51 protein-coding genes and 1 pseudogene (1 of these 52 only partly in view) are annotated in these 57180 nt (G+C 63.7%); 25 read left to right on the top strand and 27 right to left on the bottom strand.

Translation table 11 applies throughout. The annotated features are described in order from the left end of the window. Together RIN79_RS17235 and RIN79_RS17230 are read left to right on the top strand one after the other, a co-directional pair. Positions 1–784, top strand: the 3' portion of a protein-coding gene (locus RIN79_RS17235; RefSeq protein WP_309085910.1) for an ATP-binding protein. It extends 212 nt beyond the left edge of the window; the window shows 784 of its 996 coding nt (coding positions 213–996); its start codon lies beyond the left edge, outside the window; its stop codon occupies positions 782–784. A 15-nt stretch (positions 785–799) separates the two neighbouring features. Further along, positions 800–3397 carry a S8 family peptidase gene (locus tag RIN79_RS17230; RefSeq protein ID WP_309085909.1) on the top strand — a complete coding sequence of 866 codons (2598 nt, stop codon included), beginning with the start codon at positions 800–802 and terminating at the stop codon, positions 3395–3397. Here the strand turns inward: RIN79_RS17230 and RIN79_RS17225 are convergent. After that, the gene (locus RIN79_RS17225) at positions 3394–3909 is read right to left on the bottom strand and encodes a GIY-YIG nuclease family protein (RefSeq protein WP_309085908.1); all 516 of its coding nucleotides are present in this window, start codon (positions 3907–3909) and stop codon (positions 3394–3396) included. The genes RIN79_RS17230 and RIN79_RS17225 overlap by 4 nt on opposite strands. Positions 3910–3994: 85 nt before the next feature. Here RIN79_RS17225 and RIN79_RS17220 point away from each other — a divergent pair, with 85 nt between their 5' ends. The 14 genes from RIN79_RS17220 to RIN79_RS17155 all read left to right on the top strand — a co-directional run bounded on the left by RIN79_RS17220 (position 3995) and on the right by RIN79_RS17155 (position 17668). Beyond that, positions 3995–5095: a hypothetical protein gene (locus RIN79_RS17220; protein ID WP_309085907.1), complete on the top strand. Its 1101-nt coding sequence runs from the start codon at positions 3995–3997 to the stop codon at positions 5093–5095. A 362-nt stretch (positions 5096–5457) separates the two neighbouring features. Beyond that, positions 5458–7446 (top strand): conjugal transfer protein TraG, encoded by a 1989-nt coding sequence (locus tag RIN79_RS17215; RefSeq protein ID WP_309085906.1) that lies wholly within the window; start codon positions 5458–5460, stop codon positions 7444–7446. A 2-nt stretch (positions 7447–7448) separates the two neighbouring features. Further along, positions 7449–7880, top strand: coding sequence for a CopG family transcriptional regulator (locus RIN79_RS17210; protein ID WP_309085905.1), 432 nt, complete (start codon positions 7449–7451; stop codon positions 7878–7880). 159 nt (positions 7881–8039) lie between these two features. Next, positions 8040–9047 (top strand): P-type conjugative transfer ATPase TrbB, encoded by a 1008-nt coding sequence (trbB, locus tag RIN79_RS17205; RefSeq protein ID WP_309085904.1) that lies wholly within the window; start codon positions 8040–8042, stop codon positions 9045–9047. Between the two features lie 50 nt (positions 9048–9097). Further along, positions 9098–9382 carry a TrbC/VirB2 family protein gene (locus RIN79_RS17200; protein WP_309085920.1) on the top strand — a complete coding sequence of 95 codons (285 nt, stop codon included), beginning with the start codon at positions 9098–9100 and terminating at the stop codon, positions 9380–9382. Then, a complete protein-coding gene (locus tag RIN79_RS17195; RefSeq protein ID WP_309085903.1) occupies positions 9382–9642 on the top strand; it encodes a VirB3 family type IV secretion system protein in 261 nt (86 codons plus the stop codon). The genes RIN79_RS17200 and RIN79_RS17195 overlap by 1 nt, the downstream gene beginning before the upstream one ends. Positions 9643–9653: 11 nt before the next feature. Further along, entirely contained in the window at positions 9654–12161 is a 2508-nt protein-coding gene (gene trbE, locus RIN79_RS17190; RefSeq protein ID WP_309085902.1) for a conjugal transfer protein TrbE, read from the top strand. Continuing rightward, entirely contained in the window at positions 12158–12907 is a 750-nt protein-coding gene (trbJ, locus tag RIN79_RS17185) for a P-type conjugative transfer protein TrbJ (protein WP_309085901.1), read from the top strand. Before trbE ends, trbJ begins: the two co-directional genes overlap by 4 nt. A 17-nt stretch (positions 12908–12924) precedes the next feature. Further along, complete coding sequence (gene trbK-alt, locus RIN79_RS17180; RefSeq protein ID WP_309085900.1) at positions 12925–13236, top strand: putative entry exclusion protein TrbK-alt; 312 nt, start codon at positions 12925–12927, stop codon at positions 13234–13236. Next, positions 13233–14531 carry a P-type conjugative transfer protein TrbL gene (gene trbL, locus RIN79_RS17175; protein WP_309085899.1) on the top strand — a complete coding sequence of 433 codons (1299 nt, stop codon included), beginning with the start codon at positions 13233–13235 and terminating at the stop codon, positions 14529–14531. The genes trbK-alt and trbL overlap by 4 nt, the downstream gene beginning before the upstream one ends. Next, positions 14528–15214, top strand: coding sequence for a conjugal transfer protein TrbF (gene trbF, locus RIN79_RS17170; protein ID WP_309085898.1), 687 nt, complete (start codon positions 14528–14530; stop codon positions 15212–15214). Before trbL ends, trbF begins: the two co-directional genes overlap by 4 nt. Next, entirely contained in the window at positions 15214–16254 is a 1041-nt protein-coding gene (gene trbG, locus RIN79_RS17165; RefSeq protein WP_375165960.1) for a P-type conjugative transfer protein TrbG, read from the top strand. Before trbF ends, trbG begins: the two co-directional genes overlap by 1 nt. After that, positions 16254–17441 (top strand): TrbI/VirB10 family protein, encoded by a 1188-nt coding sequence (locus tag RIN79_RS17160; RefSeq protein ID WP_309085896.1) that lies wholly within the window; start codon positions 16254–16256, stop codon positions 17439–17441. Before trbG ends, RIN79_RS17160 begins: the two co-directional genes overlap by 1 nt. Further along, entirely contained in the window at positions 17438–17668 is a 231-nt protein-coding gene (locus RIN79_RS17155; protein ID WP_309085895.1) for a DUF2274 domain-containing protein, read from the top strand. The genes RIN79_RS17160 and RIN79_RS17155 overlap by 4 nt, the downstream gene beginning before the upstream one ends. Here the strand turns inward: RIN79_RS17155 and RIN79_RS17150 are convergent. The 10 genes from RIN79_RS17150 to RIN79_RS17105 all read right to left on the bottom strand — a co-directional run bounded on the left by RIN79_RS17150 (position 17634) and on the right by RIN79_RS17105 (position 28194). Continuing rightward, a complete protein-coding gene (locus RIN79_RS17150) occupies positions 17634–18548 on the bottom strand; it encodes a LysR family transcriptional regulator (RefSeq protein WP_309085894.1) in 915 nt (304 codons plus the stop codon). The genes RIN79_RS17155 and RIN79_RS17150 overlap by 35 nt on opposite strands. Positions 18549–18594: 46 nt before the next feature. Next, positions 18595–19236 carry an acyl-homoserine-lactone synthase gene (locus RIN79_RS17145; protein ID WP_309085893.1) on the bottom strand — a complete coding sequence of 214 codons (642 nt, stop codon included), beginning with the start codon at positions 19234–19236 and terminating at the stop codon, positions 18595–18597. A gap of 73 nt (positions 19237–19309) precedes the next feature. Then, entirely contained in the window at positions 19310–20092 is a 783-nt protein-coding gene (locus RIN79_RS17140) for an autoinducer binding domain-containing protein (protein WP_309085892.1), read from the bottom strand. Between the two features lie 171 nt (positions 20093–20263). After that, positions 20264–21367 carry a sn-glycerol-3-phosphate ABC transporter ATP-binding protein UgpC gene (locus tag RIN79_RS17135; protein WP_309085891.1) on the bottom strand — a complete coding sequence of 368 codons (1104 nt, stop codon included), beginning with the start codon at positions 21365–21367 and terminating at the stop codon, positions 20264–20266. Positions 21368–21395: 28 nt separating this feature from the next. Then, positions 21396–22685 (bottom strand): FAD-dependent oxidoreductase, encoded by a 1290-nt coding sequence (locus RIN79_RS17130; RefSeq protein ID WP_309085890.1) that lies wholly within the window; start codon positions 22683–22685, stop codon positions 21396–21398. A gap of 62 nt (positions 22686–22747) precedes the next feature. Next, a complete protein-coding gene (locus RIN79_RS17125; RefSeq protein ID WP_309085889.1) occupies positions 22748–23584 on the bottom strand; it encodes a carbohydrate ABC transporter permease in 837 nt (278 codons plus the stop codon). Next, a complete protein-coding gene (locus RIN79_RS17120) occupies positions 23581–24447 on the bottom strand; it encodes a sugar ABC transporter permease (protein WP_309085888.1) in 867 nt (288 codons plus the stop codon). Before RIN79_RS17120 ends, RIN79_RS17125 begins: the two co-directional genes overlap by 4 nt. A gap of 80 nt (positions 24448–24527) precedes the next feature. Beyond that, entirely contained in the window at positions 24528–25811 is a 1284-nt protein-coding gene (locus tag RIN79_RS17115; RefSeq protein ID WP_309085887.1) for an extracellular solute-binding protein, read from the bottom strand. A 107-nt stretch (positions 25812–25918) separates the two neighbouring features. Next, the gene (gene treF, locus RIN79_RS17110) at positions 25919–27460 is read right to left on the bottom strand and encodes an alpha,alpha-trehalase TreF (RefSeq protein ID WP_309085886.1); all 1542 of its coding nucleotides are present in this window, start codon (positions 27458–27460) and stop codon (positions 25919–25921) included. A 32-nt stretch (positions 27461–27492) separates the two neighbouring features. Next, entirely contained in the window at positions 27493–28194 is a 702-nt protein-coding gene (locus tag RIN79_RS17105; RefSeq protein WP_309085885.1) for a GntR family transcriptional regulator, read from the bottom strand. 674 nt (positions 28195–28868) lie between these two features. Between RIN79_RS17105 and RIN79_RS17100 the strand changes: the two genes are divergently transcribed. Both RIN79_RS17100 and RIN79_RS17095 read left to right on the top strand, forming a co-directional pair. Then, positions 28869–29099, top strand: a complete 231-nt coding sequence (locus RIN79_RS17100) for a helix-turn-helix domain-containing protein (RefSeq protein ID WP_309085884.1) — start codon at positions 28869–28871, stop codon at positions 29097–29099. 62 nt (positions 29100–29161) lie between these two features. Then, positions 29162–29368, top strand: coding sequence for a JAB domain-containing protein (locus tag RIN79_RS17095; RefSeq protein ID WP_309085919.1), 207 nt, complete (start codon positions 29162–29164; stop codon positions 29366–29368). Between the two features lie 63 nt (positions 29369–29431). Here the strand turns inward: RIN79_RS17095 and RIN79_RS17090 are convergent, their stop codons facing one another. From RIN79_RS17090 to RIN79_RS17055, 8 genes and pseudogenes are all read right to left on the bottom strand, one after another. Continuing rightward, positions 29432–32107, bottom strand: coding sequence for a molybdopterin-dependent oxidoreductase (locus tag RIN79_RS17090; protein WP_309085918.1), 2676 nt, complete (start codon positions 32105–32107; stop codon positions 29432–29434). A gap of 2 nt (positions 32108–32109) precedes the next feature. Continuing rightward, entirely contained in the window at positions 32110–32439 is a 330-nt protein-coding gene (gene nirD / locus RIN79_RS17085) for a nitrite reductase small subunit NirD (RefSeq protein WP_309085917.1), read from the bottom strand. An 8-nt stretch (positions 32440–32447) separates the two neighbouring features. Then, positions 32448–34892, bottom strand: coding sequence for a nitrite reductase large subunit NirB (gene nirB / locus RIN79_RS17080; RefSeq protein ID WP_309085883.1), 2445 nt, complete (start codon positions 34890–34892; stop codon positions 32448–32450). A gap of 38 nt (positions 34893–34930) precedes the next feature. Then, a complete protein-coding gene (locus RIN79_RS17075; protein WP_309085882.1) occupies positions 34931–36196 on the bottom strand; it encodes a nitrate/nitrite transporter in 1266 nt (421 codons plus the stop codon). 355 nt (positions 36197–36551) lie between these two features. Continuing rightward, a pseudogene (locus RIN79_RS17070) lies at positions 36552–37795 on the bottom strand (CmpA/NrtA family ABC transporter substrate-binding protein). Continuing rightward, on the bottom strand, positions 37792–38382 hold the full coding sequence (locus tag RIN79_RS17065; RefSeq protein ID WP_309085881.1) for an ANTAR domain-containing response regulator: 591 nt from the start codon (positions 38380–38382) through the stop codon (positions 37792–37794). The pseudogene RIN79_RS17070 and the gene RIN79_RS17065 overlap by 4 nt, the downstream one beginning before the upstream one ends. Before the next feature lie 83 nt (positions 38383–38465). Beyond that, positions 38466–39044: a sigma-70 family RNA polymerase sigma factor gene (locus RIN79_RS17060; RefSeq protein ID WP_309085880.1), complete on the bottom strand. Its 579-nt coding sequence runs from the start codon at positions 39042–39044 to the stop codon at positions 38466–38468. Positions 39045–39247: 203 nt separating this feature from the next. Continuing rightward, on the bottom strand, positions 39248–39808 hold the full coding sequence (locus tag RIN79_RS17055) for a GNAT family N-acetyltransferase (RefSeq protein WP_309085879.1): 561 nt from the start codon (positions 39806–39808) through the stop codon (positions 39248–39250). Positions 39809–40035: 227 nt separating this feature from the next. On the opposite strand from RIN79_RS17055, the gene rirA reads away from it, so the two are divergent. Further along, entirely contained in the window at positions 40036–40503 is a 468-nt protein-coding gene (gene rirA, locus RIN79_RS17050) for an iron-responsive transcriptional regulator RirA (RefSeq protein WP_309085878.1), read from the top strand. A gap of 4 nt (positions 40504–40507) precedes the next feature. Here the strand turns inward: rirA and RIN79_RS17045 are convergent, their stop codons facing one another. From RIN79_RS17045 to hemP, 5 genes are read right to left on the bottom strand one after another with little or no spacing between them, the layout of a single operon-like run. Then, positions 40508–41299, bottom strand: coding sequence for a heme ABC transporter ATP-binding protein (locus RIN79_RS17045; protein WP_309085877.1), 792 nt, complete (start codon positions 41297–41299; stop codon positions 40508–40510). 11 nt (positions 41300–41310) lie between these two features. After that, positions 41311–42405: an iron ABC transporter permease gene (locus RIN79_RS17040; RefSeq protein WP_309085876.1), complete on the bottom strand. Its 1095-nt coding sequence runs from the start codon at positions 42403–42405 to the stop codon at positions 41311–41313. A gap of 3 nt (positions 42406–42408) precedes the next feature. Then, positions 42409–43320, bottom strand: coding sequence for an ABC transporter substrate-binding protein (locus RIN79_RS17035; protein WP_309085875.1), 912 nt, complete (start codon positions 43318–43320; stop codon positions 42409–42411). A 9-nt stretch (positions 43321–43329) separates the two neighbouring features. Continuing rightward, positions 43330–44388 carry a ChuX/HutX family heme-like substrate-binding protein gene (locus RIN79_RS17030; RefSeq protein ID WP_309085874.1) on the bottom strand — a complete coding sequence of 353 codons (1059 nt, stop codon included), beginning with the start codon at positions 44386–44388 and terminating at the stop codon, positions 43330–43332. 13 nt (positions 44389–44401) lie between these two features. Next, positions 44402–44539, bottom strand: coding sequence for a hemin uptake protein HemP (gene hemP, locus RIN79_RS17025; protein WP_309085916.1), 138 nt, complete (start codon positions 44537–44539; stop codon positions 44402–44404). Positions 44540–44809: 270 nt separating this feature from the next. On the opposite strand from hemP, the gene RIN79_RS17020 reads away from it, so the two are divergent. The 4 genes from RIN79_RS17020 (at position 44810) to RIN79_RS17005 (ending at position 48986) form a co-directional block, all read left to right on the top strand. After that, positions 44810–46855, top strand: coding sequence for a TonB-dependent receptor domain-containing protein (locus RIN79_RS17020; protein WP_309085873.1), 2046 nt, complete (start codon positions 44810–44812; stop codon positions 46853–46855). A 2-nt stretch (positions 46856–46857) separates the two neighbouring features. Then, positions 46858–47283, top strand: coding sequence for a hypothetical protein (locus RIN79_RS17015; protein WP_309085872.1), 426 nt, complete (start codon positions 46858–46860; stop codon positions 47281–47283). 23 nt (positions 47284–47306) lie between these two features. After that, positions 47307–48587 carry a TonB family protein gene (locus RIN79_RS17010; protein WP_309085915.1) on the top strand — a complete coding sequence of 427 codons (1281 nt, stop codon included), beginning with the start codon at positions 47307–47309 and terminating at the stop codon, positions 48585–48587. Positions 48588–48671: 84 nt separating this feature from the next. Then, positions 48672–48986, top strand: coding sequence for an antibiotic biosynthesis monooxygenase (locus RIN79_RS17005; protein WP_309085871.1), 315 nt, complete (start codon positions 48672–48674; stop codon positions 48984–48986). A gap of 19 nt (positions 48987–49005) precedes the next feature. On the opposite strand, the gene putA is transcribed toward RIN79_RS17005, so the two are convergent. Beyond that, positions 49006–52620: a bifunctional proline dehydrogenase/L-glutamate gamma-semialdehyde dehydrogenase PutA gene (gene putA / locus RIN79_RS17000; RefSeq protein ID WP_309085870.1), complete on the bottom strand. Its 3615-nt coding sequence runs from the start codon at positions 52618–52620 to the stop codon at positions 49006–49008. Between the two features lie 138 nt (positions 52621–52758). Here putA and RIN79_RS16995 point away from each other — a divergent pair, with 138 nt between their 5' ends. Both RIN79_RS16995 and RIN79_RS16990 read left to right on the top strand, forming a co-directional pair. Beyond that, a complete protein-coding gene (locus tag RIN79_RS16995; RefSeq protein ID WP_309085869.1) occupies positions 52759–53211 on the top strand; it encodes an Lrp/AsnC ligand binding domain-containing protein in 453 nt (150 codons plus the stop codon). 73 nt (positions 53212–53284) lie between these two features. Next, complete coding sequence (locus RIN79_RS16990) at positions 53285–54211, top strand: sugar kinase (RefSeq protein WP_309085868.1); 927 nt, start codon at positions 53285–53287, stop codon at positions 54209–54211. 6 nt (positions 54212–54217) lie between these two features. On the opposite strand, the gene RIN79_RS16985 is transcribed toward RIN79_RS16990, so the two are convergent. After that, the gene (locus tag RIN79_RS16985; protein ID WP_309085867.1) at positions 54218–55675 is read right to left on the bottom strand and encodes an NAD-dependent succinate-semialdehyde dehydrogenase; all 1458 of its coding nucleotides are present in this window, start codon (positions 55673–55675) and stop codon (positions 54218–54220) included. A 155-nt stretch (positions 55676–55830) separates the two neighbouring features. Next, positions 55831–56778 carry an AEC family transporter gene (locus tag RIN79_RS16980; protein WP_309085866.1) on the bottom strand — a complete coding sequence of 316 codons (948 nt, stop codon included), beginning with the start codon at positions 56776–56778 and terminating at the stop codon, positions 55831–55833. Positions 56779–57180 lie beyond the last annotated feature (402 nt).

The raw sequence follows: 57180 nt of genomic DNA, 5'->3' as shown, positions 1-57180 counted from the left end.
CGAGCTGCTGGACCTCGTCCAGAGCTCGTACCCCAAGATTGGGCTCGACAGCATGGTGCTGGCCGATGGGGTGCGTAGGCGGCTCGAACGATTAGTGCGGCAGCAATCGGAACGCGCCACATTGCGCGATCACGGACAGGTGCCCGGATCCCACATTCTCCTTGTCGGGCCACCCGGTACCGGCAAAACGATGACCGCCTCTGCTCTTGCCGGCGAGCTTCACTTGCCCCTCTTCACAGTTCGCCTGGACGCGCTGTTCAGCCGGTACTTCGGAGAAACGGCGAGCAAGCTTCGATTGCTGTTCGACCAGATCGCAAGGACCCGCGGCGTATATCTGCTCGATGAGTTCGATGCTGTCGGTTCCCATCGTGGCGACACAAATGACGTCGGTGAGATCCGTCGCGTGCTGAACTCGATCTTGACGTTCATGGAAGAGCCGAACGCGACCGACAGCATTGTCGTCGCCGCGACGAACCATCCTGAAATCCTTGATCGTGCACTAGCCCGTCGTTTCGACGAGATCGTCGAGTACGACGTTCCGAACGGGGATGCGGCAAGGGCGATACTGTCGCGCCGTTTGGGACGGTTGAAGCTAACGGCGAAGGTGTGGGCTGAGGTAGAAGAGGCCACGAAAGGCCTTAGCCAGGCCGAGCTCGTTCGCGCGGCGGACACGGTCGTTAAGGATGCCATCTTAGGAGGGTCAAAGGCACTGTCGGCTGTGGCGCTGCGTTCCGCGCTCGAGGATCGTCAGGTCTTCAAGGGCCGTTTGCACGCGCAGCGCTGATGACTTGGGGGATTGATGGCGGGCGGCGACGATTTTTCAGCGCATGAGTTAGCGCATATCCGGTTCGATCCAGTCCGCGTCGAAGCGCAATACGAATTCCCCAATCGGCCGCAAGATCGCAAGCCTCGCCGAGACGACTATCATGCGCATGCGCAGTCGCTCACCCAGCAGTTGGCAGCGGCGCTTGGCGCTGTGCCGGCCACGGCAAATGACACCCGCCTGACGATCGCGGATCAGAAACGAGGCACGATCGTCGAGATCGAAACGATGGTGCCAACCGGCGACAGGCAGGGGGCGAACAAGACTCCGGCGCTGGACTACCCAGCGCAGGAGATAGTGGTCCTTCGATCGGAGCGTCAGGAGGACCGGACGGAGAAGGCGATTCTGTTCATCCCCGATGACGCCCGAAATTATCTAGTCGCCCGTATCAACGCCTATGGCGCTGAGAACATCGGCAATCGAAAGCGGCCTGACGTTCCGAAGTTCGAACCGATCGAGGTCATTCGTGCGGCGCAGGCACGAGCCCTATTCTCGGGAAGTGTGGATTTCGATGCTCCTGAAAGCCAGTGGTGGGAACTTTGGGTCCGGGAACCAGCCGAGCAGAAGCCGGGCCCTCGAACAAACGCTGTAAGCGCGGCCGCTGCAGCTGCCGGTCTTGACGTCCACAATGAACGGCTTTCTTTTCCGGACGCCGAGCTCCTGTTCGTACATGGCGCCGCGGCACCATTAGTGGCCTTTCTTGCCCGTGTTCCCGGAGCAGTGTGGGAAGTGCGCAAGGCGGAAGGGAGCATCGAGCCATTCCTTGAACTCGATGGCGCCGGATTGGGACAGCATGACTGGGTCGCAGAACTGGCAGGCAGGATTCTTGCGCCGCCAGAGGGTGCTCCCGCTGTTTGCGTGATCGATTCAGGCGTAGCTGCGGGACATCCGCTCATCTTACCGGGCATCGCGGGGGCATGGTCGGTAGATGCTCAATGGGGAACCGACGATCACCATGACTATGGCGGTCACGGCACCCCAATGGCCGGCATGATTCTGCATGGCGATCTGTTCTGGCGTATGAACGACAATCAGCCAGTCGCCCTTACGCATCATGTCGAGTCAGTGAAGTTCCTTCCGCCCCACGGATTCCCGCCGAACCGCCCATCTGCGTACGGCGTCGTAACGCAGTCCGCGATCTCCATCGTGGAAATAGAGCGTCCCAACGTGTCGCGGAGTTTCTGCGTTGCGTCCTCCACGAGCCTTTTCGCGCCCGATGCACCATCGTCCTGGAGTGGGGCGCTCGATCAAATCACTTCAGGCTCGATGCCGGGTGAACATGACAAGGATACCCCAGCCAAAGACCACCCGAAACGCCTGCTCATGGTTGCAAGCGGCAATGTCATTGGGGGGCACCGCGACGTGATCGAACAGCACCATACGATCGAGGATCCCGCACAAAGCTGGAATGCGCTCACGATTGGCGGATTTACCTCGAAGGCCGAACTCGCCGACAATTTAACGCCCCTGGCCGCTGCCAACGACAAGAGCCCCTTCAGCACCGGCTCACAGAACATGCTGGGGGACCTCACGCCCATCAAGCCTGAGGTCCTGTTCGAAGCCGGCAACATGATGGTCGACCAAGCCGGCTATTGTGACTGGCATCCGGCGGTGTCGCTATTGGGGACAGGTTCGAACGTGGCCGGCGAGCCACTGGTTCCCTTTTGGGCAACGAGCGCGGCCACCGGCATGGCCGGAAATTTTGTCGGCCGCCTCAAAGCCGCGTTACCCGACCTTTGGCCGGAGACTTACCGCGCACTTGTGGTGCAGTCCGCTGAATGGCCTGCGCCCATACGAAAGAAGCTGATTGGAGCAGGCGCCCACTGGAAGACGGGGAATAAGGGCGAAAAGCAGCGGCTGCTCCGCGACGTAGGCTTTGGAGTCCCGAACATATCGCGCGCGATCGCCTCAGCGAGGAACGACACGTGCCTGCTCGCACAGGCGGAGATTCAGCCTTTCGCGCTCGGACAGGGCGGAGCGGCGGTATTCAACGAAATGCACTTCTATGAACTGCCTTGGCCTCACGCTGCTTTGCAGGCTCTAGAGAACTCCATTGTCGTATTGAAGATCACCCTGTCATACTTCGTGGAGCCGAACCTTTCCGGCCGCGCATCGACGCGGCCCGATACATATCGCTCGTTCGGGCTGCGTTTCGAGCTCAAGAAGCGTCTAGAAACCGACGATGAATTCCGCACGCGGTTGAGCCGGCCGGAGGCGCCGGCTCAAGCCGCAGCGCATCTCGACCATGTCGAAGCTCAAGACCAAGAAAAGCAGGCGCCGGAGACAAGCCACTGGCTCTTAGGTCCCAAGGCAATGCAAGCAGGTTCGCTGCATTGCGATCTCTGGCGGGGTTATGCGGTCGACCTAGCCAGTCACGATCACATTGCCATCTATCCGGTCACTGGCTGGTGGAAGTCTCACACCGGTCAGAAGCGGATGACAGACAAAGCCCGTTACGCCTTGACGATCTCCATCACGGCCGAAGGGCAGGACGTCGATCTCTATTCTGAGATTGCCGCCGAACTTGAGGCCTGCGTAGCCGCGCAAGGGGTAGGCGTGGGAGCTGCACCCTAGTCTTGCCGGTCGGGTTCGAGTGTATCGTAGTTGCGCTCGGAAGCGCCACACTCGAGGCACACATCGCCGCCGTGATTCTCACTGTAGGTCCAACCGCAAGCCCAGCCGCAAAAGGGGCAGAATTCATAGCAGTCGAGTTCGCCCCATAGCCATGGACTGGCGAATTCGGGGATCGCATCCCTGTCGTAGGAGATGATCTCGAAGGCGTCCTGCCCGACCGCGATGTAGGCGTTTGAGGAAAAGAGCTTGAGGGCTGAGACGACGTCATCAGGCGACAAGGAAAACCATTCTCGCGTATCGAGCTTATCCTCGAACAAGAGATGCAGTCGTTGTTCGATGCTGCGGTCCTCAGAGACGGAGGCCGTTCGAATTTGCCCCATCAGGGCGATCTTGCGGCGGTTCCCGGTCTGCAGGTTGGCCATCCGGCGCTCAAGCGCGCGCGAACGCCCGATCTTTACATGAAGTTTGCCAGCAAGGCTGTTGTCGAGTTCAGTAACAAAGTAAACCACCATCAATAGCCCCGGCCAGTGTTCGCATCCCAATATCCCCTGATCACCAAATACATTACGCAGACTTACCTCTTTCGACGAGACTAGAATGACAAATCCGAAGGTGTCCGGTGGCGCAGCTTTTCTCTCGGAGGATGAGCTGTTCGAAGCGTTGACCAGGAGCGCCTTCGAGTTCCTGGCGCGCGCGATCGACGAGTTCGCGGAGTCGGCAAAGTTTTCGACCATTCATTTCGCTATTGCCGTCGAGCTATTTCTCAAAGCGCGGCTGATGCGCGAACACTGGTCGTTGCTCCTCGATAAGCCGGATCAGGCGGACAAGGCAGCCTTCTTCAGGGGCGATGCGAAGACCGCTACACCTGAGCAGACGATGGAACGCCTTCGGCGGGTTGCGCTCGTCACCATGCCACAGCCCTCCCGCGAGATTTTCGGTTTGATCGCGGCTCATCGGAACAAGATGGTGCATTTCGCGCATGCCGGCGAAAACGATACAGACGGCCCCAACGGGGTTCAAAGGATAGCCGAAGAACAATGCGCGGGCTGGTTGGCCCTGAGAACGCTTCTGACCGAGTGGCCGGAGTTCGCAGATTTTCAGGCCGATATCTGGCGGATCAGCGTGCAGATGGAAGGGCACAGGACATATCTTGAAAAGGCCTTCGCTGCTAAAGCCGCAGAGCTGCAGAGCCATCGTGATGCCGGCGGCCGCGTCATTCAATGCCCGAGTTGCCGGTTTGAGTCAGTGAAGGTTGAGGAACGGATCGATGCGATCGCCGAAGCGAGCTGCGTGGTGTGCCGCTTCTTCCGAGGCTCCGAGATCACGGTAGATTGCCCAAATGACGACTGCCGTGCTGCCATCCGGTTCACCTCCTATGATGGGCCGCCATCTGAATGCCCAACCTGTGACGAGGCGTTATCGAAGGGCGACGTCGCGGCGGCTCTCGACACCGGCGACGCCATCACCAAAGACAATTATTTCGATCATGTGCCGATTAATTGCCCCCATTGCGGTGGCTACCACACGGCAATCGAGCATCACGATCGCTATATCTGCTCGGAGTGCTTTACGGTGGACGAGACCTATGGGATCTGCGGATATTGCTCTGAGGGCCAGCTTGGCGGTGTGCCCGAACACAGTTCACTCGTCGGCTGCGAGTTCTGCGAAGGCAGCGCCGGTCGATATGAAGATGACTAGGCGATCCGCTTTTCGGATGTTCTGATCAACGTACTGGGGTCAGCAGTTAACCGATCATCGGCTTTTGCCATTCCCAATGGCAGCTTTTAGGACCAGACGGCGTAGCTTCGAATGACCGCAATGGGGGCGCAATGCGGCCGTCCTTATGAAGGCGAGATATCATCGCGGCTAAGCACGCGATTATGAAGAACTTTGTAATTTCAGGTGCGGAATCGTTCCCCGATTTGCTTGCAGCCACAGTAGCTGGAATCCCGCAGGTCTTTGCTTGTCTTACTGCGCTCAGCTCCTGAATTGTAACCGGCGCACTTGCCCCAGCGCGCATGTCGGCCTTCCATGCTCGATCCCTTGCATGCGAGAAGAACATGCCCGCCACACGAATACTTTGGGGTCAGCTTGCCGCCGTCCTCGTGATCGTGATCGCGACGACATGGGTCGCAACACAGTGGACCGCGTGGCGATTGGGCTTTCAGCCCCGGCTTGGACTTCCATGGTTCGAAATTGCCGGTTATCCGTTCTACCCGCCGCCTGCCTTTTTCTGGTGGTGGTACTTCTATGACGCCTATGTACCGGAGATCTTTTACGAAGGTGCAATCATTGCCTCGTCGGGCGGCTTTCTCGCGATTGCCGTCGCGATCGGCATGTCCGTCTGGCGTGCGCGCGAGGCGAAGGAGGCGCAAACCTACGGCTCCGCACGCTGGGCGACCAAGGACGAGATCGAGGCAGGATGGCTGCTTGGTTGCGATGGCGTGGTGCTCGGCAGGTATGACCGTGACTATCTGCGCCACGACGGCCCCGAACATGTCCTCTGCTTCGCGCCCACGCGCAGCGGCAAGGGCGTCGGTCTGGTGGTCCCTTCGCTGCTCACCTGGCCCGGTAGCGCGATCGTTCATGACATCAAGGGCGAGAACTGGGAACTGACCGCCGGTTGGCGGGCCCGTTTCGGGCGCGTGCTTCTGTTCGATCCGACAAATGCATCGTCGGCCGCCTACAACCCATTGCTGGAGGTTCGGCGGGGCGAGTGGGAGGTGCGCGATGTTCAAAATGTCGCCGACGTGCTGGTCGACCCGGAGGGATCACTCGAACGCAGGAACCATTGGGAGAAGACAAGCCATGCCCTGCTCGTCGGCGCAATCCTGCACGTGCTCTATGCCGAGCAGGACAAGACGCTGGCGGGCGTCGCCAATTTTCTGTCCGATCCGCGGCGGCCGATCGACGCCACGCTGCGCGCCATGATGCTGACGAAGCATCTCGGGGACGCCGGCCCACATCCGGTCGTCGCATCGGCGGCGCGCGAGCTTCTTAACAAGTCTGAGAACGAGCGAAGCGGTGTTCTCTCGACCGCGATGAGCTTCCTCGGGCTCTATCGCGATCCGGTCGTGGCCAAGGTCACGTCGCGCTGCGACTGGCGCATTGCCGATCTGATCGAGGGCGACAGGCCGACAACCCTCTACCTGGTCGTGCCGCCTTCGGACATCTCCCGCACCAAGCCGTTGGTCAGGCTCATGCTGAACCAGATCGGCCGAAGATTGACCGAGGACCTCCATGCCGGAGAGAAGCGGCATCGCCTTCTCCTTATGCTCGACGAATTCCCTGCCCTCGGCCGGCTGGATTTTTTCGAGTCCGCGCTCGCCTTCATGGCCGGTTACGGCATTCGTAGCTTCCTCATCGCGCAGTCGCTGAACCAGATCGAGAAAGCCTATGGGCCGAACAACTCGATCCTCGACAACTGCCACGTGCGTGTGGCCTTCGCCACAAATGACGAGCGCACGGCAAAGCGCGTCTCGGATTCGCTCGGCACAGCAACCGAAATGCGCGCGATGAAGAATTATGCCGGCCATCGGTTGTCGCCCTGGCTCGGACACTTGATGGTGTCGCGGCAGGAGACTGCGCGTGCGTTGATGACGCCGGGCGAAATCATGCAGCTTCCGCCGACGGATGCCATCGTCATAGTCTCGGGCATGTTTCCGATCCGGGCGACGAAGGCGCGGTATTTCGCAGACCCACGCTTTGCCGAACGCGTGATGCCGCCACCTTCCCCATCGGAGCTCATCCGGACATCGAGGTCAGATGATTGGAGCCAGCTTCCCTCGCCGGGCGCAATAGAGCCGCATCGAAGCGAAGCCCTGCAGCGCTCGCCATCCGGAGATACCGAGAACGGTGGCCTCCGGCGCGAGCCAAACCTTCCGGAACACGAGGATATTGCGCCAACGCCGCGGCTCCTGGCGAGCGAGTTCGACCTCGATCAGGACGAACCCGACGATGACGCGCTTCGCCGCCGCACCGCCGATCGCGCAATGCGAGGCGTGGCCCGGCAGGCGGCACTCGATCCGAACGACGGCCTCGGGTTATAGCCATGAAGAAGAAACGTCTTTCTGCCTACCTCGATCCGAAGACCATGAAAGCCCTAACCGAGTTTTCGGCGCGGCGCGGTATCTCCCTGTCCCTGGTCGCTGAGGCCGCAATCGCCTCCTTCCTGTCGCCCGATGCGGCGGAGCGGCAGGAGGCTGCGATCACGAGGAGGCTCGATCAGGTCGACCGGCGCGTGCAGCGCATCGAGCGCGATCTCGGGATCGCCATCGAGACACTCGCCCTCTTCGTCCGGTTCTGGCTCACCTCGACCCCTGCCCTGCCGGAATCGGCGCAGGCGGAGGCACGTGCCAAGGGCACCCAACGCTACGAAGGCTTCGTGGAAGCACTCGGCCGCCGTCTCGCCAAAGGGCCGCGGCTGCGGCAGGAAATCCCTGAAGAGATCGACCCCGCGGAGCGGACATCGTCCTCCGAGTAGCTCCGGCCGCGCCTGGAAAATCCACGCCGCCGAATTCCGCAGGTCATTGCCCGCCGGGACATGATCGCGTCCTCCTGCTTGTTGCACTCCCACGTTTCCTGGTTCTTCTAATCATCCCCGTCGGCGTGCGCTTCGCCGCCGAAGCAGACGGGGACGATCATGGCGACGCATTTTCAGGACGATGGCGAGGCAACGGCGCGCAGCGCGCGCATGCTGCGAACTGCGCTCGGTCCGGCGATTGCCCTGTTCCTGGAAGACCCGGCGGTCGTCGAAGTCATGCTCAATCCGGACGGCAGGCTCTGGATCGACCGGCTGAAGGACGGCCTCAGCGATACCGGCGAACACCTTCCTCCCGCGGATGGCGAACGCATCATCCGCCTGGTCGCCCACCATGTCGGCGCCGAAGTTCATGCCGCGGCGCCGCGCATCTCGGCGGAGCTTCCCGGCACCGGCGAGCGGTTCGAGGGTCTGCTGCCACCCGTGGTCGCCGCGCCGGTCTTCGCGATCCGCAAGCCGGCGGTCGCCGTCTTCACGCTGGCGGACTACGTGACCGCCGGCATCATGACGCAGTCCCAGGTAGACGTGCTGAGGCTTGCGGTCGAGAAGCGCAAGAATGTGCTCGTCGCCGGCGGCACCTCGACCGGCAAGACGACGCTGGTCAACGCGCTTCTTGCGGAGGTGGCAAGAACCTCCGACCGCGTCGTGCTGATCGAAGACACGCGCGAGCTGCAATGCGCTGCGCCAAACCTCGTCGCGCTGCGGACGAAGGACGGCGTCGCCTCTCTCGCCGACCTAGTCAAATCCTCTCTCCGCCTTCGTCCGGACCGTATTCCCGTCGGTGAAGTGCGCGGCGCGGAAGCGCTGGATCTCCTGAAGGCTTGGGGGACTGGGCATCCCGGCGGCATCGGCACGATCCACGCCGACTCGGCCGTCGGCGCGCTGCGCCGCCTCGAGCAGCTCGTCCAGGAGGCGGTGATCACCGTTCCCCGCGCGCTCATCGCCGACACGATTGACGTGATCGCCGTTCTCGCCGGACGCGGGGCGGAGCGCCGTCTCGTCGAGATCGCCTTCGTCGCCGGCCTCGACCCCGACACCCGCGACTATCGCCTCATCGAGGCGAAGGTCCGCGTCTCAGACACCCCTCCCCTCGAAGGAACCGCACAATGATTGCCTCGATCCGAAACGCATTCTCTTTCAAAAAACTGCTCGCGCCGGCAATGGCGGCGGCCGTTTCGACGGCGTGGATGTTTCCGGCCTACGCCGCCGGCTCCAACATGCCCTGGGAAGAGCCGCTGCAGCAGATCCTGGAATCCGTCGAAGGGCCGGTCGCAAAAATCGTCGCGGTGATCATCATCATTGTTACCGGGTTGACGCTCGCCTTCGGCGACACCGCCGGCGGGTTCCGGCGCCTGATCCAGATCGTGTTCGGCCTGTCGATCGCCTTCGCGGCCTCCTCCTTCTTCCTCAGCTTCTTCAGCTTCGGCGGCGGAGCGCTGATCTGATGGAGGAGGTCCGCGGCTTCTTTGCGCCGGTCCACCGCGCGCTCACCGAGCCGATCCTGCTCGGGGGAGCACCGCGGGCGGTCGCCATCGTCAACGGCACGCTCGCCGGTGCCGTCGGGCTCGGCTTGCGGCTCTGGCTCGCCGGTCTTGTCATATGGGCAGTCGGCCATCTCGCGGCGGTCTGGGCAGCCAAGCGCGATGCGCAGTTCATGGAAGTCGTCCGACGCCACCTGCGCTATCCTGCATCCCTGGGCGTGTGAGGTCTTCGCCCATGATGAACCTCGCCGAATATCGTAGAAAAGGTTCGAGCCTTACGGATTACCTGCCCTGGGCAGCGCTCATCGCTCCCGGCGTAATGCTGAACAAGGACGGTTCCTTCCAGAGAACCGCCCGCTTCCGTGGGCCTGACCTCGACAGCGCCACGCCCGCCGAGTTGGTCGGCACGACGGCGCGCCTCAACAACGCACTCCGCCGTCTCGGCTCCGGCTGGGCGATCTTCGTCGAGGCGCAGCGCAACCCCGCGACCGAGTATCCCGACAGCCATTTTCCTGATGCAGCATCAGCCCTGGTCGACCTTGAGCGCAAGGAGCAGTTCGAGGAGGCCGGCGTCCTCTTCGAGAGCAGCTACTTCCTGACACTCGTCTGGCTGCCGCCGGCGGAGGAAGCCTCGCGCATCGAGAGTTGGCTCTACGAAGGCAGGGAGAAGAGCGGCGTCAACCCGTGGGAGCTTCTGAAAGGCTTCGTCGACCGCACGGACCGCGTGCTCAACCTGATCGAAGGTTTTATGCCGGAAGTCCGATGGCTCGATGACGCGGAAACTCTGACCTACCTGCACTCGACCGTTTCGACCCGGCGGCATCGCGTCCGCGTGCCCGAGACACCGATGCATCTCGATGCACTTCTCGCCGACCAGCCGCTCGCCGGTGGGCTCGAGCCGCGGCTCGGCGATTTCCATCTGCGCACGCTGACCGTCATCGGTTTCCCGACAGCGACCTTCCCCGGCATCCTCGACGACTTGAACCGGCTCGCGATCCTTTATCGCTGGTCGACGCGCGCCATCATGTTGGACAAGGCCGACGCCACACGGCTCGTCACAAGGATCCGGCGTCAGTGGTTCGCCAAGAGGAAGTCGGTTGCGGCCATCATCAAGGAGGTGATGACCAATGAGGCGTCGGTCCTGCTCGATAGCGACGCCGCCAACAAGACCGCCGATGCCGACGCCGCACTTCAGGATCTGGGCAGCGACCAGATCGGCGAAGCCTATGTCACCGCCACCGTCACGGTGTGGGATGCGGACGCCGCGATCGCCGACGAAAAGCTGCGGCTGGTGGAGAAGGTGATCCAGGGCCGCGACTTCACGTGCATTATCGAGACCGTGAACGCCGTCGAGGCCTGGTTGGGAAGCATTCCCGGACATGTCTATGCCAATGTCCGCCAGCCGCCGATCTCCACGCTGAACCTCTCCCATATGATCCCGCTTTCGGCGGTCTGGGCGGGCCCGGAACGCGACGAGCATTTTGGCGCGCCGCCCCTGTTTTTCGCCAAGACCGAAGGCGCGACGCCGTTCCGCTTCTCTCTTCACGTGGGGGATGTCGGCCATACTCTGGTGGTCGGGCCGACCGGATCGGGCAAATCCGTGCTGCTTGCGCTGATGGCGCTGCAGTTCCAGCGCTATGCGAACAGTCAGATCTTCGCCTTCGATTTCGGCGGCTCGATCCGCGCCGCGACACTCGGCATGGGCGGCGACTGGCAGGACCTCGGCGGCAACGCCGCCCGTCATTCGGCGCCAGCCGATCCTCTGGTCGAGCTCACGCTCTCCGATCTGATCGCGGACGCGCCGACGGTTTGCCTGCAACCGCTCGCCGGCATCCATCACACACCCGAACGGGCCTGGGCCGCCGATTGGATCGTCGACATCCTCCTGCGCGAGGGCGTTTCCATCACACCGGAGATCAAGGAACACCTCTGGTCCGCCCTCACCTCGCTCGCCACGGCACCGGCGGAGGAACGAACGCTGACCGGCCTTTCCGTCCTGCTTCAGTCCTCAGCGCTCAAGCAGGCGCTACGGCCCTATTGCATCGGCGGCCCGTACGGTCGGCTGCTCGATGCTGAGCGGGAACGCCCGGGCGACGCTTCCGTCCAAGCTGTCGAGACGGAAGGACTGATCGGAACCGGCGCGGCTCCGGCCGTGCTCGCCTATCTCTTTCACCGCATCGAACGGCGCATGGACGGGCGGCCGACCCTGCTCATCATCGACGAGGGCTGGCTGGCGCTGGACGATGGTGGCTTCTCCGACCGTGTGCGCGAATGGCTGAAGACGCTGCGGAAGAAGAACGCTTCCGTCGTCTTCGCCACGCAGTCGCTGTCCGATATCGACGGCAGCCGCATCGCGCCCGCGATTGTCGAGAGCTGCCCGACCCGGCTCTTCCTGCCGAACGAACGCGCCACCGAACCGCAGATCGCAGCCATCTACCGCCGCTTCGGCCTCAATGACCGCCAGATCGAGATCGTCGCCCGCGCTATCCCGAAGCGCGACTATTACTGTCAATCCCGGCGCGGCAACCGGCTCTTCGAGCTCGGGCTTGGCCCGATCGCACTCACGCTCTGCGGGGCATCGGCCAAAACCGATCAGGCGGCGATCGACAGGATCGTCGCCGAGGTCGGCCACGAACGGTTCCTCGACGCCTGGCTAAGGCATCGCGGGCTTTCCTGGGCCGTAGACCTCATCCCCGATCTCCCGAACCTCATCGAGCAACCTGCAAAGGAGACCTCCCCATGACCTCTATCCCGACAAAACGTCGCTTACGCGAGATGGCGCTGGCCACTGCCATTGCCGTAACCGCCGCATCGCTGCCGGCGCCGGCTGGCGCGCTGACGGTGTTCGACCCCAAGAACTACAGCCAGAACCTTTTGTCGGCCGCCCGCGCGCTCGAGCAGATCAACCATCAGATCGCCTCGCTGCAAAACGAAGCGCAGATGCTGATCAACCAGGCGAGGAACCTTGCCTCGCTGCCGACCTCGATCCTCTCGGAGATCGAGGGCAACTTCTCCGAGATGAAGGCGCTGCTCGGCGAGGCCGAGAAGCTTGCCTACAGCGTCCAGGGCATCGAGGCGCAGTTCTCCGCGACTTATGAGGACTTCGCATCCGATCTCACGAGCGAAGAACTGGTCGAGAGCGCGCGCCAGCGCTGGCAGGAATCCTCTACGGCCTTCGAGCATGCGCTGAAGGCCGGCGCGGTGGCCGTCGGAAACATCGAAGGCACCGAGAGCCAGACGAGCCGGCTGATCGGGGCGAGCAAGTCTTCCGTTGGCATTCTGCAGGCGGCTCAAGCCGGCAACGAGCTTCTCGCCGTGCAGGCGCGGCAACTCGCCGATCTGACGGCGATGCTCGCCGCCCAGGGCCGGGCAGAAGCACTGGAGCAAGCCCGTCAGGCGGCGGCGCAGGAACAGGCGCGCGAGCAGTTCCGCCGCTTCATGGCGGGCAGCAGCTACAGCCCGTCCAGCGTCCGCATGTTCCACGACTGAAGCGCAGCGGTATCCAAATGCAGATCGCCGCCCGGTTCATCGCCGTTCTCGCCCTCGGAGCAGCCATGATCGTCGCCCTCATGGCCCTGCGCGGCGATGGAACGCCGAGCGTCTCCTCCCAACGCTCGCATCGGCCGGGCGGCGACCCCTTCCGCGCAGAGCTGCAGCGCTGCCGCGACCGCGGGCTTGCCGCCGTGGGTGACGAACTCTGCAGCAAGGCCTGGCCAGAAAACCGCCGCCGTTTCTTCAAGGGAGAGAAAAATCCCTCGGCCGAGGCAAACGAGGCGGAACGAGCCGGTTCGCCGGCAGCGAAGGCGGTGTCGCCATGAACGATGTCGGCGTCATCGACCGCTTCCTCGACACCTTCACCTCCTACATCGATTCAGGCTTCGGCCTGCTCGGCGGCGAGGTCGCGTTCCTCACCTCCATCCTCATCGTCATCGACATCACGCTCGCCGGTCTGCTCTGGGCGTGGGGCGCGGACGAGGACGTGCTGCAGCGGCTCGTCAGGAAGACGCTCTATATCGGCTTCTTCGCCTTCGTCATCGGCAACTTCAACGCGCTGGCGGACATCGTCTTCGAAAGCTTCTCCGGGCTGGGTCTCAAGGCAGGCGGCTCCTCCCTTTCCGGCGCCGAGCTCCTGCAGCCGGGCCGCATCGCCCAGGTCGGCATTGATGCCGGCAATCCGATCCTGGAAGCTGCCGGCGAGCTGATGGGCTACATCTCCTTCTTCGAGAACTTCGTGCAGATCGTCGTGCTGATGATCGCCTGGGCGATCGTGCTGGTCGCCTTCTTCATTTTGGCTGTCCAGGTGTTCGTCACGCTGATCGAGTTCAAGCTGACGACGCTCGCCGGCTTCGTGCTCATCCCCTTCGCCCTCTTCAACAAGACGGCCTTCCTCGCCGAACGCGTGCTCGGCAACATCGTCGCCTCAGGCGTCAAGATCCTTGTGCTTGCCGTGATCGTCGGCATCGGTTCCGGCCTGTTCGACGAATTCCGCCAAGGCTTCGGCGGCGAGCAGCCGACCATCACCGACGCGCTGTCGCTCGTGCTCGGCGCGCTGTCGCTGATGGGGCTATCGATCTTTGGCCCTGGCATCGCCACCGGTCTCGTCTCCGGTGCGCCGCAACTCGGCGCCGGTGCGGCCGTCGGCACCGGCGTCGCCGCGGCGGGCCTGGGTGCTGCCAGCTATGTCGGCGCACGTGCCGGCGCCGGCGCCGCGGGAACGCTTGCCGCCGGAACGGCGCGCGGCGGCGCCTACCTCGCCGGCGCGGCATCGGGCGGCTATGACAGTGCCATGGCAGCGGGCAGCTCCCGCCCCGCCGCAATCGCTGCAGGTGCAGCATCAGCGGCCAGGGCTGCCGCCTCGCCGCTGCGTCGCGCCACCTCCAATGCCGCCAGCGCCCTCGCCTCCAGCTATGGCATCGGCCGTGGCGGCACAGCCGTGAGCTCCAACACCGCCGACGCCGTGTCGGAACTCGCCACACCGCCCGCCTGGGCGCAGCGCCTGAAGTCCAACCGCACGCTTGGTCAAGGCGCCAGTGCCGCGGCACACGCCGTCCGCTCCGGCGATCACGGCGGCGGTTCCATGAGTGTCCCTCTCAATCAGGATGACCGTCCATGAACCTCTTCCGCCGGCCCACCGTCCGCTACGGCAGAACGCTAGAACCTGAAACGCCCTATCAGAAGGCGGCGCAAGCCTGGGACGAGCGCATCGGCTCGGCCCGTATCCAGGCCCGAAACTGGCGGCTCATGGCCTTCGGTTCGTTGGTGCTCGCCGGTGGGTTGGCTGCGGCGCTCGTCTGGCAGTCGAGTCGCGGCACGGTCGTTCCGTGGGTTGTCCAGGTGGACAGGTTCGGCGAGGCACAGGCCGTTGCAGCCGCAGTCGCGGACTATCGGCCGACGGACCCGCAGATCGCCTGGCATCTCGCCCGCTTCGTCGAGCAGGTGCGCTCCATTCCGGCCGATCCCATCATTGTGCGACAGAACTGGCTGCGCGCTTACGAATACACGACCGACCGCGGCGCCATCGCCCTCAATGACTACGCCCGCACCAATGACCCGTTCGCCAAGGTCGGCCGTCAGCAGATAGCCGTCGAAATCTCCAGCGTCATTCGCGCCTCGCCGGACTCGTTTCGCGTCGCCTGGGCCGAGCGCCGCTACGAGAACGGCCAGCTCGCCGGCTCGGAACGCTGGACCGCCATCCTGACGATCGCAATCGAGCCGCCCCGAAACGCCGAACGGCTGCGAGCCAATCCGCTCGGCATCTACGTCCACGCAATCCACTGGTCGAAGGAATTGTCATGATGCGTCCGAGAGCCAAACCCAGACTGCCGCTGATCGCGGGGATTTTGATGTTCACGACAGCGCTGGCCGGCTGCGCCCATAAAAGGTTCATCCCGCCGGAAATCGACTATGACGATGCCGCGCCGGCTGTGCTCGCCACCGATCCGCTGGCGCCGGTGCGGATCGTGGAGACCCCGAAGCCTCTGCCGCTGCCGGGCCAGTTGAAGCCGGTCGAGAATGGCAGAAAGGCTTCCGAGCCCACCGATCCCAGGGAGCGGATCACCCAAGCGAACCAGGCGGCCCGCATCGAGCCAATCCGCGACGGCTTCATCAACGCCGTGCAGGTCTATCCCTTCTCGCCGGGTGCGCTCTACCAGGTCTATGCTGCCCCGGGCCAGGTCACCGACATCGCGCTCGAACCCGGCGAACAGCTTGTCGGCCCCGGCCCAGTTGCGGCCGGAGACACCGTGCGCTGGATCATCGGCGATACGGAGAGCGCGACAGGAGACCGCCGGCAGGTGCACATTCTGGTCAAGCCGACGCGGCCCGACCTGCAGACGAACCTCGTCATCAACACCGACCGCCGCACCTATCACCTGGAAATGCACTCCACCGAAAAGACCTATATGGCCTCTGTCTCGTGGCGCTATCCCCATGACGACCTGATCGCGCTGCGCCATCAGAACGCTCGCGCCGTGGGAGCCCAGCCGGTCGCCACCGGAGTCGACATCTCGCGGCTGAACTTCCGCTACCGCATCGAAGGCGACACGGTGCCCTGGAGTCCCCTGCGCGCCTTCGACGACGGCTCGAAGGTCTATATCGAGTTCCCGAGCGGGATCGGCCAGGGGGAGATGCCGCCGCTCTTCGTGATCGGCCCACGCGGTGGATCGGAGCTCGTCAACTACCGCGTCCGGCAGAACTACTACCTTGTCGACCGCCTCTTCGCCGCCGCCGAGCTGCGGCTCGGCGACAAGCATGGCGAGAAGCGCGTCCGCATCGTGCGCACAGACGGGCAGCCGGCGGCACGGCGCGTGCCCCTCTTTGCCATGGGGCGCGACTGATGAGCGACCACAGCGAGAACCGACCCGCCGATCTACGTGCGGAGTTCCGCTTGCGGCAGGAGGCGCCGCGTGTGACGCGCCTTTCGCGCAAGGTGCTGGTCGGGGTCGGCGGCGTCGTCGGGCTCGCGATCTGCGCCGCGCTCATTTGGGCGCTCGACAGCAGTCGACGCGAGCGGGACGAGCCTCAGGAGCTCTTTACGACCGAGAACCGGCAGACCGCGGAAGGGTTGCAGACGCTGCCGAAGGACTATGCCGGCATTCCCCAGCTCGGCCCTGCCCTGCCCGGCGATCTCGGCCGCCCGATCCGCCGTGCCCAGGAGCACGGCGTTCCTGTTGCACCGCCCGCAATCCAAACACCGCAAGCGGACCCGGACGAACAGCGGAGGCTGGCCGAGATCGAGGCGGCTCGCCTAGCAAAGCTCTTCGCCGATATCGATGCCCAAGAGCAACCGCAGCGGCCTTCTGCCTCATCTTCTGGAGAGAATGTCCGCGCCTCCGAGCTCATCCTCGATCCGGCTCCATCGACGAGCGAACAAGACCGCCAACTCGCCTTCGTTAATGCCGAGCCCGACCGCCGGATCGTCAGTCCCGACCGCCTGTCAGAACCTATCTCCCCCTACATCATCCAGGCCGGCTCGATCATTTCCGCCGCGCTGATCACCGGCATCCGCTCAGATCTCCCCGGCCAGGTCACCGCACAGGTGACCGAGCACGTCTACGACACACCCACAGGCTCGCATCTCCTCATCCCCCAAGGCTCGCGCCTTGTCGGCCAGTATGACAGCCAAATCGCCTTCGGCCAGTCGCGTGTGCTCCTTGTCTGGACGAGGCTCATCATGCCCGACGGGCGCTCGATCGTGCTGGAGCGCCTGCAAGGCACGGACCCACAGGGGCATTCCGGGCTCGAAGACAAGGTGGATTATCACTGGGGCCAGCTCTTCCGTGCAGCCGCGCTCTCGACATTGCTCGGCATCGGAACAGAATTGGGCTCCAACGACGAGAGCGAGATTGCTGCGGCGATCCGGGAAAGCACGCAAAACACCGTTTCTGATCTCGGTGACCAGGTTGTACGCCGCCAACTCGATGTGCAGCCGACCCTCACCATCCGACCGGGTTTCCCGGTTCGGGTCATCGTCAATCGCGACTTGGTACTAGCGCCCTCCGGCGCGGCGAGGGATCCATCATGACGAAGCTCAAGCTTTCCGCCATCCTGGACGAACGCCCGGTCAAGCTCACGATCGAGCTGCCCGCCCCCGTCCATCGCGATCTCCTTGTCTATGCGGAGGTTTTGGCAAAGGCGACCGGCACTGCAGCAAAGCCCGACCCGGTCAAGCTAATCGGCCCCATGCTCGCGCGCTTCATGGCCACGGATCGGGCGTTCATGAAGGCGAAGCGGAACCTGCCGCCTTCATAGCTCCTACCGTTCGAATAAAACCCACGAAATTCGCGAGAGCCGGGTTCGTATTGTCGTGGCGCCAGCGCGCCACAGTGGAAATCCGCACCGGTTTGCCTTGGACGCGCAGCTTTCGGCAAACGGTCCCTTCTGGAACATCCAGCGCATCGCCGGCCTGCAGCAGTGTGACGCCTAACCCGTCACGTACGAGGCGAAGCAAGGGAGCCATGCCAACCTGGTGCTCCACCACCGTGGGAAATATGCCGCTGCTCCCGGCGAGGTCAACATGCAAGAACTCCTCTCCCTGGCACGCAAGTACTTTCTCGCCTTCCAGTTCGCGCCACGCGACGTTTGGTTGAGCGGCGAGCACATGGCTCTGAGGAAGGATGACAGCCAATTCGTCACGCCACAGCGGCAGCTCGTACTCACCCGCCCAGAATCGTGTGGTCGGCACCACCGCGATGTCGAGCGTCTTCTCAGCCAACGCGGTTGTGAGTTCGCTTGCAGGACCTTCGTGCAGGATGAGTCTGACATCCTGCAGCCGACGGGCGTATCCAACGAAGAGATCGAGGATCCTACCGTGGAGCAAAGTTCTCTGAACACCAACAGACAAGTGTTGCTGGACTTCTTGTGCTCCTCTCGTCGGCGCAGCGAGCGCCGTATCGAGATCGCAAAGGATTCGACGCAGTCGCTCGAGAATTCGTGCGCCCGCCATTGTCGGCCGCACGCCCCGCTCGTGACGATGAAAGAGTGTTACGCCGATTGCATATTCCAGGTCACGGATGCGCCTGCTGAGGGCGGTGTTGTCAATCGCCAACCGCTGGGAAGCGCGGAGGAAACTCCCTTCCTCCGCAACGACGATCGCATAGTGAAGCGTCGCGAGCTGAACTGACCAGCGCATCCGGCGCGATCTCACATCCGGAAAAGGACCGCCTACAGCTACGAGCTCACAATGTCGGGTCGCCAGCTGGCCAGTTTGCGAAGACTGAGCCTTCCGGCACACCCGCACCTATTGGTCGCACCTCGCGCAGCCGCTCCAGCGTCCTCTCGTCGAACTCGGCCGTGACGGCGATCGTCTCCTCGCCGCCGATCACCTGCGGGATGCCGAGTGGCGTGACCTTGAAATGCAGTTGCACCAGGCGCAGCAACCAAAGGGGATTCATTTCAATAATGATGGTGGTCACGCCGGTCGCAAGCCCCCATTCCACGATACCCGAGAGCAGCACGTTTGCGACGGGGCTTAAAATGCGCCCGCGCTCGCGATGGGCGGGTTCGACGCAATAGCGCGTCCACTCCCAAATGTGCGGACCTGACGGGAGCTCGCCATCGCATAGTTGGGGAAGCACGTCGGAAAGGATGTGAGGTCGCAAGGACGGAAGCATCCGCTGGTAGCCGATGACGCGACTTTCCCAGACATAAAGCATGTGGACCGCTAGGTCGGTATCGAAGCGATCTCTCTCCCTACCGTCCTCGGTTCGCAGGTCGCTCCAGTCTTTTTCTTCAACAAATACTGAATGGCGCAATCTATAAGCCTGGTCCATCAGACCACCATAAGCGACGAAGTTTTCTTTCGTAACAATGTGCAGCATCTAATCGACCCCATTGCTGAGGCCGCAGAGTGCTGCTTGAGTAACGAAAGGAGAATACCGCGATTGCGTAATGCTAGGAGATCAATCCACGCCTTAGTGCTTCGGCCACCGCGTGTATATTGCTTTTCACGCCCAATTTGTCGCGCGCCAGCCGAAGATGCATGTCGGCGGTATGACGGCTAACATCCATGCGCTCTGCGATTTCGCCCACTGTAAGCCCATCGGAGGCCCAGGAAATAGCTTCTCGTTGGCGGTGCGAGAGAAGAACGTCATCTGACGCTAGGTGCTCGTTTACTAGTGCCAACGATCTGCCCAGCGCACAGGCACTTAAAAACTGCAGCGCAAGCACGCGCTCTGGTGGAATATCAAGCCGCCTCGACGCTATCGATACGCCAAAGGCACGGTCATTCAACGTTGGAAATGAGAACGTAAGTCCTTCCCAGAGATCGAACTCCCTTGCCTCGTTCATGATTCGATGGCCAACCGGACATACGGAACATAGCTCTCCTACTTCGCGCCAGAAGAATGGGCGATTGCTCCACTGAACGAGGCGAATGGTTGGATCTCTAAATAGATATCCTCGTGAAAAATAGTGGAGTAACCATTGCGGCGGCCATACATCCAACAGTACGTGGGCGAGCTGCTCCTGATTGGAGGAACCACTTCGAGGAATCATGCCCGCCAGAAGATTTGTGACCCCATAGCTCCGCAGGGAATGAAGAAAACTCCGTGCTACCTCTCCTTCTGTTCGGCAGCTCGTAATGGTGCTAACGAAGTCGAAGACTTCCTCCAGACGATGCCGCCATTTTCGCCCACTATGTCTAGATTTCCGGATTTGACGATTGCTCGGGCTCATCTCGAGGCTCCCCGAAAGCGTAGCGCCGACTTCAGTGGGACGATCCTCAGAGGCAGTCCTGTTCGTCACACATCTGCTTGCGTACCAGAAGCATTTCGGCCAACCTACCCGTGGCCCCGGGAGCCATTTCGCTAATCCTTCCGAGCAGCGACTTGCTAAATCGGTTGTGAGTTATACCAGCCGGCCGCTTCCGGTATGCCCGCCGCTCCGCCTGCGAAGCGAAGTCCCATCAGCGGCGAACACGTGAAGACGATCGGCCCGAGCGGCGAGACTGACTGCCTCGCCCTTTCTAATCTGGACGGTGCCGTCCACCTTGGCGATCAGCGCCTCTGACCCGACATATAGTAGCTGGTACTCGCCAAGCTGCTCGACAAGGGACACGGTGCCGTCGAACATGCCGTCGCTTGGCGGAACGATCTCGAGGTCTTCGGGACGCACGCCGACGCTGACGGCAGTACCCGCAGATAGGTTGATAGCCTGTCCGCCCAACGAGATAGTTTTGCCGCCTATCAGTCTGATCCATCCTTCACCTTCGACTGTACCGGAGAGGATGTTCATCGATGGTGATCCTATGAACCGAGCGACGAACAGGCTTTCCGGGTCGCAATAGAGTTGCATTGGCGTCCCAACCTGCTCAATGCGTCCCTGATTTAGAACCACAATCCGGTCGGCAAGGGTCATGGCCTCCACCTGGTCGTGGGTTACATAGATCATCGTGACCTGAGGCATGCGCTCGTGCAGCTTGGCGATCTCCGTGCGCGTCCCAACCCTGAGTGCGGCATCGAGGTTCGACAATGGCTCATCAAAGAGAAATACCCTTGGATCGCGCACGATTGCGCGTCCGATCGCAACGCGCTGACGCTGACCGCCAGAAAGGTGCCGGGGTAGGCGGTCGAGATACTCGCCGATCTGCAGAATCTCTGCGGTCTCCCGCACCCTGCGCTCAATCTCCGCTCGCGTTGTACCGGCCAGTCTGAGACCGAAGGCCATGTTGTCAAACACAGTCATGTGCGGGTAAAGGGCATAGGATTGGAAGACCATGGCAATGCCGCGTTCCACAGGGGGAAGCGTGTTCACCACGCTTCCGTTAAATGCCAATGTGCCCGAAGTGATATCCTCAAGTCCTGCTATCATCCGCAACAGGGTCGATTTTCCGCAACCAGAGGGTCCAACAAAAACTACGAATTCCCCCGTTCTGATCGCCAGGTCTAAGCCGTGAAGCACTTCTTGGCTGCCGTAGGACTTCTTGATGTTACCGAACGTTACTTCCGTCATCTAACCCCTCCCCAAGGTCGTCGGACCTTCACTCGACGATTGCGCCAGCGGCTCTCAATGTCTCTCGTAGCTGAACGACGTCGAGCCGGTCCGCTGCTACGCCATTAAGCGCCGACTGGGCCGCTGCGGTGCCTGCGGCCTGGCCGGTCGCCATTGCTGGGCTAAGCACCCTTAGGGCGGCTAGCGCTTCGTGGGTTGCGCTGATGCAGCGTCCACTCGCAAAGAGATTGTCCACCTCACGCGCAACCAGCGCCCTGTAGGGGATAGTGTAGTAGTCCCCATCCTGGAGGTGCTGCCAATGGGGCAAGCCGCTGTCGGGCAGGTGAATCTCGATGGAACTTGCACTACAGGCAACCGCATCGTCGAACTTGCGCCCCGAGACCAAATCGGCGGTCGTGATCTCGTATAAGCCCGACACTCGCCTGGTCTCACGCACGCCAACGTGACTACTGATCTGCGCCAGGAAGCAGTTCTCGTAGCCGGCTCTGCTCCGGAGAAATGTGCAAATGAATTCCTCGATTTGCCTTCGACCCTCGAGTTCGGCGTCGGCGAGTAGCCTGTTGTCCGTGCCCTTCTTCACATGCACCCTCGTGGCGATGAATGAACGCCATCCCGGGCGGCCGAAGACTTCGTTCACCGCCGGGTCTCGCCGCTTGTTGCGCGTTGCTCCGGATGCCTGGAGCGTGTTCCACGCCTCCGCCAGTGCGCTCTTGGACTCGGCACGAGCCTCGTCCACGCCTCCAACGGAGAAGACCAGCGACATGGTTTGTGTCTGCCCATCGCGCTGGCGGCCCATTGGTGTGGTCAGTCCGGCTAAGCGAGCCAGTTGCGCATCGCCGCTGCTATCAACGAACGCCGCTGCCCGATAGCGCAAGGCGCGACCATCCTTGTTGTAGAAGGAGAGATCGCGAATGCGAGATTGCTCCCGCCCAACCGCCAGCAAAGGGGAATAGGTGAGCAGTGTGACGCCCGCAGTATGCAGAAGTTCACCTAAAGCTAATTGAAGCTGCTCGGCATCAACCGGAATCCACTCTTTCAGCTTGAAATCCGCTCCAACGCCGCCACGTTTTAGAAGCAATTCGATAATCTCAATAACAAGCCCGCCGACAACTATCTTATCCGAATTGCGGGCGCATAGACCGCTGATGGGCAGCCCGGTCGTGCCATTGCCACCAACGAAAGGTAGCGCTTCACAAAGGAGGGTGCGGGCTCCCGTCCTGGCGGCGGCAACGGCCGCGCACACCCCGCTCAGCCCCCCGCCAACCACGATCACGTCGTAGTCTCCAGCGTCTTCTACCGCAATCGAGATTTCCGGCATACGCCGGTCTCCTTTCGGAGCCGATTCCATCGAACCGTGCGCTATCTCCGACCACTGCGACATCATTTCGTTGATCCAGCGGTCAGCCCTGCGATCACCTGACGCTGAAGCGCCAGAAACACGACGATGGGCACCAACATGACAAGTGTCGCCCCAGCCAGTGCGCCGGTGACGTTGAACCGGAACTGCGATCTGAATCCGGCGAGCGCGATTTGAGCGTTCTGGTTTTCCTGCGAGGTGGTAAGGAGGTTGGCGAAGAAGAAGTCATTCCAGATAATCACAAAGGCCACCACGGCGGCGGTCGCCAGCGCGGGGCGGCATAACGGCACGATAATCTGGAGCACGATACGGAAATACCCGGCGCCGTCGATCAGCGCTGCCTCTTCCAGATCAGTCGGGAGACTGAGTAGGAATGAGCGTAGAATGACGAAAGACAAGGGGAACAGTTGCGCGCTGTAGAAGATAATCAATCCCCATTTTGTATCGAACAGTCCGAGCGCGCGCATGATGAAAAACTCTGGTACCGCAAGGCCCACCACGGGTAGTGCGAGCGCCAGGCTGATAAGCGCAACTAGCGTATTGCGGCCGGCAAAACGGTATCGCGCAAGCGGGTAGGCAGCCAGGGTGGCGACTGTCAGCGCACCCAGCGTGCCACCGGCCGCGTAGACCAATGTGTTGAGCAGATACTCGTGCAGGCGTACCTGCGCAAAGGCATCGACGTACCCCTGCAACGTAAATGGAGACGGCAGGAGTCCCGAACCGGAGAAGATTTGACGCGCAGTCTTGAAGGAAGACAGCATCACCCATGCGGTAGGGCCGAGCGCGACAAGTGCCGCAAGCGCGAGCGTACTGTAGATGGCAAGGGTAGATAGAGACTGTCGGAAAGAAGGGAGATTCATTGAGCTCTCTCTCCGAGTCGGAATAGACGGCTAACCGAGAGGATGAGAACCAGCCCGATCAGCAGGATCGTAGATCCTATTGCGCTCGCAAAGCCCCATTCGCCGCTCAGATAAGCGCGATAGCCGTACAGCGCCAAGGTAACGGTTGAATCGTTCGGCCCGCCGAGGGTGAGGATGTAGACAATGTCGAATAACCCAATGTCCGACAGTAATCGGATGAGCACGCAGGTGCCGATGGCATTACGGAGCAACGGAAGAGTGATGTAGCGGTGCAGCCGCCACCCTTGGGCGCCATCGCATTCCGCAGCTTCGTAAAGTTCCTTAGGGATACTGGCGATCTCAGCCATGACCACAATCATGGTGAAGCCGAGGACGAAGGCGAAGGTGCCAGCAATTGCAAAGCGTGCGGTCGATGTATCAAACAGCCAGTCATGCCGGCTAGCAAAGCCGAACAGAGCCAGAATGTCGTTAAGTAGGCCAAAGCGAGGGTTGTAGAACATTGAAAACACGAGCGCGAAAGCCGCGCCCGAAATAACCCAAGGGACGAAGATGATCGCCCGGAACACCTTCCAGCCGCGAATCTTCTGGGCCAGGATTATCCCGATCAGGCAGCCGAGCGGCACCTGTACGAAAACGCCGACCGCACTGTAGAAGACTGTGTTGCCGGCGGCCCTCCAAAACACGAAGTCGGCCAGCATGCGCTGGAAATTCTCTAGTCCCGTGAATCTGAACTCTAGGCCGCTCCATTCGGAGAAAGAGGAAGTGACTAACAAGGCGAAAGGCACGACGAAAAAGGTCGCAAACAAGGCCACGCCGGGAGCGAGGGAGAGGGCAATTGGAAGCCGCATACCCGACCGGATCATTGCCGTATCTCTCCCGACTCGCGCCCGCCGCCATTTCAAACGCCAAGGGCAACGGACGGTCGCCATAGAGGAACTCATTGTTAGCCTCGGGGCTTAGCACCAGCGTCGTTGGCAAGACGCTGGAGGAAGGTCTCAGAGTTCAGTTCCCCTCGAACGTATGCCGGCCAGAGATTTCTCCAGGCCTCCAGGAAAAGGCCGGGCGCATGGACCCGCCAATGCGGATAGGTGAAGGCGAGCGAGTCTGCTTGCTCGGCGAGCGTCGAGCCGAGGGGCTCGAGGTTACTCGCCACGATAGCTTCGGGCTCGATCTTCACTGCTGGACGCGCGCCAGTTAGACGGGCTTGTTCCAACTGCTCTTCCGGCGACGACAGGAACTTGAGGAATGCCAGCACCGCCTCGGCTGTCTCATCATTTGCGGTATGGCCACTCGACCAGCCCGCTCCAGTGACAACGATGGCCCCCCGGGCGCCCGGCTCCCAGCCCGGCGACGGCGCATAGCCGGTCCTCTCATACAACCCCTCGATGGCGGCGTTGGTCCTTAGCTGCGTGTTCACCATCCAAGGACCGTTCGCTACCATCGCGGCCTCGCCACTCAGATAAGCAGCAGCCGCATTCTGGAAATCGCCCGAGAACGCGTCAGCGTTCACATACCCAGCGTTGTGCCAGCGCTTGAGCGTCTCGGTGGCCGTCACGACCGCCGGATTTAATGGGTAGTCATCGGCGTATCTTATCCCCTCCTGAAGGAAACCGTTCGCTTCGGGATGAGTGCCGATGAGGTTGGACCACATCAGGAGCGTTGACCATGCCCCATCCAGCGCGATGGCTATATGGCCGGCCGCCTTGAGTTTTTCTGCGGCAGCCTCAAAATCCTCCCATGTCTCGGGAAAGTCAGAGTAGCCAGCCGAGGCCAGCATATCACGATTATAGTAAATGCCGATCGCATCGCGCTGCTGGGGGATTGCCCAAATACGGCCATTGTCGTCCGAAAGTGCGGAAAACACGTCTTTCGCAAACGAGTCCCGCCAGGATATGTCAGTTGCTAGGTCCTGAGTCAGATCGCGCAGCTTGCCAGTCTGCCGGAGTTCCTTGATCTCGGAAGCGTTAAGCAGGAAGACGTCGGGAAGGTCGTCGGCCACGGCCAGGCGCTGATAATATTGAAGTCGTTCAGGACCGCCGGAATTAGCATATTGATTCTGCCTGACCTGAACGTGATACCGCCTCTCATGGGCGGTGTTGAACCGTTGAGTGGCCTCGTAGTTGTATTGCAAGAAGGGGTCGCTGGGGCTTTCCTGGCACGCTCCGCACGAAATGACGATTGGCTCACTAGCAACGGCGGTAGCCGCGGCCGCCAGCGTCACCGCCACGGCCGCGGGTCTCGCAAGCCGGGTCGTTCCGGAAAGCACGCGTCGGGATATTGAGCACATTTTCTTCCTCCCACTCTGATTTAGATAACTTTACCCACGCGCCGAGCTCAGGCGGGAGGTAGTATGGCAGGGGCGGGCGCAACGTCGCCCAGGCGCGAGTACTCGGGATACAAATCCATCAGCGCGGCAGTGACGCTCGCTGTCCACCCTTGTCCGCTCTGAACCGGGTAACCACCACCCCCTCCGGCCCGCGCGGCGACAAGGTCGTATTTTTCGAAGAGCCGCCCCGTTTCCAGATATACGCCGGCGACGGTATGCAGCCACCGCCGCGCAATCTCCTTAGCGAGAGCCTCAATCCCATATTCGCGCAGGCCGACTACGCCGATCCACTGCATGGCTGCAAATCCGTAAGGCGCGTCCCATTGTTCGCCGGTCGACCGGTCTGTGCTGGTTAGTCCGCCTGTGACCAAAAGGCTGGCTCGAACGCGGTGAGCCGTGCGAGTTGCTTGCTCGGGTGTGGCGAGCCTGGCAAATAGGGGCGCAAAGGCGGCAGCGGTCACTGCGTTACGCTTTTGGTTGACCATCCAGTCGTAGTCATCGAACAACCCTAGCGCCTCGTTCCAGAGCCAGGCATTCATCGCGGCGCGGCGCAAATCGGCACGCTCCTCGAACTCGGCGCCACCCTTACGATCTCCAGTGCGTTCGCATCCCTGCTGGATTGCTCTCTCAAGACCATACAGGAAGGCGTTGAGATCAGTCGGGATGATCGAGGTGGTGGCAATGCTTGCCATTGTCATACCGTCGGCAAACCAGCGCGAGCTAAAGTCCCAGCCGCTCTCAGCCCCTGCACGAATGTCGCGGAAAAGTTCCCGCTCGGGACGCGCGGAGGCGGCAGCAATCGAGAGGTCTCGAAAATAGGCCTCGTCCCTTGGGGTATCACGATCATCCCAGTAGCGGTTTAGGATGCTGCCATCTGGCATCATGACCGCATGCCGATACGCTTCTCCGGGTCTCAATGCTCCTTCCCCGCACATCCAGTAGGTATGTTCTTTCCTGAGCTGCGGCAGGTACTTGACGAAGGCCTCTGTCTCGTCCTCTGGCGCAAGCAGTCCGGCCATTTTGTAGAAAAGCGGCGGCTGGGACCGGCTGAGGTAATAGGTGCGGTTCCCGTTTGGCGCGTAGCCGAAACGATCGATGAGGTGAGCGATGTTTTCCGCCATCTCGCTTTGAAGCGCGATGCGCTGGGCCCCGAGCCCGATCATCAGGAAATAGGTGTTCCAGTAATATTGCTCGCGCCACATGCCGCCGGAGGTGATAAACCTTCCGGGAACAGGGATGAGCGAGGAGTTGGCGGCCGCATTTCGTGCGTCGGTTGTGGCCTGGTCCCAACGCGTCTCGATGTGAGCCCGCAGAGGGAGGAGTTCTTGTTCATTCACTTGAGGCAATGCATCCGAAGGTATCTCAAACCAGCGCCCCACGAAGGCCCGCAATTGATCGTCAGTGCGCGGCGGGTCATCCCTGAACTGCGTGAGAATGTTTTCAGGGCTGTCGAGTGGGATAGCGTCAGCAAACGGCTTCATTCTCTTAAACAAGCCACTCGATCCGACACAGTTATAAAGCTCTGGGAATAGAAGCGACGGCGGCACCATTGTTTCCTCCCTGACCATATTGCCCCGATTGCTCAACTAGTCTGCCGCCGTCGTGCCGAACCTCCGAAGCGCACATCGTGCGTTTCAGCGAGCCTTTCGAAAAGGTCATGCTTCGCACCGGTCAAATGAGCGTCCATAATCCGCGTCGCTTCTTCGCCGTCATTCCGGGAAAGCGCCTGGACGAGCTGATCGTGCTCGGCGGCCGCTTGCTGCAGACGGTCGCCACTGTAGCCAACGCGCAGCCGCTGGGCGTCCGGAACCTTGCTCTGCCGCTCAACGAAGCTGAGCGCGAGGTCGTTTTTGCTAAACCGATTGATCGCGCGGTGAAACCGCTTGTCGGCCTGCAGACATGGCGCAGTCTCGCCCTTATCCGCAGCCTTTCGAAACCGGTCAGCCTCCCCTCTAAGCAGCGGGATGGCCTCCGGCGTGACCGCTTCCGCCGCCTGCCGGACTAGCAACATCTCGAGAGCCTTGAGCATGTCATAGTGATCGGAGAGGAACTTCTCGTCGATGGCTTGGACCACTGCGCCTCTATTAGGCAGAACCTGTACCAAGCCTTCGCCCTGAAGGATGTGCAACGCCTCTCTGATGGGCATCTGGCTCGTTGCATACCGGTTGGCGAGTTCGAGCACCTTAAGTCTTTGCCCCGCCACGAAGGCACCCGCGAATATATCCTTCCTAATCAGGTCCGATATACGGATGTAAGTCGGGGTATTTGGAGCGACTTTAGACATTCGATCTATTCTCACCAGCGTCCTGGTTGCGAGTTTTAAGCATCACGAGTGTCGAGGAACGACAGCTTGCCACTCGAGGCCCCTCCACCCATCGTGGCAACGGGCGGGTGCACAAGGTAAGTTCCGCTGCCACTTTTTATCGATAATCGATAATCACTCTCGGCGCAAGGCCGGTGAGCGAATTTTCCCCTAATCACTTCGGCGTGCAGCGAGACGTGCTAGGCGTTGGAACGATCAAAAAATAGCGATTAGTCTAGCTGCTAAAGGAAGCCGAATTCGTCGACCTGAACGAGGAACCATTCGAACATCGGGGCGGGCCATGCGGCGCGGCGGGTCTTTCGACCGCGAACGGGGTGCGCAGCAACAAGTCACACGGTCATAGAGCGTCAGCAGCGGCGCGGCGGATCAAAGCAACTTGTCGAACTCCGGCAGGATCTGGAAGACGTCGCCACACACACCTACCCGCTTCCACAGCTCAGTACACGTGTTCTGGACAGGTCCGGGTCGGCTCAACAGGTCCTACTTATACAAGACACGCTCTATGAGACGTCCATAGCCGCCTCTGCGAATTTGCCGCCAAATTCCCGTCTTTGCGCGACTGCCGCTGCCACAATCTTCTGGCCGAGTGTGATTAAGCTTACCTACCGATACACCTAGACCACAGGGAGGTATCGGTGGAGTCACCCAAGTTCCTAACCGCTGAAGAGGTGTCGGATCGATATCGCGGCCAGATCAGCGTTGGTACATTGCGGAATTGGCGTGCAATGCGGGTTGGGCCCGACTTTGTAAAGATCGGCAAAGCGGTGCTTTACCCCGTCGAGGCGCTTGAGGCATGGGATCGGAAGAATATGATCATGTGCAGTGCGACAAGGCGACTTACCGTGATCTCCAGTGACGAAGCGTGACCGTCCGACCGCTCATTTGAAACGGCTCCCAGTAACATCCCCCAAGACCCCATCGAGATGAGATTTTCCTACATAAGATCAATATTTTGGCTAGAATGCGAAGCGGTCTGCACAATCACCCTTCAGGCGTCCCGACACCGTCACGCGCCGATATCGAGATGACGAAGACGATCATCACGACGGCCCAGCCCCTCGGCATCACCGTGCATGACCACATCATCATCGGCAAGAACGGCCATGCCAGCATGAAGGGGATGGCGCTGATTTGAGCGGGTGGTAAATGGCCGTGAAGTGCGGTACCGACCGGTACGCCATCCACTAATCACCACCAACTATTCCGCCGCCATCACCCCATTCGCCTCCACGATCGCGCGGATCTCGGCGCGGCAGGAGCCGCAATTCGTGCCTGCATAGAGCACCCTGCCGACAGCCTCGACGCTGCCGCAGCCTGACCTTGCGGCGGCGGTGATCTGGTTGATTCCCACGCCGAAGCAGGAGCAGACGATGGCGCCCGGATCAGGCCGGTCCGCGCCTGCCCTGCCTGCGACAACGCGGTAGCGCGCGCGAGCGTCCCGATGGACCTGCCCCAGCTGGGCGGAAGCGAAGCTGCGCGAGACGGCGACCGGGCCCGGCGAAAGGTAGAGGGCGCCGACGAGCCGCTCCCCCGCAAATGTGGCGAGGCGGTGGTCGCCCTTACGGTCATCATGATAGGCGATGATCTCCACGCTGCCGGGAAGACGCAGGAGGCGGCGAAAGAGCGTCTCGGCGCTTTCCGGAGGCACGGCATGCGCCATCTCGGCACGCCAGCCGTCCTCCGACCGCGCCAGCGCCCAATAGTCCAGCCCGTCCGGCGCCGGACGGGCGGTCGAGACCGCAAAACCGTAGAAGGAAGCTTGAAAGGGTTTTATGCGGACAGCGACGTTCTTCGAGGCGGGTTGCCCGGAGAACGGGTCGGTGACCGGCTCGATCAGCGCGGCGACGCGTCCCTTGGAGGCGAACTGATCCGTCCAGTGCATGGGCACGAAGACCGAGCCCCGGCGCTGCCTTGGCGAGATCAGCGCGCGCACGACGGCGGCCCCCTGCCGGCTTTCCACCCGCATCAGCTCCGCTTCGCCGATGCCGTGGCGGGCGGCGTCCTCGGGGTGGATTTCCGCAAAGGGCTCCGCCAGATGCGCGGAGAGCCGGGCGCTTTTGCCCGTCCGCGTCATCGTGTGCCAGTGATCGCGCACCCGGCCAGTGTTGAGTACCAGCGGGTACTCCGCATCGGTCACGCTACGCTGTCGTGCGGCAACGGCAACAAAGCGCGCGCGGCGGTCGGGCGTGTAGAAGCCGCCATCGGCGAAGAAGCGCAGGGCACCCTCTTCCTGCCTGCCGGTAGGCGCAGGCCACTGAAAGGGGCTCAATTCCCCATACTCCCGCGCCCCAATCCCCGCATACGCTCCAATGTCAAAATCCCGCGCGCCATCGTTCTCATAGGCCGACAGCGCCGCGTGTTCGCGGAAAATCTCGGCCGCACTCGAATAGGGAAAAGCCTCGGCAAAGCCCATGCGCCGGGCGACCTCGAGGATTTGCCACCAATCGGGTCGGGCCTCGCCGGGCGAGGGCAGGAACGGCCTTTGGCGGGAGATACGGCGCTCAGAATTGGTCACCGTGCCGTCCTTCTCGCCCCAGCCCGCGGACGGCAGCTTCACATGCGCATGGCGGATCGTGTCGGTGGCGCTGGAAATATCGGAAACGACGACGAAGGGGCAGGCCTTCAGCGCCTCCACCACCGCATCGGCATCGGGCATGCTGTCGGCCGGGTTGGTCGCCATGATCCAGAGCGCCTTGATGCGTCCGTCTGCCACGGCGCGAAACATATCCACCGCCTTGAGCCCAGGCTTCTCCGCCATGCGCGGCGCGCGCCAGAAGCGCTGCACCAGCTCACGATGCCAGGAGTTTTCGATGTCCATATGGGCGGCCAGCATGTTGGCGAGCCCGCCCACCTCGCGACCGCCCATGGCATTGGGCTGGCCGGTGACGGAGAATGGCCCCATGCCCGGCCGGCCGATGCGCCCGGTCGCCAGATGGCAGTTGATGATGGCGTTCACCTTGTCGGTTCCAACAGCCGATTGGTTCACGCCCTGGCTGTAGATCGTGACGGTGCGCGGATGCCGGGCGAAGAGTTCGTAGAAAGCCTCGACCTCCTGGGGCGTGAGGCCGGTCTCCGCCGCCACCCTTTGCGGCGTGAAAGGCTGGGCCGCCGCGAGCGCTTTGTTGAATCCGTTTGTGTGGTTTTCGACGTAGTCCCTCGCAACGACTCCGTTTTCCGCGAGGTGACGCAGTAGGCCGGCAAAGAGCACGGTGTCGCCATCGGCGGCTATCGCCAGGTGCAGGTCAGCGATGTCGGCCGTCATGGTGCGCCGCGGGTCAATCAGGACCACCTTAATCTCCGGCCGCCGCTCCTTGGCCGCCGCGAGCCGCTGGTAAAGCACTGGGTGGCACCAGGCGAGATTGGAGCCGACGAGCACCACAAGGTCGGCAAGCTCCAGGTCTTCATACGTGCCCGGCACCGTGTCGGAGCCGAAGGCGCGGCGGTAGCCGGCGACCGACGAGGCCATGCAGAGGCGCGAATTCGTATCGATATTAGCGGAGCCGATGAACCCCTTCATCAGCTTGTTCGCGATGTAGTAGTCCTCCGTGAGAAGCTGGCCCGAGACATAGAATGCAACAGAGTCCGGCCCGTGCTCGGTGATCGCCGCGGAAAATTTTTGCGCCACAAGATCGAGCGCCTCGTACCAACCGGCGCGGCGGCCCTCTATTTCCGGATAAAGCAGCCGCTCGTCGAGCCCAATGGTCTCTCCAAGGGCGGAACCCTTCGAGCAGAGCCGCCCAAAATTGGCGGGGTGGTCCGGATCCCCGCTGATCTTGACCGTGCCGTCGGCCTCCGGTTTGGCGATCACGCCGCAACCGACACCGCAATAGGGGCAGGTGGTGCGCACACCCTCCCCCCGCTGCACGTCTTCCATGCTCACGCCGCCTCCTCTGCGACGGCCGCGATGCCGAGCAGGATACGGTCGCCCTCAAGGCGCACAGGAAACGTAACGGTGGACCCCTCGTCAGCCCCCTGGGCGAGACCACTCTCTAACGAGATCACCCAATTGTGCAGCGGGCAGGTCACGCAACCATCATGCACGATGCCCTGGCTGAGCGGGCCGCCCCGATGCGGGCATTTGTCCTCCAGTGCAAAAACGCGGTCGTCGGCGGTGCGGAAGACCGCGATCGTCATACCGCCATTCTTCACGCAGCGCGCACCGCGCCGCGGGATGTCTTCGAGCCGGCCGATTGCGGCCCATTGCATCGTCTTCGTCATTCCGCCGGCTCCAGCGAAAGCGTGGCCATGGGCTTGAACTCGTGCTTGTCCTTGCCCGAGGCGCGCTCGGACCAGGGGTCCACCTGAGCGAATTTCTGGGAGAAGACAAAGCGGTCGTAAAAAGCTCTGCGCTTCTCCAGATCGTCGAGGATCTGGCGGCGGATTTCGTCATAGCCGATGCGCTTCGCCCATTTATAGATGCGCTCCAGATAGCGCGCCTGCTCGCGGTACATCTGCGTGAGCGCCACGATCACTTCCAGCGCCTCGTTTTCGGTCCTCACCAGGCCGAGTTTTTCCGTGCCCTTGATGTCCAGCCCGGCCGCACCCGCAAAGTGGATCTCGTAACCGGAATCCACGCAGATGACGCCGACATCCTTGCAGGTCGCCTCCGCGCAGTTGCGCGGGCAGCCGGACACGGCCATCTTTACCTTGGCGGGTGTCCACGAGCCCCACATGAATTTTTCGATACGGATGCCGAGGCCGGTCGAATCCTGCGTGCCGAAGCGGCACCAGTGGGAGCCGACGCAGGTTTTCACCGTCCTCAAGCCCTTGGCATAGGCGTGGCCCGAGACGAACCCGGCCTTGCCGAGTTCGGCCCAGACCTCCGGCAGGTCCTCCTTCTTGATACCGAGCATGTCGATGCGCTGGCCGCCGGTAACCTTCACCATCGGGATCTCGAACCTGTCGACCACGTCTGCGATGGCGCGCAGTTCCTTGGCGCTGGTGACACCGCCCCACATGCGCGGCACCACGGAATAGGTGCCGTCCTTCTGGATGTTGGCGTGCACACGCTCATTGATGAAGCGCGACTGGTAATCGTCCGCATATTCGTCCGGCCAATCGCAGACGAGGTAGTAGTTGAGCGCCGGCCGGCACTTCGCGCAGCCGCAGGAGGTTTTCCATTCCAGCTCCTGCATCACGGCGGGAATGGTTTTCAGCCCCTTCGCCTTGATCAGCCGGCGCACATCGTCATGCCCGAGATCGGTGCAGCCGCACATCGGCGTGACGGCGGCCGGATTGTAGGCATCGCCCAGCGTCAGCTTCATGAGCTGCTCGACCAGGCCCGTACAGGTGCCGCAGGAGGCGGAGGCTTTCGTGTGCGCCCTGACGCCGTCGAGCGTGGTCAGGCTCTTTTCGGTGATCGCACCGACGATCTTGCTCTTGCAAACGCCGTTGCAGCCGCAGATTTCCGCATCATCCGGCAAGGCTGCAACGGCCGCCATAGGGTCCAGCTTGCCCCCTCCTTGGTAGGCCTGGCCGAAAATGAGGGTCTCGCGCATCTCCGACACGTCGGTGTTCTTGCGCAGCATGTCGAAGAACCAGGCGCCGTCGGCGGTCTCGCCGTAGAGCACCGCGCCGAGGATGTGGTTCTCCTTCAGCACCAGGCGCTTGTAGATGCCGGCGGAGGCATCGCGCAGCACGATCTCCTCGCGGTCCGGCGCATCGGCGAAATCGCCGGCGGAGTAGAGGTTGACGCCGGTGACCTTGAGCTGCGTCGCCGTCTCGACCGGGCGGAAGGCCGCTTTCTCGCCAAGAAGCGTCTTCGCCGCCACCTTGGCCATGTCGTAGAGCGGCGCCACGAGGCCGTAGCAGATGCGCTCGTGCTCCACGCATTCACCGATGGCGAGAATGTCGGGCTCGGAGGTCATCAGCTGGTCATCGACGACGATGCCGCGCTCCACATAGAGGCCGGCATCGGTGGCAAGGCGCACTTCCGGGCGGATGCCCACGGCCATGACGACGATATCGGCGGGATAGATGGTGCCGTCTTCGAGCAGCACCGCTTCCGCACGGTCGGTGCCGAGAACGGCCTTGGTCTGCGCCTTGCAGTGGATCTTTATGCCCCTGCCCTCCAGCTCCTTCTGCAGCAGATAGCCGGCGGCGGGATCGAGCTGGCGCTCCATGAGGTGACCCATGAGATGGAGCACCACAACTTCCATGCCGCGCAGGCGGAGGGCCGCCGCTGCCTCAAGCCCAAGCAGGCCGCCGCCGACGACCACCGCTTTGGCGTTCGGCTTCTTCGCCGCGGCCACCATCGCTTCGACATCGTCGAGATCGCGGAAGGCGCGCACGCCGGGAAGGTCCCGGCCGGCGATCGGGATGATGAAGGGCGCCGAGCCGGTGGCGATCACCAGCTTGTCGTAGGGCGTCTCGCCGCCCCTGGAGAAAACCACCTTTGCCTTGCGGTCGATCCTGGTGACCGTCTCCCCGAAGCGGCAGGCGACGTCGTGCGCCGCGTACCAGTCACCATCATGGGTGACGATCTGGTCAAACGTCTTTTCCCCGGCGAGCACGGGCGAAAGCATGATGCGGTTGTAATTGCCGCGCGGCTCGGCCCCGAAGAGGGTCACGTCGAACGCGCCGGGAGCGGCCTCGAAGAGGTGCTCGAGCATGCGGCCCGAGGCCATGCCGGCGCCGACGACAACGAGTTTCTGCGTCATGTGGCCAATCATTCCTTTTCTTTGTCGCGAGGCGGCTTTCATGCGGGCTGCAGCCGCGCCTGCCGCTCCATCCGGCGAATGGCGTAGTGCATCCAGGCGAGCGAGACGGCGATGATGACGAAGAGCGCCATGAAACAGCTCGTCCAGAGGCCAGTGAGGTCGTTGAGAAAGCCGAAGAGGAGGGGCAGGACGAAGCCGCCCAAACCTCCGATCATGCCGACTAGGCCGCCCACCGCGCCGACATTCTGCGGATAGTAGACGGGGATGTGCTTGTAGACTGCCGCCTTTCCGAGGCTCATGAAGAAGCCGAGCACGAAGACCACGGCGATGAAGGCCGTCGGACCGACCTCGAAATGCGAGGCAATCGGGCCGTTCACGCCGTGCACCACATAGTCGGTCGGGGGGATGGACAGGATCAGCGTGCAAACGGCCGAGACGGCAAAGGTCCAGTACATGATGGTGCGTGCACCGGTGCGGTCGGAGAGCGCCCCGCCATAGGCGCGGAAGATTGAGGCGGGGATGGAATAGGCCGCGCCGATCATGCCCGCGGTGGCAAGGTCGAAGCCGTAGACGCCGATCAGATAGCGCGGCAGCCAGAGCGAGAGAGCGACGAAGGCGCCGAAGACGAAGAAGTAGTAGAGTGCGAAGCGCCAGACCTGCAGATTCCTGAGAGGCTCGAACTCCGACGCGAGGCTGCGGCGGACTGCCTGGCCGGCGCGCTGTGCACGGATCACCGGATCGTCGGCGGTCGTGAACCAGAAGACGATGGCCATGATCACGAGCGCCAGGGCCCAGGCCTGCGCCACCGCCTCCCAGCCCCAGGCTATGAGCACGAAAGGCGCCAGGAACTTCGTCACCGCCGCGCCGACATTGCCGACGCCGAAGATGCCGAGCGCAGTGCCCTGCCGGCTTTGCGGGTAGAAGCGCGAGACATAGGCGACGCCCACGGCGAAGGAGCCGCCGGCAAGACCAACGCCGAGAGCGGCGATGAGCATCTGGCCATAGGTGTGGGCGAAGGAGAGGAGAAAAGTGGCGATCGCCGCCGCGAGCATGGTGATGGTGTAGACGAGGCGGCCGCCATAGCGGTCCGTCCAGATGCCGAGGGCCAGGCGCACCAGCGAGCCCGTGAGCACGGGCATGCCGACGAGTAGGCCGAACTCGGTTTCACTCAGGGAGAGCTCATCCTTGATCCGCACGCCGATGATGGAAAAAATGGTCCAGACGGCGAAGCAGACCGTAAAGGCGATCGTGGACATGGTGAGCGCGCGGGCTGGCGCGCTATGGGCTGGCTGAAATGCGGTCATCGTGGCTCCATCCAACTGCCTGTGCTTGAGGGTGGCTCCAAACGGAAAAGCTGCCGGCCAGGGCACGCCCCCGCGCGACGGAGCGGGTGCGAGCCTGATCGGCAGCTTTGCCTCGAGCGCCCTTCATTGGACGCCTTCTTGGTATCCCCTCTGGGTTCCCGCACATAGCTATGCATGCGGCGTGCCAGTTTGAGAGAGAAGGAACTTATCGTTGATTCGCAAGGCGCTAGACGGAACGAGCGCCGGCAGACGAGTCACCTCGCCGCGCCAGGCTGATGAGGAATGCTGCACGGCGGAGCACAACAATTAAGCAGAAAGTGGGAGTGCTTAATAGTTAGGCGGAAGCCTTGAGCCTTCAGCTGTCAACGGTCGGCGTTGGCCGGCGTTGGCGCGCTATATAGTCGTCGAGCTTCTCCGGATCGAACACGGCGCCGTCGAAGAAGCCGTCGGGGCCGAGGATCAGCCTTCCCGAAGGCGTTCCCACGGGTGTCGGAGCGGTAAGCGCCCCTTCCACCTTCATATTGGCCGAGGGAACCGGCGCGCCGAGAAGGCCAAGCGCCGCGCGATAAAGGTCAGGCCGGAAGGAGCGCCGCGCCCGCAGCGCATTTTCCTCCCCGTGGGCTATCTGTCCCCAGCGCACCATCTGCGAATAGAACCACAGCGCATGGCTTTGCCAGGGAAAGGTGGCGGCCTTGTCCGCCGTCAGGAAGAAATTGGGAAAGGCGCGGATGCCGTTGCCCGTATCGAGCCTGCCCTCGAGTGCGCCGAGCAGGAGGCGTGCCGGCTGGTTCAGATAGGCCGGGCCGGAAAGGATCTCCGCCAGTTCCTCCCTATTCTGCGGCTCCGCTACCCAGGCCGCCGCGCGGTAGAGAGCGCGCAGGAGGGAGGAAAGGAGCGCCCCATGCGCGTCGGCCCAGTCCGCTCGCACGCCCAGCACCTTTTCCGGGCTGGACTTCCAGATGGCCGCCTTCACGGTGGCGATATGCGCATGGCCGGCGGCTACGGCGACGCTGTTCCACGGCTCGCCGACGGCAAACCCGTCGATGCGGCCGGCGGCTAGCGCATCCGGCATCAGCGGCGGCGGCACGATGGTAAGGTCCACGTCGCGCTCGGGGTCGATGCCGCAGGCGGCCACCAGTAGCGCAGCTCGAAATTATGGGCCGAATGGGGATGCACGACCGCAAATCGCAAGCGCTCGGTGCCGGCCGCCTGTCGCGCCGCGATCACCCTGCCGAGCGCGGCGCCTGCGGCAGCGGGATCATTCGCCTCCCCTGCCCCGGCATCGGCCATCGCCGCCCAGAGCTCGTTGCTGACGCTGATGGCGTTGCCGCCAAGCCCAAGCGCCATAGGGGCAATGAGATCGAGGCGCATCGGCGTCAGGCCCAGATTGGCCGCAATGGGCATCGGCGCCAGCATATGCGCCACCTGGAAATGGCCGACTGCGATCCGGTCGCGGATATTGGCCCAGGAGCTTTCACGGACCAGGGCGAGATCGATCCCCTCGCCCGCGGCAAAGCCTTTCTCTCTGGCCGCAACCAGCACGGCGCTGTCGGTGAGCGGCAAGAACCCGGCGGTGATTGCCTCTGCCATTGCCGTCATTCCTTCAACAGCCCGGCAGCCAGGATCAGGCTCTGGGCGATTTCGGAGATTTTTCTGTTCTGGTTCATCGCCGTGCGGCGCAGTAGCGTGTAGGCCTCGTCCTCCGACAGCCCGCGCGAGCGCATGAGGATGCCCTTGGCGCGGTCCACGAGCTTGCGGTTTTCGAGTTCGCTTTTTGCCTCCTCCAACTCGCGCGCCATGCGCGAATAGGCGTTGAAGCGGCTGACCGCCATGTCGACGATCGGTTTCACGCGCTCCTGCCGCAGGCCGTCGACCACATAGGCCGAGACCCCGGCCTCGACTGCCGCCTCGATGGCGCTCGCATCCGAGTGGTCGACGAACATGGCGATGGGCCGCTTCACCGCGCGCGACAGGCTGAACATGTTCTCCAGCATGTCGCGGTTGGGATTTTCCAGGTCTATGACGATAACGTCCGGCTCGATTTCGGCGATGCGTTGGGCGATGCCGTTCACATCCCGCACGAGGGTGACGCTCGCATAGCCTGCCTCGCGCAGCCCCGCCTCGATGATGGCGGCACGCACGGCGTTTTCATCGATGACAAGGACGGTGAGCGGGCGGGGCGGCATGCCTCTATTTTGCGCATGCACAATGATTGTGCAATGCAAAAAAAAATCTACCCCGCGTAGGGTTTTCCTACGCGGAGGAGACGTCAGGCGTAGAAAATTCCGTTGTCGCTTCCGGGGCTGGCTTCCTCCCGCTCCACGGCGGAGAGGCTGGATTTTTCGCCCAGCTCGGCGAGCAGCCGCAGGCGGGCGCGGTTGAGCCGGCTCTTGATCGTGCCTATCGCGCAGTTGCAGATCGTCGCGGCTTCCTCATAGCTCATGCCGAGCACGCCGATCAGCATCATCACCTCGCGCTGCTGCTCGGGCAGGCGCTGGATAGCGTTGTGGATCTCCAGCCCGCGCGCCGACCACTCCTGCGTGGCGTTGACTACGGGACGCGCGGAGACGCAGTCGGCCGAGCCGGGCGCCTCGCGTTTGGCTACCTTGATCTTCGTGTAGAAGGTGTTGCGCATGATGGTGAAAAGCCAGGACTTCATGCTGGTCCCGGCTTCGAACTGATGGAGATGCGCAAGTCCCTTTGTAAGCGTTTCCTGCACCAGGTCGTCGGCGTCGTTGGGGTCCCGATAGAAGGTCCTCGCAAAAGCGCGCAGCGCAGGAATCAAATCGACGATCTCGGAGCCGGGATGCCTTTGGGCGCTGTCTCTCAAATGCTGGGACGAGGCCATTCAAATCCCTTCTCTTTCGACGAAGCTTTCGGCTGTTTGCGGGATTAATGCGCGATAGCTCCGGGAGTTCCAAAGCCGCGAGCAAGTCGCCGACAGCCCGCAAGGCCGGCGATTCGCAACGTCGTGCGGCATGGAGGTGGCCCGGCCCAGCCAAGGATTCTTCAGGGTGCGGCGCAACCATGCCGCGCAAGCGGGCGATCGCCTCAGGCCGGGAAGGCGTAGCCGCCCACCGGCGGAAGATATGCAAAGCCCGCCCCGGGCTCGTGGAGGGAGGGCGGATCGAGCTCGATGATGCCGACCGTCTCCCCTTCCCCGAAGCTGAGCTTGGCGGCGAATTTACGCGCCAGCGCCCGCATGGCATCATTGTTGGGGTGGGTGGTCACGCGCAACTGGGTATAGCCCAGCGAGCGGGCATGCGCGATGAGCAGCTCGAAAAGGCGGCTCCCGAGCCCGCGGTGCTGCAACGGCCGTTCAACACTGAAGGCGATCTCGCCGGTCGGTGGATCGAGTTCGGGCCGCTCGTGCAGCTCGGCCGCGCCGAGCACCCGACCGTTCTCCACATAGCCTATCACGGTCGCTCCCTGCTGGAAGCTGCGCGCGGCATAGTCCTGCAGGAACGCGTCGCTGATCGCGCCGTTGAAGCGGTCACGCCGGCTTTCCCCGTCAAGCCGCAGCAGGTGCTCACGGAAGAGGCCGAGCTCGGACGGCCTCAGCCGTCTGACGACGCCCGAGGGTCTGCCCGCAGGACTTGTTTGTTGAACCATGAAGCCGCACTCCTTCCGGGTTCCTCCCCGAAACCGTTCGACCGTTGGCAGGAATATGTGGCCTCCGCGCCTGTTTACAACCACGGCTTGGCGCATCGCCGAATTGCAGGCAGCGCATGGCTTTGACCGCTTTCCTGACAAAAGAGATCATATTTGAGAAACATCTCTGGAATTGTTCTAATCTATAGTCCATATTGCGCTTCACCTGACGCGAGAGAAGGCATGCCATGCGGCTTACCCGGCAAACGAACTATGCGATCCGTATCCTGATGTATTGCGCGGCCAACGAGGGTCGCCTCAGCCGGATTCCCGACATCGCGCAGGCCTACACGCTGTCGGACCTTTTCCTCTTCAAGATTCTCCAGCCGCTGGTGGAAGCGGGCCTGGTTCAGACGGTGCGCGGCCGCAGCGGCGGCGTGCGTCTGGCCAAGCCGGCCGAGGACATCACGCTCTACGACGTGGTGCGCGTGACGGAGGAGAATTTCGCCATGGCCGAGTGCTTCGAGAATGACGGGTCGGAATGCCCGCTGGTCGACGGCTGCGGACTGAACGAGGCGCTGCGCAAGGCGCTGGGCGCCTTCTTCGAGGTGCTTGCCTCCTATTCGATCCAGGACCTGGTCGACGCGCGGCCGAATATGCGCGACCTTCTGGGCCTCAACCTGCCGCAGCCCGCGCCGGTGGCTCTACCCGGCTAGACAGCTACGCGACGGCTGCCTGGGGCAGCACGAAGGGTATCCGGCCGGAGGGAACGGCGCCTACCTTCAACGAGCAGTCGAAGACATCCGAAAGCAAGCTTTCGCGCATCACCTCCTCGGGCGTGCCGGCGGCGGCGCTCCTGCCTTTGTGCATCACATGGACCCGATCTGCGAAGGCGGCGGTCAGGTTGAGGTCATGCAGCACGGCCACCACCCCGCCGCCGCGCTCGGCGAACTCGCGCGCGATCTTCATGACCAGGAACTGGTGCTTGATGTCGAGGCTGGAGACCGGCTCGTCGAGCAGCAGATAGCGCGGCTTTCCTTCCAGAACCGGCATCCAGACCTGGCAGAGCACGCGCGCAAGCTGCACGCGCTGCTGCTCGCCGCCCGAGAGCTCCTGATAGAAGCGACCGGTAAAGCCGGCGAGATCCACCTTGGCAAGCGCCCGTTCGGGCAGATGGGCATCCTGGCCGGGAAGCGCCCCCGAGCGGCCGCCCAGCAGGCCGAGCCGCACCACCTCGCGCACCGTGTAGGGGAAGGACAATGTCGCCGATTGCGGCAGAACGGCGCGCAGGGCCGCGGCTTCGGCGGGCCTAAGGGCCGAGAGCTCGCGGCCGTTGATGCCGATAAAGCCCGTATAGGGCAGATCGCCGGACAGCGCCTTGATCAGCGTCGACTTTCCCGAGCCGTTGGGACCGACGATCGCCGTCACATGGCCAGGTTCGGCCGAAAAATCGAGGCCCGCGAGGATGCGCTTGCCGCCGAGGGAGACGCTGACATTGCTGACTTCGATCATGGATGGCTTCCTTAGAGATCGACGAGGCCCCGCCGGCGCAGGAGCACCCACAGGAAGAAGGGTGCGCCGAAGATGGCCGTCACGATGCCGATCGGCAGCTCGGCCGGCGCGACGATGGTGCGGCTCACCGCATCCGCGAGAAGAAGCAGGCTCGCGCCGAGCAGGGCCGAGGCGGGCAGCAGGTAGCGATGGTCCGGCCCAATGACGAGCCGCAAAAGATGCGGGACGACAATCCCGACGAAGCCAATGCCGCCGGACACGGCAACGGCAGCGCCCGTCGCCGCGGCGACGCAGAGGACGGCCAGCGCCTTGACGCGCTGGACGGGCACGCCGAGGTGCCGCGCGGACGCTTCGCCGAGAGACAGTGCATCGAGCCCGCGTGCCAGGAAGGGCGTGGCCGCGAGCGCGGCGAGGATGATGGGGGCGACTGCCAGGATCTTCGTCCAGGTTGCCCCACCAAGGGAGCCAAGGCTCCAGAAGGTCAAGTCGCGCAGCTGCTGGTCGTCGGCGCGGTAGATGAGGATGCCGGCAATAGCGCCGGCCAGTGCGGCGAGCGCAATGCCGGCAAGCAGCATCGTGGCGACCGAGGTCTGGCCGCGCCGTGTTGCGATCCGGTAGAGGATCAGGGTGGTGACCAGTCCGCCCCCGAACGCCGCCAGCGGCAGCGCATGGATGCCAAGCAGGTCGACCGCCGGCCGCAGGATTGTCCCGCCAAGCACGATGACCGTTATGGCCCCGAGGCTCGCGCCGGCGGAAACCCCGACCAGCCCCGGGTCGGCCAGCGGGTTGCGGAACAGGCCCTGCATCAGCGCGCCGGAGACCGCCAGCGCCGCGCCGACTAGGATGCCGAGCGCTACGCGCGGCAGGCGTATCTCTTGGACGATGAGGCGGTCGCGGGCGGTGAGCGCGTCCTGAGGACCGGCGCGGAACCAGCCGTCGATCACCGCCAGGGCCGAGGCGTCCGACGCCCCCGTGGCGACGCTGAATGCGGCGACCGAGACGAGCAGCAGCGCCAGGAGGACGAGCACCAGCCGGGCGCGGGCGGACCGGTCGCCTTCCGGCGCATGGATCATCGCGCGCAGCGACATCTCGGCCGGACGCGGCATCGGCTAGTTCGCCGGCGGCGTGGGGTAGAGCGCCGCGGCGAGATCCCGCACCGCGGCTGCCGTGCGTGGCCCGAAGCCGAGCAGGTAGCTGCCGTCCATGCGCACCAGCGTCCTGCTCTGCCCCGCGGGGGTTGGGGCGATTGCCGGATGGGCAAAGAAATCCTCGCCCGAAGCACCGTGCTCGCCGCCCCTGTCCATCATCAGGATAACGTCCGGCTGCGCCTGGATGACGGCTTCCTCGGACACCTTCTTGTAGCCGGCAAATGAATCGATGGCGTTGACGCCTCCGGCCATCTCGATGACGCCGTCGGCCGCCGTGCCCGTACCGGAGGCAAGGATCCGGCCGCCCTGCATGCTCAGGATGAAGAGCACGCGCTTGCGCTCGGCCACACCCTGGGTCAGCGCCTCCGCCGTATCGATCTCGCGGCCCACGCGCTCCGCAAGCTCCTCCGCCTTGGCCGGGCTGCCGAGCGCCGCGCCGACAAAGCGGATTTTCCGCAGGATGCCGTCGCGATCATAGGACTCGGGGACGACAACGAGAGGGATGCCCCCATTGCCGAGCACATCCATCGCCTCCGGCGGCCCGCTCCCATGGAGCGCGATGATGCCCGTCGGCGCAACCGAAAGAACGCCCTCCGGCGCGAGCTGGCGCATATAGCCGACATCGGGGATTTCCGCCGCCTCCGGCGGATAGGTGCTGGTGGAATCGCGGCCGACAAGCCGCTTCTCCTCGCCGAGGGCGAAGACGATTTCCGTCAGCGAGCCGCCGATCGTCACCAGGCGGGAGGGATCGGGCAATGCCTGCGGCAGATCCTCCGCCATCGTCCCGCCGGCAGGGAGGAAGGACGCCATCAGGAGGGCGAAGCCGGCGAGCGCCGCCTTCTCCGCTGTTCTCAATCGAAGGAGTTCTGGCATCTGGAAATCCTAGGCCGCCGAAGCGTGCGGCAGGCGTGGGAGACGCTCCATGGCCGATCGCCAGTCGGCGCGCTCCTCCTCGCCCTCGTGCCTTTTGCCGAAGAACTGGATGACGAGATTGCCGGCGTCGTCATAGGCTTCGAGCGATGTGACATGGCCGTCCTTGGTCGGCTTGCGCACTGCCCAGACTTCCGCCAGGTGGTCGAGCCGCAGATGCAGGTGGAAGGTGGGGTCCATTACATTCAGCCACGGCCCCATCGGCTTCACATTCGCCACCGGTCCCGAGTGGATCTGGATGCAGCCGCGGCTGCCGACAAAGCACATGATCGGGATTGTTGCTTCCACCGCCTGGTCCATCATGGCCGGCACGGCCGTCCCGTCGAGCCGCCAGGCGAATTCGTCGCCGACCATCTGCACGGCCTGCCGGCGGGTGAGCTTCAGCGTGCGCAGGATGCCCACGAACTGGTGCACGTCCTGCATCGCGCTCCAGCGCTCGCGCAGCGTCTCGACCACACCACTATCGGTTTCCTCGGGCGCCTCAAGCTGCGCCGGCGCTTTCACTTCGATATTCGGGCTCTGGTCGCGGCTCGCCAACGCCTCGAGGAGCTTGTGGAAGGCATGGGAGTTCGACTCGGGCCTCAGATGCACCTTGTGCACTGCATCGCCCGCCCGGTCGAAGAACTGCAGGCTGAGCCGCACATCCTCCCCGTCCCTCTTCTCCACGGCGAAGGCATGCGCCCAGTGCGACGGAAAGATCCTGAGATCGATCTCCTTCCCGAGCACGATCGCGCTCTTCTCCGAGGCCGAGGCGTTTTCGTAGACGCCGATCTTCTCGTGCACGGCGCTTTCGTTGCGCGTCAGCGCCATCACGGTGCCCACGGCCTCCATGCCGGCGAGGAAATCCGGCACGCGCGGCTCGATCCGGCTAACTCCCTCGCCGCAATGGGCGGCAACCAGTTCGGCTTCGGAGATGCCGAGGATGCGGGCGAGATCGCGCTCGCGCATCTTCGGATTTTCCGCCCGTTTGCGCCGGATCTCCTCCGGCTGAAGAATGGATTCCCCTGTCATGGATGTCCCCGCGCTACTTGTTGAGGATGAGCTTGCCCTGCCTGGTGATCTTCAGGCGGTAATAGGAGCCGGCATGGGCGATGGCGATCTCCTGCGCGCCGCCGAAGAGCTCGTCGCTCGAGACGGTACGAACCGGCACGTCTTTGCGCAGCGGCTCGCGCTCGCGGCCGGGATGCGGGGGCTTGCGGTCCAGGGGAGGCTCAGCGTTCACGTTCCGGTGCCTTTCTTCGCGCCTGGCTTGCACGGGCTGGCTCGGCGGATTGTGATCTGAATGTTGACACGCATAATCAACTTAAATAGGAAACGCAATACCGGACTGCCACAGTCAACATTAGCCCTGCCGGGGGGCAAGGCGAGCCAGCAAGCCTGAGGAAATCAGGACCAGCCAGCGAAGGCCTCATCGAGAGATCAGGGGATTCGCATGAAGGGGCGTTTGGGTCGCAGTCGCACGGCAATGCTTTCAGGCGCGGCCGTTCTAGTTTTCATTGCAGCAAGTGGAGCTTCGGCGCAGCAGCAGTCCGCGTCGGCAGGAAATGCGGGTGACGCCACGCTGCTCGACAGGATCACGGTCGTTAGCCGCACCGGCGAGACGCCGATCGAGACCATGGCCTCCGTCAGCCATGTGAGCCAGGAGCAGCTGGACCGGCGTCTGGCAACGACCCCGAGCGATCTCCTCTTCGGCATTCCCGGCGTGACCATCTATGCCGACGGTCAGCCTTCCGTCGGCAACATAAATATCCGCGGGCTGCAGAATGCCGGCCGGGTATCCGTCATCGTCGACGGCGCGCGTCGGAACTTCCACAAGAACGGTCACGACGTTTCGAGGATGTTCTGGCTCGATCCGGAGCTCATCAAGCAGGTGGACGTCATCCGCGGCCCCAGCGCCAATACCTTCGGTTCGGGCGCCATCGGCGGCGTCGTCTATTTCGAGACCAAATCGGCCGAAGACTTCCTGCGGGAAGACGAGACCTACGCCCTCTCCACCACCGCGCGCTACGAGTCGAACGGCTCGGGCTGGACCACCAGCACCACCGGCGCCTACCGCTTCAGCGACAATGCCTCCGTGCTCAGCAATATCGTCTGGCGCGACTACGGCGACTACGAGGACGGTGCCGGCAACACGGTTGACTATTCCGGCTTCGAGGTGCTGAGCGGACATGTGAAGGGCACGCTCCGGCCGAGGGAACTGAGCGAGCTGACGCTCGGCTGGACCGGGGCCCGCAATGACTGGTCGACGTCGGAGCTCGTCGACAACGAGCTCAAGGACAACACCTTCACCGGCGAGCTCAAGATCACCGACGAGGAGGAGAAGTGGCTGAACCTCAACGTCAAGGGCGCCTATAACGCGATTGACCTTACCGAGACCGAAGCCGGCGATCCGACCAACTACGATCTCCACACGTCGAGCTTCGACATCTGGAACACCTCCTATTTCGACACCGGCCTGATCCAGCACGAACTCACGGTGGGAGGGGATTGGGTCTATGACGACTTCACCTCGGATGCCGGCGGCCGCCCCGATTTCTTCAACCCGAACGGGGAGCGGACCGTCTGGGGCGCCTATGTCCAGGACAAGCTCACCTATGAATGGCTCGAAGTGGTAGCCGGCCTGCGTTACGACGCCTACACGCTGGAAGCATCGGAGGAGAGCTCGGATGACCGCCTGTCGCCGCGCATCAGCGTGGGCGTGTCGCCGTTCCGCGAAGGTCCGCTGGCCGGCCTCCAGGTCTACGGCTCCTACGCCGAGGGCTACCGCGCGCCGAATACGTCGGAAGCCTTCATCAGCGGCATGCATCCAAGACCCCCCTTCCCCTTCCTCCCCAACCCGGACCTGAAGCCGGAAACGGGCAAGACCTGGGAGGTCGGCGTCAACTACGGCGCCGAGGGCCTCTTCCGGCCCGACGACACGCTGCGCCTCAAGGCCGCCTACTTCCACAACGACGTGGAGGATTTCATCACCACCGAGACGATCTTCGTCTCGCCGGGCTCGCCCTGTTCCTTCTCGCCGATGGGCTTCTGCGTGCAGTATCAGAACGTGCTGGGGGCGGAAATCGAGGGCTTCGAGCTCGAAGGCTATTACGACGCCGGCCGCTTCTTCGGCGGCTTGAGCGTGTCCGTCATCGATGGCCACGAGATCCAGCGCGATGGCACACGGACGGAACTGGCCACCATTCCCTCCTCCACCGTCACCGCGGATCTCGGCATGCGCTTCCTGGAAGAGCGCCTCACCGTCGGCGGCGAGGTGCAGTTCAACGAGGCGCCGGAAGGATCGAGCTTTGCCGAGGATTACACGCTGGTGAACATCTACGCGAACTACCGGGCCACCGACAATCTGCGGTTCGACTTCCGGGTCGATAACCTCTTCGACGAAGAATATGTCATTCCCCTCGTCGATACCGCCGGCGGCTTCGACTATCAGCCGGGGGTGACCGTCAAGGTCGGCGCCACCCTGCGTCTGGGAGGCTGATCATGAGCATGCGGCTGACGGCCTGCCTTGTTGCCGCCCTTTTTGCGGACGTTCCGCACCTTGGCGCTCAGGAAAGCGGAAGTCCGCCTTCCCTTTCCCTCGAGCTCAACGGCGCGGAGCCGAGCCAGCGCGGCTGCCGCCTCACTTTCGTGGCTGCGAACCGGCTGGGACAAAATATCGGCCGCGCCGCCTATGAGGTGGCTCTGTTCGGCAAGGACGGCGTGGTCAAGCGCCTTACCGTCCTTGACTTCAAAGAACTGCCGGACGGCGAGACGAAAGTGCGCCAGTTCGACCTGCCGCAACTGGACTGCGCCGATCTCGGCCGTGTGCTGATCAACGCCTCGACGGCTTGCGAAGGGCCGGAGGCGGCCGTCTGCATGCGGCAGCTGACCACGGCCGCACGGGGCGCTGTCGAATTCGGGAAATAGGAGACAGGCCGCCCGTGCTCGCCATGGCCCTCGACATAAGGCTCAGTCCCGTTGAGCGTACCGGCTCCGCGGTAGCCGGCAAGGGCAATGGCGCCGTCATTCTCGATTTCGTCCCCGCCGGAGAGCGTAAAAACCCTGAAGGCACCGCAGCTCCCCTTCCGGCCAACGATGAACGCCCGCCGCGAGGCACGGAGCTGCGCTCGGGGTCGCGGCCCCTTTCCCGCAAGGCAGTGGCGATCGGCCTTTCGCTGGCGCTCCACGCCACTGCCGCGATCGCCATCCTCTTCGCGCCGAAGCCGCCGGAGGTGCAGATCGCCGGGGGCGAGGAAGGCGAGATCGTCCTCACGGGCGCGGCGCTTATCGACATGTCGGCCGCTGGATCCCCTTCCGAGACGATCGAGCCGGTCGAGCAGGTGAACCCCGCAGACGTCGCAGCGCTGGAACCGGTGGAAACCGCGACGGAAAGCATCGCGCCAGTCGAGACGACGGCGGTGGAGCCGGAGGAAATCCCTGTCCTGGAGCCGGTCGAAACGCCGCCAGCGCCGGTTGCCGCCGTCGAGCCTGCCGAGCCAGTTCCTGTTCCCGCCCCTACCGCAGCGGCGGTTGAGCCGACAAACACGGAGACGGCGGAGCCGGTCACGGTAGAAGAGGTGCTGTCGGCAACCAATACGCCGCCCTCCAATCCGGTGGAACCCGTGCCGGACACGATAGAGCCGGTGCCGGAGGAAGAGGAGGTCTCCATGCTTCCTATCCCGCGCCCGACGCCGCGCCCGCACTATGTGCCGCCGAAGGAAGCGCCCCGAAAAGCGGAGAAGGCACCGGCCCCTGAGAGGAAGGCGGAGCGTAGAGCCGCCAGCCAGCCGGAGAAAAAGGCCGAGCAGCCAAGGCAGCGCAGGTCATCGGCCGGCTCCGGCGGACGGAACGAGCAGGATGCCAAGCGCGGCTCTGCCGAGGGCAGCCGCACGACGGGCAACAGCGCGAGTCGCGGCAGAGGGCGGGCTGCGGAGGCGGGCAACGCCGCTGTATCGAACTATCCTGGCAAGATCGTCAGCAAGCTGCGGCGCTCCCTGCGCTATCCGCGCGAGGCGCAGCGCCAGCGTCTGAAAGGGGAGGTCCGCGTGGCCTTCACGGTGACCAGCAGCGGCGCGGTGAGCGGCATCCGCGTGGTGGGCAGCTCCGGCTCCCCGGTGCTCGACCGTGCGGCGGTCGAAACGGTGCAGCGGGCTGCCCCCTTCCCCCCGATTCCTCAGGGGGCAGGCCGCTCGTCCTGGCCCTTCACCGTGCCGCTCGCTTTCGTGCGCTGATTCCTGGTTTCCAAATGGACCCGCTCATCCATATTCACGGCCTGCGCCGCAAAGGAAGAACGCAAAGCAAGAGGTGAGAGCAACATGTTCATCGCGATGAACCGCTTCAAGGTGGCGGAAGGCCAGGAAGAGGCTTTCGAGCAGGTCTGGAAGAACCGGGATTCGAGCCTGTCGGAAATGCCCGGCTTTGTCGAATTCCGTCTCCTGCGCGGGCCGCGCAACGCGGAGGAAGCCTATACGCTCTATGCTTCGCACACGATCTGGCGCAGCCAGGCGGATTTCCTCGCCTGGACCAAATCGGAAAACTTCCGCAACGCGCACAAGAACGCCGGCCAGAACAAGGCCCTCTACAAGGGCCCGCCGGTCTTCGAGGGTTTTTCGACCGTCGAAGGGGCCTAATCCGAGCCCCTCCTCCCGGTCAGGCCGCAGCCAAGAGGCTGGCATTGCCGCCAGCCGCCGTCGTGTCCACGCAGACCGAGCGCTCGTGCACATAGGCGGCGGGATAGAGGAGTTCCGTCACCAGCGGCACGATCTGCCCCTCCCGCACGGCGAGCGCCCTGCTGAGAGCCGCCAGCCATTCGCGATCGCCGGCGGCGGCGACGAGGTTGACCGGCAGGCTCTTCAGCACCTCGGGATCGACGCTCCCGTCGATGGCAGCGAGAGGCAGTCCCGCCTTGAGCAGCGGCTGCAGGCTAGCGGTAGCGCCGTTCGCGACGGCCAGCACCGAATTGCCGGCCGCAAGCGCCTGGACCACTTGGGCGGCAAGCGTCTCCATGCCGGCACCCAGGCAAAGCACGCGGCCGCGCGGGGTGAGCTGGAGCGAATTGGCCTCGCCCGTCGGTCCCGGCAGGTCGACAGGTCCGAGATCGAGCGCAGCGGCTGCGGCGAGCACCTCCGGCCAGCGGCCGCGCAAGGCTTTTCTCAGCAGGACGATGCGGTCAGGTCGGCCGGCCCAGCCGCTCCTTTGCGCATCGGGCATCTGGGAAATCAGCGTCTGCAGGGGCACGTTCTGGCCGATCGGCCGCTCGGCGCGCATGGGCGACGGGGCGCAGCGGAAGCGGCGCAGATAATGGGGCCCGCCGGCCTTCGGCCCGGTGCCCGAAAGCCCCTCCCCGCCGAAAGGCTGCGAGCCCACAACGGCGCCGATCTGGTTGCGGTTGACATAGATGTTGCCGGCGTGGATGCCGTCCACCACCTCCTGCACGCGCGCATCGATGCGGGTGTGGAGGCCGAAGGTGAGGCCGTAGCCCTTTCTGTTGATGGCGGAGATCACCGTGTCGAGTTCGTCCGCCTCAAAACTTGCCACATGTAGGACGGGGCCGAACACCTCGCGCTCCATCTCGCCTATGCCGGACACCCTGAATGCGGAGGGTGCAACGAAACGGCCGCCCTCCGGCCGCTCGATCTTGCCGATTAGGCGGCCTTTTCGCTCCATCTCCTCGCAATAGCCGGAGATGCCTTTGAGCGCCTCCTCGTCGATCACCGGCCCGACATCGGTTGAGACCTGCCAGGGATCGCCGATGGAAAGAGCCTGCATCGCGCCCTTGAGCATCTCGACCATGCGCCGCTCCACATCCTTCTGCACATAGAGGATGCGCAGCGCCGAGCAGCGCTGGCCGGCGCTCTGGAAGGCCGAGGCGAGGATGTCGCGCACCGCCTGCTCGGGCAGAGCGGTGGAATCGACGATCATGGCATTGATCCCGCCGGTCTCGGCGATCAGCATGGCGTCGGGCGCAGCGGTCTCCGCAAGCTGGCGCTCGATGATGCGGGCCACATCGGTGGACCCGGTGAAGCAGACGCCCGCGATGCGCGGGTCGGCCGTCAGCGGCGCGCCGACCGACGGCCCGTCGCCCGGCAGGAGATGCAGCACGTCTTCGGGTATGCCCGCTTTGTGCATGAGGGCAACGGCGCGCGCGGCGATGAGGCAGGTCTGCTCGGCCGGCTTGGCGACCACGGCGTTGCCGGTGACGAGCGCAGCAGCGATCTGGCCGGTGAAGATCGCCAGCGGGAAATTCCACGGCGAGATGCAGGCGATCACGCCGCGCGCCTGCGTGCCCTCCTCTGCACGGTGCGCTTCGCCGGCATAGTAGCGCAGGAAGTCGGCCGCTTCCCTCAATTCGGCAATGCTGTCGGCAAGGGTCTTGCCGGCCTCGCGGGCGCAAAGGGCGAAGAATTCGCCGGCATTGGCCTCGTAGAGGTCGGCGATGCGCCTCAATATCTCAGCGCGGCGGCTTACGGGCGTCGCTGCCCAGGCCGGCTGAGCGGCGACCGCAAGACTGACCGCCTCCCTCACCTGCTCCGGTGAAGCGTCCAGAACCGTTCCGACGACCTCGTCCGTTCTCGCCGGGTTCACGATGAGGCGCTGCCTGCCCTCGCCGGACGCCCGCGTGATCGGACGTGCCTCCCACCGATGCGGGGGTGCGAAGGGTCGCCGCGCCGCGTCGATCTCCATGAGCGCCTTCGGGTCGGTGATGTCCCAGCCCCTCGAGTTCTTCCGCTGCGGCGCAAAGAGAGCCGTCGGCGCCGGGATGGCGGAGTTTGCCGCTTGGCCGTTGGCTTGCGCAATGGCAAACGGATCGCGGGCAATCTCTTCCGCGCTCACCTCCTCGTCGACGATCTGGTGCACGAAGGAGGAATTGGCGCCGTTCTCGAGCAGCCGGCGCACCAGATAGGCAAGCAGATCCTCATGCGCGCCGACCGGCGCGTAGATGCGGCAGCGCGTTCCCTCGCGCCGGCGGATGATCTCGTGCAGCGCCTCGCCCATGCCGTGCAGGCGCTGGAACTCGAACGAGCGCCGATCTTCGGCGATGGCCAGTATGGCGGCCGCGGTATGCGCGTTGTGCGTGGCGAATTGCGGATAGATGCGGTCGGTCATCCCCAGTAGTTTCCGCGCACAGGCAATGTAGGAGATGTCAGTGTTCACCTTGCGCGTGAAGACGGGATAGTCCTCAAGCCCCATCACCTGGGCGCGCTTGATCTCCGTATCCCAGTAGGCGCCCTTGACCAGGCGCACCATGATCTTGCGGTCGAGCTTTTCTGCCAGCGCGTGAAGCCAGTCGATGACGAAGGGCGCGCGCCGGCCATAGGCCTGGACCACCACGCCGAAGCCGTCCCAGCCTGCGAGCGAGGGATCGGCCAGAACCTGCTCGATGACATCCAGCGACAAGTCGAGCCGGTCCGCCTCCTCCGCGTCGATATTGAGGCCCATCCGGGCTTCCTTGGCGTCCTGCGCCAGCAACAGGAGCCGCTCGGTCATGACCGGCAGCATGGTTTCGCGCTGCGCCGCCTCGTAGCGCGGGTGAATGGCGGAAAGCTTCACGGAGATGCCTGGATTGAGGCGGGTGTCGCCGGTCCTCGCCTCGCCGCGCAAGGCGGCGATCGCCTTGCGATAGGCTTCGAAATAACGCAAGGCGTCGGCTTCGGTGCGCGCGGCTTCGCCCAGCATGTCATAGGAGTAGGTGTAGCCCTTGCCAGCCATCTCGCGCCCGCGGCGGAGCGCTTCCTCGATGGTTCGGCCCAGAACGAACTGTTCGCCCATCTCGCGCATGGCGGCCGCCACAGCGGCGCGGATCACCGGTTCGCCGAGCCGCCGCACCATGCCGCGCAGCGTGGCTTCGACGCCGTGCCCGCCCTCGTCCAGCACGCGGCCGGTCAGCATCAGCGCCCAGGTGGAGGCGTTGACGAAGATGGAGGCGGATTCGCCCGCATGAGCCGACCAGTCATGCGGCGCGATCTTGTCGCGGATGAGATCGTCGACGGTCTCGGTGTCGGGCACCCGCAGCAGCGCCTCGGCAAGGCACATCAGCGCCACGCCCTCGCTCGTCGACAGGCCGTATTCGGCAAGGAAGGATTCCATGAGGTGCCGCGTCGAGCTTGCCCGCACGGCCCGCACCAGTTCCGCCGCCTGCGAAGAAATCGCCTCGCGTCGCGCCTCGGAAAGATCGGCCATGCCGACCAGCTGCGCGAGCGCGGCTTCCTCGCCGGCCAAATAGTGGTTGCGGATCTCCTCGCGCAGTTCCTGGAGTGTGGGCATAGGGGCCTCTGCCGGATCGTCGATTTGGCGGATTGATATCATATGGGGTCGCAGGCCCCCGGTCTGAAGTGGCGCGATTGCCAGGCCGGGCAGCCTGTTCTAATGCGGAGAGGCTTTCTGTTCGGACCAGGAGGAAGCATGGCTTCGGACCGTTTGGACCGCATCGACCGCAACATCCTCGACACGCTCTCGCAGGACGGGCGGCTTTCGATAGCCGAACTTGCCAAGCGCGTCGGGCTTTCCAAGACGCCGGTCCAGGCCCGACTGCGACGCCTGGAGGCGGACGGCTATATCCGCGGCTACACCGCCATCGTCGACCGCGAGCGCATGGGCGAAGGCCACATCGCCTTCGTCCAGGTGACGCTCTCCGACACCCGCTCGGCCGCCCTCGAGGCCTTCAACAAGGCGGTGCTGGCCGTGCCCGAGGTGGACCAGTGCCACATGATCGCGGCGAGCTTCGACTATCTGCTCAAGGTGCGGACCAGGGACATCTCCGCCTATCGCCGGGTACTGGGCGAAAAGATCTCCAACCTGCCGCATGTCTCCCACACCTCCACTTTCGTCGCGATGGAGACGGTGAAGGACCGGTGAGAGGCGCGATTCTGCCTGTTGCGGGCGCGTACGAAAGTGCTATGCGCAAGGCGATCTTGCGGAGGGAATGCGCATGAAGTCGGGCGGTGTGGCGTCGGTGGGGGAATGCATGCTGGAGCTGTCCGGCGGCAGGGACGGCAACTGGCGCATGGGCCATGCGGGCGACACGTTCAACACGCTCTGGGCGATGCGGGCGCTGCTGCCGGAGAGCCTGCCCACCGACTATGTCAGCGCTTTCGGCGACGATCCGTTTTCGGCCCAGCAAATGGAGTTTTTCGCCGCCCACGGCGTGGGCACCGCGGCCAGTCCGAGGATTCCGGGGCGCAGGCCCGGCCTTTACGCGATCACGCTGACCGGCGCCGAGCGCTCCTTCACCTACTGGCGGGCCGATTCGGCAGCGCGGCTGCTTGCCGACGACCGCGCCGCCTTGGAGAGGAGCCTTCAAGGCCGCGAGCTTGTCTACTTTTCCGGGATCACCCTGGCAATCCTGGACGAAGCGGCGCGAGAAACCCTCTTTTCCGTACTGCGCCAGGCGCGCAGCGCCGGCTGCCGGATCGCCTTCGATCCCAATTACCGGCCGAGGCTGTGGCCGTCGCAGGATGCGGCGCGAGCGGCGATGGACGAGGGGCTGGCGGGCGCCGACATCGCCCTGCCGACCTTTCCGGACGAGGCGGCGCTCTACGGGGATGCGGATGCCCGGGCCACGGCACGGCGCATGAGGGAAGCGGGCGTCGCCGAGATCGTCGTGAAGGACGGTTCGGAGCCGACGCTGCTCCTTGCCGATCAGGAGGTCGCAATCCCCGCCATACGTGTGGAAAAGCCAGTCGACACGACCGGTGCGGGCGATTCCTTCAACGGCGCCTATCTGGCGGCTCGCCTTTCCGGCGACGCGCCGGAGGCCGCAGTCCGCCGCGCGCACCGCGTGGCGGCAGCGGTGATCCAGGTGCACGGGGCGCTGGCCCCCTTTCCCGCTCTGCGGCAGGCGTTCCAGGAAGGCTAAGCGAGATCAGAGGCCCAGGCCGCCGATGCAGACATATTTGGTGTCGAGGTAATCCTCGATGCCCTGATGCCCGCCTTCCTTGCCGAGGCCCGATTCCTTGAAGCCGCCAAAGGGCGCTTCGACGGTCGTGATCATGCCCTCATTGATGCCGACCAGCCCGTAACGCAGCCCTTCCATGACGCGGAAGGCGCGGCCGAGATCGCTGGTGTAGAAATAGCAGGCGAGGCCGAACGAGGTGTCGTTGGCCATGGCCACCGCCTCCTCCTCGTCCTTGAAGCGGAAGACGGGCGCGACGGGCCCGAAAATCTCCTCCTCCATCAGGCGCATCTTGGGCGAGGCTTCCGTGATCACGGTCGGCTCGAAGAAGGTGCCGCCGAGCGCGTGGCGCTTTCCGCCGGTGATGATCTGCCCGCCCTTGGAGATGGCGTCGGCGACCAGTTCCTCCACCTTGCGCACCGCGCCTTCGTCGATCAGCGGCCCCTGCTGGACACCGTCCTCGAGACCCGACCCGACCTTCAGCTTGTTCGTAGCCTCAGCGAGCTTTTCGACGAAACGGTCATAGATGCCCTCCTGCACGAAGAAGCGGTTGGTGCACACGCAGGTCTGTCCGGCATTGCGGTATTTGGCGATCATGGCGCCCTGCACCGCCCGCTCCACATCGGCATCGTTGAAGACGAGGAAGGGCGCATTGCCGCCGAGCTCCATGGAGACTTTCTTCACGGTGCCGGCGGCCTTCTGCATGAGAAGCTTGCCGATCTCTGTCGAGCCGGTGAAGGTGATCTTGCGGACCAGCGGGTTCTCGGTCAGTTCGTCGCCGATCTCGGATGCCGAGCCCGTAACGATGTTGACGGCCCCCTTGGGGAAACCGACCTCCTCTGCCAGCACACCCCAAGCAAGGCCCGAATAGGGCGTCTGCGAGGCCGGCTTGGCCACCACCGTACAGCCGGCGGCGAGCGCCGGGCCGAGCTTGCGGGCGAGCATGGAGGAGGGAAAGTTCCAGGGCGTGATCGCGCCGACAACGCCGGTCGGCTCCTTGGTCACGAGGATGCGCCGGTCCGCCCAGGGCGACGGGACGACATCGCCATAGATGCGCCGGCCTTCCTCGGCGAACCAGAGCACATAGGCGGCCGACATGCCCACCTCGCCCTTGGCCTCGGCGAGCGGCTTGCCCTGCTCCATCACCAGGAGCTCGGCGAGGGCGTCCTGATTGTCCATGATGGCATCATGCAGCTTGCGCAGCAGCTTTGCCCTGTGGTCGGCGGAGGTCTTCTTCCACGAATGGAAGACGGTCTCGGCCGCCTCGATGGCGCGGCGGGTCTCAGCCCGGCCGCCTTTGGGCACGGTGCCGATCGTCTGCAGCGTCGCCGGGTTGACCACCTCGATGGTGGCGCCTGAATCCGCACCGACCCATTCGCCGCCGATGAAATTCGCCTCGCGCATGAAATGGCTGGTCTTCTTGAGCATTGTTCCTCCTTGGCGCCGCCGGGGCGCTCGTGGTCAGGGATGGCCGGACAGGGGCCGAGGGTGAGGGAATTTTCCGGCAGCCGCAAGACGGCCCGCGCTCCACCCCGACGCAGCCCGGAAGCTAGGGTCGGAGCGGCCCGAAGCAAGGTCCTCTCTCAGCCGAACACCCATTGCGCGACGATGATCCAGAACGAGGTGGTGAGGACGGCAAAGGCCGTGCTGATGGTCATGGAGTTGGACGCGAGCGCCTGGCCGGTTCCGAACCGCATGGCGATGAGATAGGGGTTGACGCCGAGCGGCATGGCTGCGGCCGCCACCGCGACCTTTGCGCTGAGGCCGGTAAGGCCGGTCAGCTTGGCGGCGCCGAGGACAACCGCCGGCATGAGGATGAGCTTCACCGCCGCCATTGCGACGGCGGGACGTATATTGCCGGCGATGCCGTAGCGCCTCAGCCCGAGGCCGAGCGCAAAAAGGGCGACGGGAGCTGCGACATTTGCGAGCGCGTCCACGAGCCGCGCCGCGAGCGCCGGCATCTCCGCGCCCGTCGCCCGCCAGGCAAGGCCGGCCACGATGCCGATGATGAGCGGATTGGTCGCCATGCTGCGCAGGAAATCGCCCAGCACCGGCCAGAAGCCGTGCGGCGCGTCCTCCCCGCCATACCAGGAGAAAAGCACGACGGACATTGCCATCATGATGGGCAGGTGGATGGACAGGATGAGCGACAGGATCTCGAAGCCTGGCTGGCCGAAGACGCCGAGCGCGAAGGGGATGCCGACAAGGGCCAGATTGGAAAAGCTGCCCGAAAGGCCGCCGACGACGCCGGCCCGGCTGTCGCGGCCGAACAGGTGGATGACCGTGAGCTGCGCCACGATCCAGGCGACCGCCACCGCCGAAAAATAGGTGGCCCAAAGCTGCAGGGGCAGGCTGCCGTCGAAGTCCGCGCTGCCCATGGTGCGGAACAGGAGCAGGGGCATGGCGACCGAGACGGCGAAATCGCTGAGGCCGGCGCCGGTCTCCGGCTTCAGGAGGCCGCACCATCCGCTCAAATGACCGAGGGCTACGAGCGCGAAGACGAACGCGACCGTTTCGACGAGAGGAGACATCGCGCCACGCTTTACGGCACGCCCCTCGCCCGCGCAAGCGGCGCGGTCCCTACCATTGTCCCTCCTGCGGAGACCGGCGCACGCGGCATCGTCGCCACGCCCGGCTTTTGCCGTCTGGCCATTGAAGAAGGTGGGAAGCGGGGCGCGTGATCCGTGCCTCTCTGTTAGTTAATCGTGGCGCGTCACACGCGCCCCGCCGGCCGCTGTCCCGACATTGGCCGGTCACTCGGGCCTCTCTTCCGCCCCGGCTGCACCCAATGAAGGGGGTGGTCTTTGCCGGGCCGAAGGAAAAGCCCTAGCGGCTTCTCCGCGGTTTCCGCGATGCCGGCTCTCACCCAGCATCCGTTTTTCCGAAGCGCTGTCTGTCACCCAGCACCCCGGCACCGCCGGCCTGTCGCGGGC

Origin of the sequence: Chelativorans sp. (assembly GCF_031180965.1) — a bacterium.
GTDB lineage: Bacteria > Pseudomonadota > Alphaproteobacteria > Rhizobiales > Rhizobiaceae > Chelativorans.
The sequence above is the reverse complement of the archived record's forward strand: the minus strand, read 5'-3'. Positions and strand labels throughout refer to the sequence as shown.

Bases quoted from the DNA above. Each gene is read 5' to 3' on its own strand.
- RIN79_RS17195 (WP_309085903.1), top strand. From the start codon at position 9,382: ATGGAGGAGGTCCGCGGCTTCTTTGCGCCGGTCCACCGCGCGCTCACC.
- RIN79_RS17150 (WP_309085894.1), bottom strand. From the start codon at position 18,548: ATGCGCTGGTCAGTTCAGCTCGCGACGCTTCACTATGCGATCGTCGTT.
- RIN79_RS17220 (WP_309085907.1), top strand. From the start codon at position 3,995: ATGACAAATCCGAAGGTGTCCGGTGGCGCAGCTTTTCTCTCGGAGGAT.
- RIN79_RS16980 (WP_309085866.1), bottom strand. From the start codon at position 56,778: ATGTCTCCTCTCGTCGAAACGGTCGCGTTCGTCTTCGCGCTCGTAGCC.
- RIN79_RS17035 (WP_309085875.1), bottom strand. From the start codon at position 43,320: ATGCCAGAACTCCTTCGATTGAGAACAGCGGAGAAGGCGGCGCTCGCC.
- treF (WP_309085886.1), bottom strand. From the start codon at position 27,460: ATGGTGCCGCCGTCGCTTCTATTCCCAGAGCTTTATAACTGTGTCGGA.
- nirD (WP_309085917.1), bottom strand. From the start codon at position 32,439: ATGCAATGGGCCGCAATCGGCCGGCTCGAAGACATCCCGCGGCGCGGT.
- RIN79_RS17090 (WP_309085918.1), bottom strand. From the start codon at position 32,107: ATGGAAGACGTGCAGCGGGGGGAGGGTGTGCGCACCACCTGCCCCTAT.
- RIN79_RS17210 (WP_309085905.1), top strand. From the start codon at position 7,449: ATGAAGAAGAAACGTCTTTCTGCCTACCTCGATCCGAAGACCATGAAA.
- RIN79_RS17155 (WP_309085895.1), top strand. From the start codon at position 17,438: ATGACGAAGCTCAAGCTTTCCGCCATCCTGGACGAACGCCCGGTCAAG.
- trbE (WP_309085902.1), top strand. From the start codon at position 9,654: ATGATGAACCTCGCCGAATATCGTAGAAAAGGTTCGAGCCTTACGGAT.
- RIN79_RS17230 (WP_309085909.1), top strand. From the start codon at position 800: ATGGCGGGCGGCGACGATTTTTCAGCGCATGAGTTAGCGCATATCCGG.
- RIN79_RS17030 (WP_309085874.1), bottom strand. From the start codon at position 44,388: ATGACAGGGGAATCCATTCTTCAGCCGGAGGAGATCCGGCGCAAACGG.
- RIN79_RS17160 (WP_309085896.1), top strand. From the start codon at position 16,254: ATGAGCGACCACAGCGAGAACCGACCCGCCGATCTACGTGCGGAGTTC.
- nirB (WP_309085883.1), bottom strand. From the start codon at position 34,892: ATGACGCAGAAACTCGTTGTCGTCGGCGCCGGCATGGCCTCGGGCCGC.
- RIN79_RS17055 (WP_309085879.1), bottom strand. From the start codon at position 39,808: ATGGTTCAACAAACAAGTCCTGCGGGCAGACCCTCGGGCGTCGTCAGA.
- RIN79_RS17020 (WP_309085873.1), top strand. From the start codon at position 44,810: ATGAAGGGGCGTTTGGGTCGCAGTCGCACGGCAATGCTTTCAGGCGCG.
- trbL (WP_309085899.1), top strand. From the start codon at position 13,233: ATGAACGATGTCGGCGTCATCGACCGCTTCCTCGACACCTTCACCTCC.
- rirA (WP_309085878.1), top strand. From the start codon at position 40,036: ATGCGGCTTACCCGGCAAACGAACTATGCGATCCGTATCCTGATGTAT.
- RIN79_RS17120 (WP_309085888.1), bottom strand. From the start codon at position 24,447: ATGATCCGGTCGGGTATGCGGCTTCCAATTGCCCTCTCCCTCGCTCCC.
- RIN79_RS17005 (WP_309085871.1), top strand. From the start codon at position 48,672: ATGTTCATCGCGATGAACCGCTTCAAGGTGGCGGAAGGCCAGGAAGAG.
- RIN79_RS17130 (WP_309085890.1), bottom strand. From the start codon at position 22,685: ATGCCGGAAATCTCGATTGCGGTAGAAGACGCTGGAGACTACGACGTG.
- trbJ (WP_309085901.1), top strand. From the start codon at position 12,158: ATGACCTCTATCCCGACAAAACGTCGCTTACGCGAGATGGCGCTGGCC.
- trbG (WP_375165960.1), top strand. From the start codon at position 15,214: ATGCGTCCGAGAGCCAAACCCAGACTGCCGCTGATCGCGGGGATTTTG.
- putA (WP_309085870.1), bottom strand. From the start codon at position 52,620: ATGCCCACACTCCAGGAACTGCGCGAGGAGATCCGCAACCACTATTTG.
- RIN79_RS17215 (WP_309085906.1), top strand. From the start codon at position 5,458: ATGCCCGCCACACGAATACTTTGGGGTCAGCTTGCCGCCGTCCTCGTG.
- RIN79_RS17045 (WP_309085877.1), bottom strand. From the start codon at position 41,299: ATGATCGAAGTCAGCAATGTCAGCGTCTCCCTCGGCGGCAAGCGCATC.
- RIN79_RS16985 (WP_309085867.1), bottom strand. From the start codon at position 55,675: ATGCTCAAGAAGACCAGCCATTTCATGCGCGAGGCGAATTTCATCGGC.
- RIN79_RS17200 (WP_309085920.1), top strand. From the start codon at position 9,098: ATGGCGGCGGCCGTTTCGACGGCGTGGATGTTTCCGGCCTACGCCGCC.
- RIN79_RS17225 (WP_309085908.1), bottom strand. From the start codon at position 3,909: ATGGTGGTTTACTTTGTTACTGAACTCGACAACAGCCTTGCTGGCAAA.
- RIN79_RS17105 (WP_309085885.1), bottom strand. From the start codon at position 28,194: ATGTCTAAAGTCGCTCCAAATACCCCGACTTACATCCGTATATCGGAC.
- RIN79_RS17065 (WP_309085881.1), bottom strand. From the start codon at position 38,382: ATGCCGCCCCGCCCGCTCACCGTCCTTGTCATCGATGAAAACGCCGTG.
- trbK-alt (WP_309085900.1), top strand. From the start codon at position 12,925: ATGCAGATCGCCGCCCGGTTCATCGCCGTTCTCGCCCTCGGAGCAGCC.
- RIN79_RS17125 (WP_309085889.1), bottom strand. From the start codon at position 23,584: ATGAATCTCCCTTCTTTCCGACAGTCTCTATCTACCCTTGCCATCTAC.
- RIN79_RS17015 (WP_309085872.1), top strand. From the start codon at position 46,858: ATGAGCATGCGGCTGACGGCCTGCCTTGTTGCCGCCCTTTTTGCGGAC.
- RIN79_RS17075 (WP_309085882.1), bottom strand. From the start codon at position 36,196: ATGACCGCATTTCAGCCAGCCCATAGCGCGCCAGCCCGCGCGCTCACC.
- RIN79_RS17060 (WP_309085880.1), bottom strand. From the start codon at position 39,044: ATGGCCTCGTCCCAGCATTTGAGAGACAGCGCCCAAAGGCATCCCGGC.
- trbB (WP_309085904.1), top strand. From the start codon at position 8,040: ATGGCGACGCATTTTCAGGACGATGGCGAGGCAACGGCGCGCAGCGCG.
- RIN79_RS16995 (WP_309085869.1), top strand. From the start codon at position 52,759: ATGGCTTCGGACCGTTTGGACCGCATCGACCGCAACATCCTCGACACG.
- RIN79_RS17010 (WP_309085915.1), top strand. From the start codon at position 47,307: ATGGCCCTCGACATAAGGCTCAGTCCCGTTGAGCGTACCGGCTCCGCG.
- RIN79_RS17135 (WP_309085891.1), bottom strand. From the start codon at position 21,367: ATGACGGAAGTAACGTTCGGTAACATCAAGAAGTCCTACGGCAGCCAA.
- RIN79_RS17040 (WP_309085876.1), bottom strand. From the start codon at position 42,405: ATGCCGCGTCCGGCCGAGATGTCGCTGCGCGCGATGATCCATGCGCCG.
- RIN79_RS17145 (WP_309085893.1), bottom strand. From the start codon at position 19,236: ATGCTGCACATTGTTACGAAAGAAAACTTCGTCGCTTATGGTGGTCTG.
- trbF (WP_309085898.1), top strand. From the start codon at position 14,528: ATGAACCTCTTCCGCCGGCCCACCGTCCGCTACGGCAGAACGCTAGAA.
- RIN79_RS17140 (WP_309085892.1), bottom strand. From the start codon at position 20,092: ATGAGCCCGAGCAATCGTCAAATCCGGAAATCTAGACATAGTGGGCGA.
- RIN79_RS16990 (WP_309085868.1), top strand. From the start codon at position 53,285: ATGAAGTCGGGCGGTGTGGCGTCGGTGGGGGAATGCATGCTGGAGCTG.